Origin of the sequence: Streptomyces mexicanus (genome assembly GCF_902506575.1) — a bacterium.
Lineage (GTDB): Bacteria > Actinomycetota > Actinomycetes > Streptomycetales > Streptomycetaceae > Streptomyces > Streptomyces mexicanus.
Genome location: NZ_LR732544.1, coordinates 6,676,849 through 6,732,575, shown reverse-complemented (window position 1 = coordinate 6,732,575; position 55,727 = coordinate 6,676,849). Strand labels below are relative to the sequence as shown.

The 55,727-nt window shown below is 73.8% G+C and carries 33 protein-coding genes and 1 pseudogene; 19 read left to right on the top strand and 15 right to left on the bottom strand.

Annotated features, from left to right (window positions below; translation table 11 throughout):
• Nucleotides 1-176: 176 nt before the first annotated feature.
• Nucleotides 177-728: pseudogene (locus tag GV126_RS37770) on the bottom strand (hypothetical protein); the annotation flags it as partial.
• 366 nt (nucleotides 729-1,094) lie between these two features.
• Between GV126_RS37770 and GV126_RS30070 the strand changes: the two are divergent.
• Nucleotides 1,095-1,475 carry a peptidase inhibitor family I36 protein gene (locus GV126_RS30070; protein WP_159672585.1) on the top strand — a complete coding sequence of 127 codons (381 nt, stop codon included), beginning with the start codon at nucleotides 1,095-1,097 and terminating at the stop codon, nucleotides 1,473-1,475.
• 156 nt (nucleotides 1,476-1,631) lie between these two features.
• Here the strand turns inward: GV126_RS30070 and GV126_RS30065 are convergent, their stop codons facing one another.
• From GV126_RS30065 to GV126_RS30055, 3 genes are all read right to left on the bottom strand, one after another.
• On the bottom strand, nucleotides 1,632-1,823 hold the full coding sequence (locus GV126_RS30065) for a DUF2795 domain-containing protein (RefSeq protein WP_159672583.1): 192 nt from the start codon (nucleotides 1,821-1,823) through the stop codon (nucleotides 1,632-1,634).
• A 144-nt stretch (nucleotides 1,824-1,967) separates the two neighbouring features.
• A complete protein-coding gene (locus GV126_RS30060; RefSeq protein WP_159672581.1) occupies nucleotides 1,968-3,548 on the bottom strand; it encodes a phytoene desaturase family protein in 1,581 nt (526 codons plus the stop codon).
• A gap of 273 nt (nucleotides 3,549-3,821) precedes the next feature.
• Nucleotides 3,822-4,757, bottom strand: a complete 936-nt coding sequence (locus tag GV126_RS30055; protein ID WP_185947084.1) for an oxygenase MpaB family protein — start codon at nucleotides 4,755-4,757, stop codon at nucleotides 3,822-3,824.
• A gap of 185 nt (nucleotides 4,758-4,942) precedes the next feature.
• Between GV126_RS30055 and GV126_RS30050 the strand changes: the two genes are divergently transcribed.
• Nucleotides 4,943-6,637 (top strand): SpoIIE family protein phosphatase, encoded by a 1,695-nt coding sequence (locus GV126_RS30050; RefSeq protein WP_159672577.1) that lies wholly within the window; start codon nucleotides 4,943-4,945, stop codon nucleotides 6,635-6,637.
• A gap of 223 nt (nucleotides 6,638-6,860) precedes the next feature.
• Here the strand turns inward: GV126_RS30050 and GV126_RS30045 are convergent, their stop codons facing one another.
• The gene (locus GV126_RS30045) at nucleotides 6,861-7,262 is read right to left on the bottom strand and encodes a four-helix bundle copper-binding protein (RefSeq protein WP_159672575.1); all 402 of its coding nucleotides are present in this window, start codon (nucleotides 7,260-7,262) and stop codon (nucleotides 6,861-6,863) included.
• Between the two features lie 125 nt (nucleotides 7,263-7,387).
• On the opposite strand from GV126_RS30045, the gene GV126_RS30040 reads away from it, so the two are divergent.
• The 3 genes from GV126_RS30040 to qcrB all read left to right on the top strand — a co-directional run bounded on the left by GV126_RS30040 (nucleotide 7,388) and on the right by qcrB (nucleotide 10,087).
• Entirely contained in the window at nucleotides 7,388-7,789 is a 402-nt protein-coding gene (locus tag GV126_RS30040; RefSeq protein ID WP_159672573.1) for a ChaB family protein, read from the top strand.
• A gap of 97 nt (nucleotides 7,790-7,886) precedes the next feature.
• Nucleotides 7,887-8,243, top strand: a complete 357-nt coding sequence (locus GV126_RS30035) for a DUF8129 domain-containing protein (protein WP_159672571.1) — start codon at nucleotides 7,887-7,889, stop codon at nucleotides 8,241-8,243.
• A 107-nt stretch (nucleotides 8,244-8,350) separates the two neighbouring features.
• On the top strand, nucleotides 8,351-10,087 hold the full coding sequence (gene qcrB, locus GV126_RS30030; protein ID WP_159672569.1) for a cytochrome bc1 complex cytochrome b subunit: 1,737 nt from the start codon (nucleotides 8,351-8,353) through the stop codon (nucleotides 10,085-10,087).
• On the opposite strand, the gene GV126_RS30025 is transcribed toward qcrB, so the two are convergent.
• Together GV126_RS30025 and ctaD are read right to left on the bottom strand one after the other, a co-directional pair.
• Nucleotides 10,060-10,521, bottom strand: coding sequence for a cytochrome c oxidase subunit 4 (locus GV126_RS30025; protein ID WP_159672567.1), 462 nt, complete (start codon nucleotides 10,519-10,521; stop codon nucleotides 10,060-10,062). The genes qcrB and GV126_RS30025 overlap by 28 nt on opposite strands.
• Nucleotides 10,522-10,655: 134 nt before the next feature.
• Complete coding sequence (gene ctaD, locus GV126_RS30020) at nucleotides 10,656-12,335, bottom strand: aa3-type cytochrome oxidase subunit I (protein WP_159672565.1); 1,680 nt, start codon at nucleotides 12,333-12,335, stop codon at nucleotides 10,656-10,658.
• A 144-nt stretch (nucleotides 12,336-12,479) separates the two neighbouring features.
• On the opposite strand from ctaD, the gene GV126_RS30015 reads away from it, so the two are divergent.
• The 5 genes from GV126_RS30015 (at nucleotide 12,480) to GV126_RS29995 (ending at nucleotide 19,379) form a co-directional block, all read left to right on the top strand.
• Nucleotides 12,480-13,301 (top strand): YihY/virulence factor BrkB family protein, encoded by an 822-nt coding sequence (locus GV126_RS30015; RefSeq protein WP_159672563.1) that lies wholly within the window; start codon nucleotides 12,480-12,482, stop codon nucleotides 13,299-13,301.
• 307 nt (nucleotides 13,302-13,608) lie between these two features.
• A complete protein-coding gene (locus tag GV126_RS30010) occupies nucleotides 13,609-14,100 on the top strand; it encodes a DUF1360 domain-containing protein (protein WP_159672561.1) in 492 nt (163 codons plus the stop codon).
• Nucleotides 14,101-14,124: 24 nt separating this feature from the next.
• Nucleotides 14,125-14,583 (top strand): ATP-binding protein, encoded by a 459-nt coding sequence (locus GV126_RS30005; RefSeq protein WP_236570172.1) that lies wholly within the window; start codon nucleotides 14,125-14,127, stop codon nucleotides 14,581-14,583.
• A 198-nt stretch (nucleotides 14,584-14,781) separates the two neighbouring features.
• Entirely contained in the window at nucleotides 14,782-15,981 is a 1,200-nt protein-coding gene (locus GV126_RS30000; RefSeq protein WP_159672559.1) for a right-handed parallel beta-helix repeat-containing protein, read from the top strand.
• A 314-nt stretch (nucleotides 15,982-16,295) separates the two neighbouring features.
• Nucleotides 16,296-19,379, top strand: coding sequence for an NPCBM/NEW2 domain-containing protein (locus tag GV126_RS29995; RefSeq protein WP_159672558.1), 3,084 nt, complete (start codon nucleotides 16,296-16,298; stop codon nucleotides 19,377-19,379).
• Nucleotides 19,380-19,513: 134 nt separating this feature from the next.
• Here GV126_RS29995 and GV126_RS29990 read toward each other — a convergent pair whose 3' ends face one another.
• Nucleotides 19,514-20,563, bottom strand: a complete 1,050-nt coding sequence (locus GV126_RS29990) for a LacI family DNA-binding transcriptional regulator (protein WP_159672556.1) — start codon at nucleotides 20,561-20,563, stop codon at nucleotides 19,514-19,516.
• Nucleotides 20,564-20,897: 334 nt separating this feature from the next.
• On the opposite strand from GV126_RS29990, the gene GV126_RS29985 reads away from it, so the two are divergent.
• From GV126_RS29985 to GV126_RS29965, 4 genes are all read left to right on the top strand, one after another.
• The gene (locus tag GV126_RS29985; protein ID WP_201299954.1) at nucleotides 20,898-22,703 is read left to right on the top strand and encodes a glycoside hydrolase family 35 protein; all 1,806 of its coding nucleotides are present in this window, start codon (nucleotides 20,898-20,900) and stop codon (nucleotides 22,701-22,703) included.
• An 85-nt stretch (nucleotides 22,704-22,788) separates the two neighbouring features.
• On the top strand, nucleotides 22,789-25,056 hold the full coding sequence (locus tag GV126_RS29980) for an outer membrane protein assembly factor BamB family protein (protein ID WP_236570171.1): 2,268 nt from the start codon (nucleotides 22,789-22,791) through the stop codon (nucleotides 25,054-25,056).
• A gap of 257 nt (nucleotides 25,057-25,313) precedes the next feature.
• Nucleotides 25,314-25,952, top strand: a complete 639-nt coding sequence (locus GV126_RS29970) for a hypothetical protein (RefSeq protein WP_159672554.1) — start codon at nucleotides 25,314-25,316, stop codon at nucleotides 25,950-25,952.
• A gap of 38 nt (nucleotides 25,953-25,990) precedes the next feature.
• A complete protein-coding gene (locus GV126_RS29965; RefSeq protein WP_159672552.1) occupies nucleotides 25,991-26,440 on the top strand; it encodes a 2-thiouracil desulfurase family protein in 450 nt (149 codons plus the stop codon).
• A gap of 93 nt (nucleotides 26,441-26,533) precedes the next feature.
• Here GV126_RS29965 and GV126_RS29960 read toward each other — a convergent pair whose 3' ends face one another.
• A complete protein-coding gene (locus tag GV126_RS29960; RefSeq protein WP_159672550.1) occupies nucleotides 26,534-26,722 on the bottom strand; it encodes a hypothetical protein in 189 nt (62 codons plus the stop codon).
• Nucleotides 26,723-26,945: 223 nt separating this feature from the next.
• Nucleotides 26,946-29,891, bottom strand: coding sequence for an SARP-family global regulator AfsR (gene afsR, locus GV126_RS29955; protein ID WP_159672548.1), 2,946 nt, complete (start codon nucleotides 29,889-29,891; stop codon nucleotides 26,946-26,948).
• A 368-nt stretch (nucleotides 29,892-30,259) separates the two neighbouring features.
• Here afsR and GV126_RS29950 point away from each other — a divergent pair, with 368 nt between their 5' ends.
• Nucleotides 30,260-32,845 (top strand): bifunctional FO biosynthesis protein CofGH, encoded by a 2,586-nt coding sequence (locus GV126_RS29950; protein WP_159672546.1) that lies wholly within the window; start codon nucleotides 30,260-30,262, stop codon nucleotides 32,843-32,845.
• Between the two features lie 316 nt (nucleotides 32,846-33,161).
• The gene (locus tag GV126_RS29945; protein ID WP_159672544.1) at nucleotides 33,162-45,044 is read left to right on the top strand and encodes a scabin-related ADP-ribosyltransferase; all 11,883 of its coding nucleotides are present in this window, start codon (nucleotides 33,162-33,164) and stop codon (nucleotides 45,042-45,044) included.
• Between the two features lie 7 nt (nucleotides 45,045-45,051).
• Here the strand turns inward: GV126_RS29945 and GV126_RS29940 are convergent, their stop codons facing one another.
• The 4 genes from GV126_RS29940 to GV126_RS29925 form a co-directional block, all read right to left on the bottom strand.
• A complete protein-coding gene (locus GV126_RS29940; protein ID WP_159672542.1) occupies nucleotides 45,052-45,207 on the bottom strand; it encodes a hypothetical protein in 156 nt (51 codons plus the stop codon).
• Between the two features lie 134 nt (nucleotides 45,208-45,341).
• The gene (locus GV126_RS29935) at nucleotides 45,342-48,266 is read right to left on the bottom strand and encodes a hypothetical protein (protein WP_159672540.1); all 2,925 of its coding nucleotides are present in this window, start codon (nucleotides 48,264-48,266) and stop codon (nucleotides 45,342-45,344) included.
• Between the two features lie 2 nt (nucleotides 48,267-48,268).
• Entirely contained in the window at nucleotides 48,269-50,125 is a 1,857-nt protein-coding gene (locus tag GV126_RS29930; protein WP_159672538.1) for an HSP90 family protein, read from the bottom strand.
• A 337-nt stretch (nucleotides 50,126-50,462) separates the two neighbouring features.
• The gene (locus tag GV126_RS29925; RefSeq protein ID WP_159672536.1) at nucleotides 50,463-51,449 is read right to left on the bottom strand and encodes a hypothetical protein; all 987 of its coding nucleotides are present in this window, start codon (nucleotides 51,447-51,449) and stop codon (nucleotides 50,463-50,465) included.
• Nucleotides 51,450-51,787: 338 nt separating this feature from the next.
• Between GV126_RS29925 and GV126_RS29920 the strand changes: the two genes are divergently transcribed.
• From GV126_RS29920 to GV126_RS29910, 3 genes are all read left to right on the top strand, one after another.
• Entirely contained in the window at nucleotides 51,788-52,366 is a 579-nt protein-coding gene (locus GV126_RS29920) for a TetR/AcrR family transcriptional regulator (protein WP_159672534.1), read from the top strand.
• Between the two features lie 189 nt (nucleotides 52,367-52,555).
• Nucleotides 52,556-53,437, top strand: a complete 882-nt coding sequence (locus tag GV126_RS29915) for an alpha/beta fold hydrolase (protein ID WP_185947494.1) — start codon at nucleotides 52,556-52,558, stop codon at nucleotides 53,435-53,437.
• A 284-nt stretch (nucleotides 53,438-53,721) separates the two neighbouring features.
• Nucleotides 53,722-54,660 carry a quinone oxidoreductase family protein gene (locus GV126_RS29910; protein WP_159672532.1) on the top strand — a complete coding sequence of 313 codons (939 nt, stop codon included), beginning with the start codon at nucleotides 53,722-53,724 and terminating at the stop codon, nucleotides 54,658-54,660.
• Nucleotides 54,661-54,955: 295 nt separating this feature from the next.
• Here GV126_RS29910 and GV126_RS29905 read toward each other — a convergent pair.
• Nucleotides 54,956-55,727: HAD family hydrolase (locus GV126_RS29905; protein WP_159672530.1), on the bottom strand; the 772-nt coding region annotated here is incomplete at its 5' end.

Below are 55,727 nucleotides of genomic sequence, written 5' to 3'. Positions count from 1 at the left end.
GGGGGCGCGCGGCGGGGTGCGCCGGGGCAGCTCGGGCGGGGGGGCGCCGCCCCAGCTCGCGGTGCGCTGGGCCAGCGGAGCGAGGACCAGCACCCGGGGGCTCACCCCGCTCGACCGCACCCGGGAGTTGCGGCAGGAGCGGGCCCGCGGGGTGGGGCCCGCCGTCCAGGACGTGGGCGGCGGGCCCCGCCGCCGACGTCCTGAACGGCGGACCCCACCCCGCGTGCCAGTTCCTGCAGCATCTCCGGGTTGCGGTCGAGCGTGGTGAGCACCCGGTTGATGATCGTCGCGACGTTGTCGAGGCGCACCGTGAGCTGGGCCTGCGCCTCCACGCCCGAGATGCCCAGGTGCACCCGGCCGAGCACCACGTCGGCGCCCACGTTCAGCTTCAGCAGGTCCAGCACCTCCGCCTGGAGCGAGACACGCGCGCGCAGGTCCTCGACGTCCAGGTCGATCTCGTCGACCTTCAGCAGCGGGACGTCGAGGAAGACGTCGGGCGCCGCATCGGCGGCCGCATCGACCACCGCGCCGTCGGGGCCGGCCGGTCCGGCACCGGCACCGGCACCGGCACCGGGGGCGAGGGTGTCCTCGTTCGTGTCGACGAGGCCGTCCTCGCCTTCGCCCTGCTCGTGGTCCTCGTCGTCCTCGTCGTCCTCGTCGTAGAGTTCGGGCCCCTCGTCCTCGTACGGGCCAGGCTCCGGGTACGCGTCCGTCTCCTCGGGATACACCCCCGCCTCCTCGGGGTCGGGGACGGCGCTGTGGGGGTGGTCGTGCGCTGCGACGGGGGTCTCGTTCTCGGGGTGGTCGTGCATGGCTGGGCCTCCACGGGCTCGCCGGGCGTTTCGCACCTTTCGGGCCAGTATGGCGCACCCTGGCGCGCACGGCGGGCGCGAGTCGATGAGGGCGGGCGCACGGCAGGCCGCCGGGACCACCGGCGCATTTCCCCCGCATGAGGGAACTATCCGCATTTTCCTGGTACGGGGCTTCGGTGCTGTGGCGTCCTCGTGCCGAAGAACCACCAGCGAAGACCCCAGCGACCTCCCCCGCCGCCGGCCTCCTCACCGGAGCCGTGGGGAGGGAAAGGAGTTCGTTCCATGAGGCGCTTGCACGCCGTCCGCTCGTTCGCCGTCGCTTCCGTGGCCCTGGTCGCCGCCCTCGGCGCCGTGCCGGCCGCGGACGCGTCCCCCACCCGCGCGGCGGCCTACACCTGCTCACCGGGCTACTTCTGCATCTACAGCGGCTGGAACGGCGGCGGGACCCGCTGCCAGTGGAGCCAGTCGAAGAAGGCGAACACCGCCGACGACTGCTCCTTCATCCGGAAGGGCAAGAAGGTCCTGTCCGTGTGGAACGGGACCGGCCACCGGGTGCAGTACTACACGCAGACCAACTACCACAACCGCGTCGGCTCCACCCCGGCGGGCAAGGGCGGCAACCTGCAGGGCAACTACCAGATCCGTTCCTTCAAGCCGCAGTAGCGCACGGCGCCGGGCCGGCCGGTCACCGGCCGGCCCGGCCCGGCAGCGCGACAGCGTGCCGGGGCCGCTCGCAGGGGCCCGCTCACACGGGCGTGAGCCTGCCCCCGGCGGGTGCGGGCCGACGCGGTAGGCGGTGGTCGGGAACGGGGCGGGCCGTCACTCGTTGAAGACGGCCTTCTGCACCTCGTTCGGTCCGTCGAAGTGGTCCTGCTTCAGATTGTCGAGCTTGCTGACGATCTTGTCGTTGGCCTTGTTCTGGCGGGCACGTTCGACCAAGTGCTTCTTGTCGGTCGGGTAGTCCATGCCGCTGAGGGCCTTCTGCAGGTCGATCGGGCTGAGTTCGGCCATGACAGCCTCCGTGGGGGGTGATGCGGCCGCCGCCGGGCGGCCTGAGCGTTGTGCTGTGCCTTCGCTGCGGCGGGGTGACCGCCCGCACCGGGAGGGTGCGACGGCCCTCGCCCTCCTCGGAGTGCCCCCTGAGGGCGGAGGCATTCAGCCGCGGTGCCTCTCCAGCACCGCCATGGCCGCGTTGTGCCCCGGCACTCCGCTGACCCCGCCGCCGCGCACCGCGCCCGCGCCGCACAGCAGCACGTTGGCGTGCGGCGTCTCCACGCCCCAGCGGCCGGTGCCCTCGGTGGCGTACGGCCAGCTCAGCGGCCGGTGGAAGATGTTGCCGCCGGGCAGGCGCAGGTCCCGCTCCAGGTCGAGCGGGGTCTTGGCCTCGATGCAGGGCCGGCCCTCGGCGTCGGTGGCCAGGCACCCGGCGAGCGGTTCGGCCAGATGGGCGTCGAGCTGCGCCAGCGTGGACGTCAGCAGTTCCTCCCGTACGGCGTCGTTGTCCCGGGCGAAGAGCCGGGCGGGGGTGTGCAGGCCGAACAGGGTGAGCGTGTGGTGACCGCGGGCGGCGAGATCGGGGCCGAGGATCGTCGGATCGGTCAGGGAGTGGCAGTAGATCTCCGAGGGCGGGGCGGCCGGCAGCTCCCCGGCGGCGGCCTGCGCGTGAGCGGCGGCCAGCTGTCCGTACCCCTCGGCGATGTGGAAGGTGCCGGCGAACGCCTCGCGCGGGTCCACGGCGCTGTCCCGGAGCCGGGGCAGCCGCGTGAGGAGCATGTTCACCTTCAGTTGCGCGCCCTCGGCCGGCTCCGGCGGCGCGTCGCCGGTCAGGGCGGCCAGCGCGTGAGGCGAGGCGTTCACCAGGACGTACCGGGCGGCGACCGTGGCCTCGGCGCCGTCCGGCGTCCGGTAGGCGACCTCGGCGTCGCGGCCGTCGGAGGCCACCCGCAGCACCTCGTGGCCGGTGGCGATGCGGGCGCCCGCCGCGCGTACCGCGTCGGCGAGGGCGTCGGTGGGGGCGCCCATGCCGCCGACCGGCACGTCCCAGGCTCCCGTGCCGCCGCCGATCACGTGGTAGAGGAAGCAGCGGTTCTGCGCCAAGGACGTGTCGTGGGCGTCGGCGAAGGTGCCGATCAGGGCGTCGGTGAGGACCACTCCCCGCACCAGGTCGTCGGCGAAGAACTCCTCGATCGCCCTGCCGATCGGTTCCTCGAACAGCATCCGCCAGGCGTTCTCGTCGTCGACGCGGCGGCGCAGTTCCTCGCGGCTCGGCAGCGGCCGGGTGAGCGTGGGGAACACCCTGCGGGCGACGTGGCCGGTCATTCCGTAGAAACGCCGCCAGGCCCGCCACTCGCGGTCGGAGCCGGTGAGCCGGGCGAAACCGGCGCGGGTGCGTTCCTCGCCGCCGCCCACGAGCAGGCCGGTGGGCCGCCCGTCGCGCTCGGTGGGGGTGTACGAGGAGACGGTGCGGGGGCGCAGCCGGACACTCAGGCCGAGATCCTGGACGATCTTCCGGGGCAGCAGGCTCACCAGGTAGGAGTAGCGGGAGAGCCGGGCGTCCACGCCGGGGAACGGGCGGGTGGACACGGCCGCGCCCCCGGTGTGCCCCAGCCGCTCCAGGACCAGCACCGACCGTCCGGCGCGAGCGAGGTAGGCGGCGGCGACCAGGCCGTTGTGGCCCCCGCCGACGATGACGGCGTCGTACGGACCGTGCGTCGCCCGTGCCCGGTGTGTGCGCATGGCTCTTGGTAGCACGGGGTGATCCGCGACGGCCAGGGGGCGCCGGGGCGATGCCGCGCGTGAAGGACGGGTCGTGGTCCGCACCGAGCGGTTTCGGGGCGGCGGTGCGATGGCGGACACCTGGCTGATCCAGGGGACTTAACGGGGTGCTTGCCCGATCGGGCGCGGCGGCATGGGTCGAGGTGTGGCGGGCGCGGGACGAGTCGCTGGGCCGGCTGGTCGCCGTGAAGTGCCTCCCGTCGCCGTGTGCCCCGCCTCCCTCGGGCCCTGTCGTCAGGGCTGCCCGGCGGACCGCCCCGGGGTGGTGTCCCGGGCCCGGTCCGGTCCGCGCGACAGGCCCTGGTCCAATATGGCAGGACCGCGTGCGGCTTTGTACGGTGCCGGACGCGCCTCGGGCCCGAGCCTGGCCACCGCTCGCAGGATGTGTTTGGGCGGCAGTTGCCAGCGCAGACGTGCGGGGACGCAGCGCAGCGCGGTGCCCGTGGCGCGCAGCCGGCGGGTGACGACGGCGGGTGCGGGGGCCGGTCTGCCGTACAGCTCGTGGGCGTACGGAGGCAGGGCGGCGTACGCCAGATGTGCCACGCGCCGCCACAGCACCTCACGCGCCGGGACGAGCAGCGGGTGCGTCGGCGGGCGCAGCAGGAAGTCGTCCACCGCACGGGCGTCGGCGCCCGCGGCGAGGTGGGGGCGCACCGCGGTGAAGTAGGCGGCGAGGTCCGCCCGGCTGCCGGGCACGCCGTCCGGGTCGAGGCCCACCAGGCGGGCGCTGACACGGTGTTCGGCGACGTAGCGGTCGGCCTGGGCGTCGGTGAGCGGGAACCCGGAGCGGCGCAGCACGTGCAGATACGAGTCGATCTCCGCGCAGTGCACCCACAGCAGCAGCTCCGGGTCGTCGATCCGGTACCGCTCCCCCGTCTCGGGGTCGGTCGCCGTGAGCATGCGGTGGATCCTGCGGACCCGCGCCCCGGCCCGTTCGGCGGCCTCGGTGGTCCCGTACGTCGTCGTCCCCACGAAGTTCGCGGTACGCCGCAGCCGCCCCCAGGCGTCCCGCCGGAAGTCGGAGTTCTCCATGACCGCGCGCACCGCCCGCGGATGCAGGGCCTGCAGGTACAGCGCCCGGATGCCGGCGACCCACATCATCGGATCCCCGTGCATCTGCCAGGTCACCGACCCGGGCCCGAACAGCCCGGGATCACCCGTGCGTGTCATCTCCACGCAGGCAGGCTAACGCGGGGGAGGTCCAGGGCTCACGCCGCGGTGAGCAGGCCGAGCAGGAGCCGATCAGGGGGACGGTACCTCTGGGGTACTCACGCCTCACCGGCATCACCTTTCTCGCGGCGGGAACCCGTCACGTCGGTGGCCGAGGTGTGCTCCGTGGTGACGGGAGGCGGGTCATGGCAGGCTCCGGGCGCCCTGGGGACGTGGTCGCCGAGGCCATCGACGCCCTCGGGACGGGCGCCTACCTGGCGGGCGAACGGGGGCTCGTCCTGGCCGTCAACACGAGCGGCGAGCAGCTTCTGGCTCGTTCCGCCACGGGACTGATCGGCCAGGACGCTCACGACGTGCTGCATCGCAACCGCTTCGGGGAACCCGTGCCGAGGGCCCAGTGCCCGATCCGGGAGAGCATGCTCACCGAGCACACGGGACACGGCGGGGAGCAGTGGTTCGAGCGCGGCGACGGCACGCTGCTGCCGGTGGCGTGGCTGGCCACCCCGTGCGCCCTCGGCCCCGGCGCACCGGGCACGCTGGTCCTGTTCCACTCCGCGGGGCGTTCGTGGCGGCCCGCGCAGCGGCCACCGAGCAGCGGACGTCTCTCCGAGGTGGAACGCCCGGCGCTGCTCGCCGAGACGACCACCTTGCTGACCTCCACTCTGGACATCCACGAAGCCCTGCGCCGCCTGATCGACCTTGTCGTGCCCCGCCTCGCCGACTGGGCCGTCATCGACCTGATCAGCCACCGGGACGAGGTGTCGCGCTTCGCCGTCGCCCACGCCGAGGGCGGCACGGTCGTGCTGCGCGAGGATCTTCAGGGCCCCATGCCGCCGGTGCCGCAGGAGTCCCCGATGCCCCTCTCCCGCGCCCTGCGCGGTGCCGCGTCCTCCCTGGCCGGTCCAGAGACGTACCAGGGACCGCCGGACTCGGGTATCGCGGTGGAGCAGCGGCGTCTGTTCGAGGCGACCGGCATGCACTCGGCGATCGTGGTCCCCCTGCGCAGCATGCACGAGGTGCTGGGCGCCCTCACCCTCGGGCGCGCGGACCAGCCCGAGCGGTTCACCGCGGCCGACACCTCCCTGCTGGAGGACATCGCCCGCCGTGCCAGCCTGGCCCTGGAGAACGCCCGCCTCTACCAGCGCCAGCGCAAGGTCGCCGAGACCATGCAGCGTCATCTGCTGCCCAGGCTGCCGCGTATGCCCGGCCGCGCCATGGCCGCCCGCTACCTGCCCGCGCCGCACGCCTCCCAGGTCGGTGGCGACTGGTACGACGCGTTCGTCCTGACGGACGGTGCCACCGCTCTGGCCGTCGGCGACGTCGTGGGCCACGACCTGGACGCGGCGGCCGGCATGGCCCAGCTGCGCAACATGCTCCGCGCGTACGCGCTGTCCCAGAGGCAGCCGCCGAGCAAGATCGTGGAGTGGCTCGACCAGGCGACGCAGGACATCGCGGAGGTCTCCATCGCCACGCTGGTCTTCGCCCGCCTGACGGAGAACGACGACGGCCGGTACGAGCTGTCCTGGACCAACGCCGGCCACCCGCCTCCGCTGCTGGTCACCCATGACGGAGTGGCCCGGTATCTGACCGAGGGCCACGGCATCCTGCTGGGCGTCGCGCCCGACCGGCCCCGTCCGGACGCGACGGCGGAGATCCCGCCCGGGGCGACCCTGCTCCTCTACACCGACGGCCTGATCGAGTCCCCCGGCCACCCCCTGGACGAGGGCCTGGACCGGTTGCGCCGCCACGCCGCCTCCCTGGCCCACCGCCCCCTGGAGTCCTTCACGGACGAGTTGCTGGCACGGGCGCGGCCGCAGGACAACGACGACGACGTGGCCCTGCTCGCCGTGCGGCACGGACCGACGTCCACCTCTTCCTGAGCCGCCGCGTCCGGACCCCACACGCACACCCCGCACGTCCCGACCGCACACCCCGCACCGCACACCCTGCAGAGGGCAGGCGTTCGGCAGGCGCCTGCAGGACGGTGCAGGCACGCACACAGGCCCGCCCGCGCGGCGTCCGAGCCTCCCTCCGGCTCGGCCCGCGGTGTCCGCGAGGTCCGTCGCGCTCCGGGCACGTCCGTCCTGTGCCGCAGCCGGGGCCTCAGTTCAGCGTCGCCATGAACTCCCCGCACGCCTTGGCGCAGGTGCGGCACGCGTCCGCGGTCTGTTCCGCGCCCGGGTGCCGGTCGAAGCCCTGCGCACTCTCCAGGCAGACGCTCAGGCACCAGCCCACCTGGGTGCGGATGCCCGCCTCGTCCTGGCTGTTCTGCTCCGAGAGCATCCGGCAGGTCGCGTCGCACACCTCCGCGCACATGATCCCGCGGCGCCGTACGAGTTCCTGCTCCCCGTCCCCGCCCGGATCCACCAGGCTCGCGCGCAGCGCGCAGGCCCGCGCGCACTCCGTGCACGCCTGCGCACACGCGAACCGGTCCTCCAGGTACTGGACGAGTTCCTGTTGTTCCTGTTGCGAAGTCGTCGATGTCGTCGTATGTGTCCAACTCACATCGCGCGGGTAGCCGGTGCCACCCCCGCCAAACCCGGTGCTGCCAAGGGGAACGGCCGTTTTCGGCCGCCCGCGCCGGGCACTCGTCCGGCGCGGAGGACAACACACGACGGAGGTGGTTTTCCGTGCCCGGACGTCAGGAGCTGCCGTCGACGCTGGAGCGCTCCTCCCGGGACGCCCAGCGCACCTGGATCAAGGCCCACGACTCGGCCGTCGAGACCTACGGCGAGGGTGAACGGGCGCACCGGGTGGCGTACGGCGCGCTGAAGCACATGTACGAGAAGGTCGGCGACCACTGGGAACGCAAGGAGCACGGCCGCAAGGGACCTTCGGACCCGCAGTCGGCCCGGCCCCGCGGGCAGGGCGGACGCAGCGGTGAGGGCCTGGACGAGAAGGCGTCCAAGCAGCACCTGTACGACATGGCCAAGCGGCTCGACATCGAGGGCCGCTCGCGCATGTCGAAGGGGGAGCTGATGGACGCGATCCGCAAGGCGAACCGTTCGCAGACCCGCAAGGCCCGCTCCTGAGTGAGCAGGACACCGGCCCGTTCGCGGTGCGTGAGCCGCCTTCGCGGTACGTGGGCGCGACGGCGCCGGTGAACCGTTCGGAGAGAAGTGAGATGCCATGGCCGAGGACCCCGGCCGCAGTACCCTGCCCCTGCCCGACTACGACCATCTGCCGCTCGGCGCCCTGGAGGGCCGGGTGCGCTCGCTGACCGCCGAGCAGGTCGAGGAACTGCTCGCCTACGAGCGCACGCACGCGGACCGGCTGCCGGTGACCGAGGTGCTGACCGCGCGGCTCGAACAGCTGCAGGCGGGTGCCCGGCCCACCCAAGGTGACCCGACGGCCGTGCGCCCGGAGCAGGCCCAGGGCCACACCGGCTCGCCGGTGACGCCCGCGACCTCCCCGGAGCCGTTCGGCGCGCCACCGCACGGCACGCCGGACCAGCGCGGCAAACCCAAGGGCGACCGCACCACGTAGGCGGCGCGCGGCCCAGAGGGCCGCGGGGCGGGGTGCGGGCGGCGACAGCCCGTGGAGCGCACGTCACACCTGGTTTCCGAACGGCGGGGCCCGGGCACCCGTGCGCCGTGCTGTGGCGGAAGAGAAGGGCCCGGGCCGGCGCCCGGGCCCGTGAGGCGGCGAAACGGGCGAGCGACTGGGGCGACGGGCGGCTGCCGCTGTCCGAAGGGGGCGGCCTGCTGCGCAAGGCCTTCCCCGAGCACTGGTCGTTCCTGCTGGGCGAGATCACGCTGTACAGCTTCCTCGTCCTGCTGGTGACCGGCGTGTGGCTCACCCTGTTCTTCCATCCGGACATGACCGAGGTCGTCTACCACGGCGCGTACCGGCCGCTGGACGGCATCCGGATGTCGGAGGCGTACCGGTCGACGCTGCACATCGGTTTCGACGTGCGCGGCGGGCTGCTGATCCGGCAGCTGCACCACTGGGCGGCGCTGGTGTTCCTGGCCGCGATCGGCGTGCACATGCTGCGGGTGTTCTTCACCGGCGCCTTCCGCCGGCCCCGCGAGATCAACTGGGTGATCGGCGTCACCCTGTTCGTGCTGGCGCTCGCCGAGGGTTTCGCCGGTTACTCGCTGCCGGACGACCTGCTGTCGGGGACGGGGCTGCGGATCGCGCAGGGCATCATGCTGTCGGTCCCGGTGGTGGGCACGTACATCGCCTTCTTCGTCTTCGGCGGCGAGTTCCCGGGCCACGAGCTGATCCCGCGGCTGTACTCGCTGCACGTCCTGCTGATCCCGGGGCTGCTGCTCGCCCTCGTCACCGCCCACCTGGTCCTGGTGTTCTACCTGAAGCACACCCAGTGGGCGGGGCCGGGCCGCACCAACGGCAACGTGGTGGGCAAGCCGCTGTTCCCGCAGTTCATGGCGAGTTCGCTCGGCCTGTTCGCCATGGTGTTCGGCACCCTCGCACTGCTCGCCGGGCTGGCGCAGATCAACCCCGTCTGGGTGTACGGCCCGTACCGCCCGGACGCCGTGTCCACCGGCTCGCAGCCCGACTGGTACGTCGGCTTCCTGGAGGGCGCGCTGCGGCTGGTGCCGCCGTGGGAGACGTCGCTCGCCGGGCACACCGTCATGTGGAACGTCTTCCTGCCCGCGGTCGTGCTGCCGCTGGCCCTGTTCGCGGTGGTGTACGCGTACCCCTTCGTCGAGGCGTGGGTCACCGGCGACCGGCGGGAGCACCACCTGGCCGAACGGCCCCGCGACAACCCGGTGCGCACCGGGCTGGGGGTCGCGGCGCTCTGTTTCTACGCCGTGCTGCTCGCCGCGGGCGGCAACGACGTCCTCGCCCACACCTTCAAGGTGTCCCTGAACGCGCTGACGTGGATCTTCCGCATCGCTCTGGTCGTCGTGCCGCCGCTGGCGTTCATGGTGACCAAGCGGGTCTGTCTGGCGCTGCGCGAGGCCGAGCTGGAGCGGCTGGAGAAGGGGGAGGAGACCGGGCTGGTCCGGCAGACCGTCGCCGGCGGCTACGTCGAGGAGCACACCCCGGTCGACGAGGAGACGCGGTACGTGGTGCGCGCCGCGCGGGTGCCCCGGCCGCTCGCGTCACCGGAGGGGGACGGCGGGGACGTCGCTCACCAGGACGTTCTCCAGCAGGAGGTACCTCAGCGGGACGTGTCGCAGCAGGAGGCACCGCACCAGGACGTATCGCAGCTGCAGCGGCTGCGCACCACGCTCGGCTCCTGGTACGACCGTGACCGCGCCTCGTTCGCGGACGCGGGTGAACCCGCCGGGAACGGGCGAGGCACCGGGGGGCGAGCCGGAGGCCGGGCGGGAGGTCAGGAAGAAGCCGGTCCGGAGCGCTGACCGTCGTCCCCGACGACGACGTCCGGGCCACTCGGCGCACTGTTCGGGTCGTCCCGGCCCGCGTGCTGGAAGACCAGGCCGCACACTCCGCAGCCGAGCACGCCGAGTCCGATCAGCGCCAGCCACAGGCCGTAGACCACGCCGAGGGCCAGCAGGACCGCGCCGAGGGCGACGACGAGGGGCCACGGGCTGTGCGGGGAGAAGAAGTCCAGCGGTCCGGCCGTGTCGATCACCTCCGCGTCCGGCCGGTCCTGGGCGCGCGGGCCGCGCCTGCGGTGCTGCACCCGCAGGAAGAAGGCGACCAGCGCGGCCATCAGACCGGTGACGATGAGGGCGGCGGTGCCGGCCGGTTCGGCGGACCACCAGCCGTAGCCGGTGGCGGCGCAGGCGAAGAAGACCGCCACGCCGGTGAAGAGTCGAGCCTCGGTTTTCACAGTGTGCGCCTCGCGTCCTCGCGTCCTTGCGTCTTTCTGCACGCGTGCACTGTGCAGTTGTGCACGCGTGTCGCCTCGTCGTCTTGTCGTCCTGCTGCCTTGTGCCGCTGCCTTGCGTCTCTTCCTCCGGTCCGTCACTCGCTCTGCTGCTGGTGACGCTGCCGGGCCAGATCCGGGTGGTGCAGGTCGAACGCCGGGGACTCGGAGCGGATGCGGGGCAGCGCGGTGAAGTTGTGGCGCGGGGGCGGGCAGGAGGTCGCCCACTCCAGGGAACGGCCGTACCCCCAGGGGTCGTCGGCCTCCGCCCTGCGGCCGTTCCTCGCCGACACCCACACGTTGTAGAGGAACGGCAGCGTGGACAGCCCCAGCAGGAAGGCGCCGAGGGAGCTGACGGTGTTGAGCGCGGTGAAGCCGTCGGCGGCCAGGTAGTCGGCGTAGCGGCGCGGCATGCCCAGCTCGCCCAGCCAGTGCTGGACGAGGAACGTGGTCTGGAAACCGACGAACAGCGTCCAGAAATGGATCTTCCCGAGGCGTTCGTCGAGGAAGCGGCCGGTGAACTTCGGCCACCAGAAGTAGAAGCCCCCGAACATCGCGAACACCACCGTGCCGAAGAGCACGTAGTGCAGGTGGGCCACGATGAAGTAGCTGTCGGTGAGGTGGAAGTCCAGCGGCGGGGAGGCGATCAGCACGCCGCTCATGCCGCCGAGCAGGAACGTCACCATGAAGCCCAGCGACCACAGCATGGGCGTTTCGAAGGACAGCGAACCCTTCCACATGGTGCCGACCCAGTTGAAGAACTTCACCCCGGTCGGCACCGCGATGAGGAACGACATCAGGGAGAAGAACGGCAGCAACACCGCACCCGTGGCGAACATGTGATGGGCCCACACCACCGCCGACAGCATCGTGATCGCGATGGTGGCGCCCACCAGGCTGACGTAGCCGAAGACGGGTTTGCGGCTGAAGACGGGGATGATCTCCGAGACGATGCCGAAGAACGGCAGGGCGACGATGTAGACCTCCGGATGCCCGAAGAACCAGAACAGGTGCTGCCACAGCAGCGATCCCCCGTCGCCCGCCTCGAAGATCCGCGCACCGAACTTGCGGTCCGCCTCCAACGCCAGCAGTGCCGCGGTCAGCACGGGAAACGCGGGCAGCACCAGGATGGAGGTGAACAGCACGTTCCAGGTGAAGATCGGCATGCGGAACATGGTCATGCCGGGGGCGCGCAGGCACAGGACGGTGGTGATGAAGTTGACCGCGCCGAGCGTGGTGGACACGCCGGTCACCACCAGGCCCATCACCCACAGGTCGCCGCCCGCGCCGGGGCTGCGCACGGCGCTGTTGAGGGGCGCGTACGCGAACCACCCGAAACCCGCCGCGCCCCCGGGCACCAGGAAGCCGGACACCACCATCAGCCCGCCGAACAGATACAGCCAGTACGACAGGGCGTTCAGGCGGGGGAAGGCGACGTCGGGCGCGCCGATCTGCAGCGGCATGACGGCGTTGGCGAACCCGGCGAACAGCGGGGTCGCGAACAGCAGCATCATGACCGTGCCGTGGATGGTGAACAGCTGGTTGTACTGCTCGGTGCTGAACAACTGAAGCCCTGGACGGGCGAGTTCGGCCCGCATCAGCAGGGCGAGCACGCCGCCGAAGAGGAAGAAGGAGAAGGCCGTCACCAGATACAGGTGTCCGATGACCTTGTGGTCGGTCGTGGTCGCCCAGCGCAGCAGGGCCCGTCCGAGTCTCGGGTTCGTCCGCCGTGCCTGTCCCCCGCGCGGGTGCCGCGCGATGTCCCTGTCCACCGCCATGCGCCGTGGGTACCCGGGCGGACGACTCTCACGCCGCCCGCGGTGACGGGGGGTCGTGCCGCGTTCCGGTGGCCGGCGCGACGATGATGGAAGGAACGCGGCCGCGCGTGGGTCAGCGCGGCCCGGGAAGGAGACGCCGCCGCCATGTCACGTCCAACACCGCGCATCTCATGGGCGGTTGACCTCTACCGGCGTGGCAAGGAGCTCGAACTCATGCACCGGGCCCTGGGGTTCGCCACCCTGGCTCTGGTCACTCTGGCCCCGCTGCTCATCGTCGTGGCCGCGGCGGCCCCCTTCGACCACGGCGGGTTCGCGCTGTGGCTGGTGGACGGCATGGACCTGTCCGGCAAGTCCGCCGACGTGCTCGCGCAGGTCTTCGGCCCGCCGCGGCGGGCGGTGAGCACCACCAGCCTGTGGGGCGGTGTGCTGCTCGCCGTGTTCGGCCTGTCCTTCGCCGCCAGCGTGCAGAACGGCTACGAACGCGTGTGGCGGCTGCCCTCGGGGCCGTGGCATCGCATCTGGCGGCAGGCGGTCTGGCTGTGCGTGCTGACGCTGTACCTGTACGTCCAGGTGCAGACCCGTACGGTGCTCGCCGGCAACGAGCGGTTGCTGATGAGCCTGGGGATCGGCGTGCTGTTCTTCTGGTGGGGGCCGCACTTCCTCCTCGGCGGTCAGGTGCGCCGCCGGCTGCTGCTGCCCGGCGCCGTGGCCACCATGGCCGGCCTGGTGGGTCTGCGGGCCTTCTCCTATCTGGTGTTCACCCCGCTGATCGTCACCCAGGCCCTCAGCTACGGCGCGATCGGCACCATCCTGGTCGTGGAGTCCTGGCTGGTGGGCGCGGGCTACGTGGTCTACGGCGGCGCGCTGGTCGGCCACCTGATCTGCGACCGGACGGGCCACCTGCTCGACCACGAGGAGCCGCCGGAGGAACAGCCCCGAACCGGCGGGGGGCAGCGGGCCGACTGACAGGAGCGGTGGCCGGCCCAGTGGGGTGGCCCGCGCGGGGGCGGGCCGTGGACGGCGCGGACGTGCCGTGGCCGGCGCGGGCGCGTGCCGTGGACGGCGCAGGGGCGTGGCGTCGGTGGCGTGGGGCCGGCGACGGGGGCTGCCGGTACGGCAGCCGGATTCGGTAACCAGGACCGGTGACCGGGGCTGCCGGTACGGCAACCGGACCGGCGACCAGGACCAGGCCAGGGCCAGGAGTGTGGCAGGTTCCGAGCGGGGCACTCGGTGCGGGTCCGCGGAGCGGATCGGCACGGCAGGGAGGCTACGCATGGCGGCCGGAGAGCGGTCCTACGACGAGCGGGACGAGGTGCCCCTGGGCGGATACGCCGTGCTCGCGGGAACATTCGCCGCGAGCGCCACGCTCTTCGCGGCGGTGGCCCGGCGGCGCGGGGTACGGCTGCCCGACCGGGTTCCGCCGTGGGACGTCGCGCTGCTGGGCGCGGCCACGTTCAAGGCCTCCCGGCTGCTGACCAAGGACAAGGTCACCAGTTTCCTGCGCGCCCCCTTCACCCGCCGCACGGAGGAGATCCCGGCCGGCGAGGTCATGGACGAGCCGCGCGGCGGCGGGCTGCGGCGCGCCGTGGGCGACCTGGTGTCGTGCCCGTTCTGCACCTCGGTATGGGTGGCCGGCTCCCTGGCCGCCGGTTACGCGTGTGCGCCGCGGGCCGCGCGCCTGGTGTGCGCGGGGCTGGGCGCCGTGACGGTGGCGGACTGGCTGCAGTACGCCTGGAGTTTCACGGAGCAGAAGGCCGAGGGCTGAACGCGGAAGCGGGGTGAGCCCGCGGTGACCGAGCTGGCGGTGCTGGTGGGGTTGCAGGCGTCGGGCAAGTCCACGTTCTACCGCCGGCACCTGGCCGACCGCTTCGAGCTGGTGAGCAAGGACCTCTTCCCGCGCGGCGCCCGCGCCAAGCAGGCCCGGCAGATGCGGCTGGTCGGCCAGGCCCTGGCGGCGGGCCGCTCGGTGGCCGTCGACAACACCAACCCCTCCCCCGACGAGTGGCGCCCGCTCGTGGCGGAGGGGCGCGCGCCCGGCGCCGCCGTCCTCGCCTACTGGTTCCCGCCGGACCTGCCGGGCTCGCTGCGCCGCAACGCGGCGCGCTCCGGCCGCGGCCGTGTCCCGGATGTCGGCATCCACGCCACGCTCGGGCGGCTGCGCCGGCCGGAGCCGGCGGACGGCTTCGACGCCGTGTACAGCGTCCGGTTCGACGGCGCGGGCGGATTCCGGGTCGAGCGGGCGGCCTGACGCGCCCGCCCAGACACCGCCCGCTATCCACGTATGTGAATAAGAATCAAGTAACAGACCGTTGACGCGTTCACGGCAATCACTTTACCGTCTCCGAAAGCGCTTTCCCTCCCATGGTTCGGCGTCTGTCATCGGGGCCCGTTCACGGTCCCGAACAGACATCCCCTCACCCGATCTGCCACCAGGAGACGAGAAACGATGCAGTCGAGACCCTTCATCGCGTCCGCCGCCGTGCTCGCCGGCGCCCTCGCCGCGCTGTCCGGCACCGCGGCGCAGGCCACCTCCGCGCCCTCCCGGTCCCAGGCGGCGGCCTCGACGCTGTACGTGGCGCCGAACGGCACCGACGGCGCCGCGGGCACCCAGTCCGCGCCCACGACGCTGACCTCGGCGATCAGCCGGATCGCCCCCGGCGGCACCATCTACCTGCGCGGCGGCACCTACGCGCTCGCCAAGACGGTGACCGTCCCGCAGGGCCAGGACGGCACCGCCTCCGCCCGGACGACCCTGTCCGCCTATCCGGGCGAGAAGCCGGTGCTGGACTTCTCCGCCCAGAGCGAGAGTTCCGCCGACCGCGGCATCCAGCTCAACGCCTCGTACTGGCACCTGTACGGCCTCACCGTCCAGCACGCGGGGGACAACGGGATCTTCGTCGGCGGCAGCCACAACGTCATCGAGCGCACCGTGACGGCGTACAACCGCGACACGGGCCTGCAGCTCGGCCGGATCTCCTCCAGCACGCCCAGCTCCCAGTGGCCGTCCGACAACCTGGTGGTGAGTTCGGAGTCGCACGACAACGCGGACTCCGACGGCGAGGACGCCGACGGCTTCGCCGCCAAGCTGACCACCGGCACCGGCAACGTCTTCCGCTACGACGTCTCGCACCACAACATCGACGACGGCTGGGACCTCTACACCAAGACCGACACGGGCGCCATCGGCCCGGTGACCATCGAGTACTCCCTGTCCTACGGCAACGGCACGCTCAGCGACGGCACCCAGAACGCCAGCGGCGACCGCAACGGCTACAAGCTCGGCGGCGACGACATCCCGGTGAACCACGTGGTGCGGCACGACATCGCCTACCGCAACGGCCACCACGGGTTCACCTACAACAGCAACCCCGGCTCGATGACCGTCTCGAACAACGTCGGCATCGACAACGCCGAACGCAACTTCTCCTTCGACAAGGGCACGTCGGTGTTCCGCGACGACACCTCCTGCCGGTTCGCCGTGGACGGCTCCAACGACAAGACGGTCGGGGACGCCGACGGCTCGAACCAGTTCTGGGCCGGCACCAACGGCTCGCGCTGCTCGTCCTACTCCGGCGCTCTGGGCTGGTCGTTCTCGTCCTCCGGCACCCTGGTCGTCACCTTCGGCGGCAAGGTCGTCACCCCGTAGGTCTCCACCGCTCCCGCAGGCCGGCCCCCACCGTCACCGTCCGGTGGGGGCCGGCCTTGTGCGTCCCGCCGGGCGCGCCTTCGCTCCGCACGCACTCTGGTCACGGCGGCGGCGGTGCGCTATACCTGCTGCGCGTGATCGAACGTGCTTGATTCAGCGGCGTATCAAGCACGTTCACGCACGAGCCCGACACGCACCGGCGGGCGCGTGCACGCACCAGCGGGCCGTGCCGTCCGCCCGCGCTGTGACCGAGCCCGGCCCGGGTCCGGGGCAGTGCCCGCCCCACGCCGATCGACGTGTGCGAAGGGATCGACATGACCGCTCCACCCCGCAGACGCAAGGCCCACCGTCGCCGAGGGCCGGTGCTGGCCGCGGCGGCCCTGTGCGCGGCGCTGGCCGGGCAGGTCGGACCGGCGCTGCCGGCCGCGGCCGCGCCGGCCGCCACCGCCGGCAGTCCGACCGTGATCGGCGCGGTCACCGGCTTCGCCCGCTCCGGCGCCGTCTACACCTTCACGGCGGGCACGGCGAAGGCCCGGGTCAGCTTCGTCTCGGCGGACACCTTCCGCATCGAGGCGGCGCCCGACGGCACGTTCACCGACCCCGTCGGCACCGACATCGTGCTGCCGCAGGGCGCGCCGCCTGCCACCCGCTGGGCCGACCGCGGCGACCGCTACGAGCTGTCCACGGACCAGGTGACGCTGCGGGTGTACAGGTCGCCGCTCCGGTTCGCCCTGTACCGCGCCGACGGCACCCGGCTGTGGGAGGAGAGCCGCGGCCTCAGCTGGGACGCCACCTCCACCACCCAGACCCTGGCGCGCGGCGCCGACGAGCAGTTCTACGGCACCGGCGAGCAGAACGGCAGCGGCAACACCTCGCAGCGCGGCCGGACCCTGAAGGTCGGCGTCGACTACGACTGGAACGAGGGCGGCCACCCCAACTCGGTGCCGTTCTACCTGTCGTCGGCCGGCTACGGCGTCTACCGCAACACCTACGCGCCCGGCACCTACGCCTTCACCGACCCGGTCACCACCACCGAGCAGGAGAGGCGGTTCGACGCCTACTACTTCGCCGGGAACTCCGCCAAGGACGTCATCGGCCGGTACACCGAGCTCACCGGCCGCCCCATGCTGCCGCCGGTCTACGGCCTGGAGATCGGCGACTCCGACTGCTACCTGCACAACGCCAACCGCGGCGAACGGCACACCCTGGACGCCCTGAAGATCGCCGACGACTACGTCGAGAACGACATGCCGCTGGGCTGGATGCTCGTCAACGACGGCTACGGCTGCGGCTACGAGAACCTCGCCGAGACCGCCAAGGGCCTCGGCGACCGCAAGATGCAGATGGGCCTGTGGACCGAGGACGGCCTGGACAAGCTGGCCGACCAGGTCAAGGCGGGCCAGCGGGTGGCGAAGCTGGACGTGGCCTGGGTGGGCGACGGCTACAAGTTCGCCCTGGACGGCTGCAAGGCGGCGTACCGGGGCATCGAGGACAACAGCGACGCGCGCGGCTTCACCTGGGCGCCGGAGAGCTGGTCCGGCGCGCAGCGCTGCGGCGTGCAGTGGAGCGGCGACCAGTCCGGCGGCTGGGACTACATCCGCTGGCAGATACCGACGTACGCCGGTGCCACCATGTCGGGCCTGGCCTACACGACCGGTGACGTGGACGGCATCTTCGGCGGCAGCGCCAAGACCTACACCCGCGACCTGCAGTGGAAGGCGTTCCTGCCGGCCGTGATGACGATGGACGGCTGGGCCGCCCAGGACAAGCAGCCGTACCAGTACGGTGAGCCCTACACCGGCATCAACCGCACGTACCTGAAGCTGAAGGAATCCCTGCTGCCGTACATGTACACGTACGCGGCCGAGGCGCACCGCACCGGTGTCGGGCCCGTGCGGCCGCTGGCGCTGGAGTACCCCGACGACGCCGAGGCGGCGAGCGACGCCGCCAAGTACGAGTTCCTGACCGGCGAGGACTTCCTGGTGGCGCCCGTCTACACGGACACCACCGTGCGCGACGGCATCTACCTGCCCAAGGGCGACTGGATCGACTACTGGTCCGGGCGGACCTATCACGGGCCGGCCACCGTCGACGGCTACCGGGCGCCGCTGGACACCTTGCCGCTGTTCGTCAAGGCGGGCGCGTCGATCCCGATGTGGCCCGGCATCAGGTCCTACCGGGACCGCACGCCCGACTCCCCGCTGGCCTGGGACGTCTACCCGCAGGGCCGTACCTCCTTCACCCTGTACGAGGACGACGGCGTGACCCGGCAGCACCGGGACGGCAAGTACGCCGAGCAGCGGGTGACGGTGAGCGCCCCGGAGCGCGGCGCGGGAGCGGTGCGGATCGCGGTGGGCGCCGCCGTCGGTGACTACGCGGGCAAGCAGACGAGCCGGCCCTACCGGTTCACCGTGCACACCGGTTCCGCGCCGGGCCAGGTGCGCCTGGACGGCCGGACGCTGCCCCGGCTCACCTCGAAGGCCGCCTTCGACGCGGCGGGGCAGGGCTGGTGGTACGACGCCTCCGACCGCGGCGGAGTCGTCCAGGTCAAGACCCGCTCGCTGAGCACCGACCGGGCGCTCCGGCTGGATCTGGACGGGGCGAGCGCGGCGGGCGGCAAGGCCGTCGGGGCGAGCGGCACGGTGTCGCTCACGCCGCCCGAGGAGACCGGCGCCGGGATGTCCGGGAAGGTCACGGTGGGCTTCACCGCCGGCCGGACGGGCGCCGACGCCACCGAGCTGTCGCTGTCCGCCCCCGACGGCTGGACCGTCTCCCCGGCGCGGCCCCTCGGCCGCGTGGAGCCCGGGCGCACGGCGCGGGCCGAGTTCACCGTGACCGCGCCGGCCGGCACCGCGGCGGGCGAGACGGTGCTCACCGCGACCGCCCGCTACCGCGCGGCCGGTGAGGACCGCGTCACCGCCGAACGAGCGGCCCTGCGCACCATGCCGGCCCCGCCCAAGGGCGACGTCCACGCCAGTGACCTGCCCTGGCTGAACGCCACCAACGGCTACGGACCGGCCGAACGCGACCGCAGCAACGGCGAGTCCGCCGCCGGCGACGGCCACACCCTGACCCTGAACGGCACCACCTACGCCAAGGGCATCGGCGCGCACGCCGACTCCGACATCGAGTTCTGGCTCGGCGGGCAGTGCTCCGCGCTCACCGCCACGGTCGGCATCGACGACGAGATCAACGGCTACGGCGGCGTGTCGTTCTCGGTCGTCGCCGACGGCAGGACGGTGTGGTCCTCGCCCACCGTCAGCGGCAGGTCCGACCCCGTCCCGGTGGACGTGCCGCTGGCCGGCGCGCGGCACGTGCATCTGGTGGTCACCGACACCGACGGCACGAAGTCCGGGGACCACGGCGACTGGGCGGACGCGACGTTCCACTGCGCCTGACCGGCGGACGCGCGGTTCGCCTCCCGCCCGACCGGGGGGCACCGCGTTCCCCTGCGCCCGGCCGGCGGGCGCGCCCGGTGCGCGACCGCGCCGGTGGCCCGGCCCTGCGGGGCGTCCCGTGCCGGTGGCCCGCCCTACGGCTTCCCGTGCCGTGGGGCCGGGCCGCCGGCCGCGGCCGTGCTGGCCCGGACGACGAGCCGCGGCTCGACCGACTCCGGTTCCGACAGCGCGCCGGGGTCGGCGATGTGCCGCAGCAGATGGGCCACCGCGAGCGCACCCATGCGGCCGAACGGCTGGGCGACCGTGGTCAGCGGCGGAGTGCAGTACGCCGCCAGCTCGATGTCGTCGACGCCGACGACGGAGATGTCCCGCGGGACCCGCCGGCCCATCTCGTGCAGCCCTCTGATCACGCCGAACGCCATCTCGTCACTGGCCACGAACACCGCCGTGACCTCCGGGATGCGGGCCAGGATCAGCCCGTTGCGGTAGCCGGAGGCCGGCGACCAGTCGCCCTCCAGGGGCGGCGGCGCGGTCCGGCCGGCCTCCTCGAGGGTCGCGCGCCAGCCGTCGCGCCGGGCCGCCGCCTCCAGCCACTCCTCGGGGCCCGCGACGTGCCAGACGGTGTCGTGGCCGAGGTCCAGCAGGTGGCGGGTGGCCAGCCGGGCGCCCAGCGCCTGGTCCACGGCCACCACCTCGGTGGCGTCGGTGCGGGAGCCGTCGATGGTGATGGTGGGCACGGCCCGGGTGAGCTGTTCGATCCGCGGGCTGGTGTGGATCAGCGGCACCGACAGGATGACGCCCTCGACGCCCTGGTCGGCGAGCCGGGACAGGGCGGCCTCGAGGGCGGCGGTGTCCAGCGAGGCGGTGGTGGCCGTGCTGACCATGTACCCGGCGGCCCGGGCCGCGTGCTCGATGCCGAAGGAGACGGCGGCCCGCGAGTAGGAGGTGGTCTGCAGACTCACCACGCCGATGGTCCGGCTGCGTCCCGAGGACAGCATGCGGGCGGCGTTGTTGCGGCGGTAGCCGAGCTGTTCGACCGCCGCCAGGACCTTGGCCCGCGTCCTGTCCTGGACGTTGGGATGCCCGGACAGCGCCCGGGACACGGTCTGCGCCGACACCCCGGCGAGGCGGGCCACGTCGGCCATCGCCGGCGGCCGCCCGCCGCCACCCTTGTGCTGCGTCATGGGGTCCTTCCTCACTGGCGGGAGTCGATGGTATCGCCCACAAAGACGGTGCCTCGCTGCCCCGGCAGGCGCCGCGCCGCCGCTTCTCCCGCCGCCTCCCGGACGCTGCCGACCGGCTGGTCCGCAGGACGCGCGCACCCCCTGCGCAGGCCGTTTGCAGGCCGTCACCAGTCCGTCAGCAGTCCCTCTGCAGGCGTCGCGCCCCACCGCGCACCCCTCGGACGCGACCTGTTGGCATCGATAACATTCTCTGCCATAGTGGCGGCCGGCGATCCGCTCCCAGCATCCAGGAGAAGCCGTGCGCCAGGTCCACCGACGGGACGGCATCGATCACATCGCCGGTCCCCGTACGGCGCGCCCCCTGCTGACCTTCTCCGACGGCGTGTTCCTGCGCGCCGGACGGCCGCACCGCGTGCTGGCCGGTTCGCTGCACTACTTCCGGGTCCACCCGGACCAGTGGGCCGACCGGCTGCGGCGGCTGGCGGCGCTCGGCCTGAACACCGTGGACACCTACGTGCCGTGGAACTTCCACGAGCGCGTGCCCGGCGAGGTCCGCTTCGACGGGTGGCGCGACCTGGCCCGCTTCGCCCGGCTCGTCCAGGAGCAGGGCCTGGACCTCGTCGTGCGCCCGGGACCGTACATCTGCGCCGAGTGGGACAACGGCGGGCTGCCCGCCTGGCTGACCGGCATCCCCGGCATGCGCCTGCGCACGTGCCACGGCCCCTTCCTTCAGGCGGTCGGGCGCTGGTTCGACGAGCTGATCCCGCGTATCGCCGCCCTGCAGGCCGGCCGGGGCGGGCCGGTGGTGGCCGTGCAGATCGAGAACGAGTACGGCAGTCACGGCGACGACCACGCCTACGTCCGCCGGGTGCGCGACGCCCTGGTCGAGCGGGGGATCACCGAGCTGCTGTACACGGCCGACGGGCCGACGCCGCTCATGCAGGACGGCGGCACGGTGCCCGGGCACCTCGCGGCGGCCACGCTCGGCTCCCGCCCGGCCGACGCGGCGGCGCTCCTGCGCTCCCGCCGCCCCGGCGAACCGTTCTTCTGCGCGGAGTTCTGGAACGGCTGGTTCGACCACTGGGGCGAGAAGCACCACGTCCGCTCCGCCGCGGGTGCGGCCGAGACCGTGGGCGAGATCCTCGACGCGGGCGGTTCGGTGAACCTGTACATGGCGCACGGCGGCACCAACTTCGGCCTGTGGGCCGGTGCCAACCACGACGGCGAGGCACTGCGGCCGACCGTCACCAGCTACGACTCCGACGCGCCGATCGCCGAACACGGCGCGCTCACCCCGAAGTTCCACGCCCTGCGGGAGAAACTGGCCGCCTACCGGGGTCCGGGGACCGAGATCCCCGCGCCACCGGCCGATCCCCCGCTGCTGGCACCCCGCACGCTGGAGGTGACCCGCAACGCCGCGCTGTTGCCCGCGCTGCGCGCGGCGGCGCAGCCGGTCCGGGCGCCCCTGCCGCTGAGCTTCGAGGAACTGGGCCTGGCCCGCGGGCTGGTGCTGTACGCCGCCGAGCCGCTCCTGCCGCCGGGCCGCCAGGAGCTGACCGTCACCCAACTGCACGACCGCGCCCAGGTGTTCGTCGACGGCGCTCCCGTCGCCGTACTGGACCGCGAGACCGCCTCGTTCACCGTGCCGGGCCGGGGAGCGCGCGTCCGGCTGGAGCTGCTGGTGGAGAACCAGGGCCGGATCAACTACGGCCCGCTGCTCGGGCAGGGCAAGGGCATCCTCGGCGGGGTGCGCGCGGAGCGCCGGCTGGGGCCCCACTGGACCATGTACCGGCCGCCGCTGGACGAGTGGGGGCCGCGACACCTCGCGCGGGCCGTATCGGCGGCGCCCGGCGACAGCCGGGCGGGCTTCGCCACCGCCCGGCTGACGGTGGACGAGCCGGCCGACACCTTCCTCGCCCTGCCCGGGTTCGGCAAGGGCTTCGTCTGGGTCAACGACACGCTGCTGGGCCGGTATTGGGAGATCGGACCGCAGACCACGCTGTACCTGCCCGCTCCCCTGCTGCGCGGCGGTGAGAACACGCTCACCGTCCTGGAGCTCGAACGGTTCGGCGACCGCCTCGCCCTGTGCGACCGGCCGCGGCTCGGACCGCCCGAGGAGTACGTCGAGACGTTCGACTGACGCACCACCCCGGGCGGGGCCCGGCGCGCGGGTCGCGCCGGCCGGCCCGGGGCCGGCCCCCGTCCATCCCGAGCAAGGAGCACGTGTGTCAACTTCTCGGCAGAACCACAGAGACCGGACGAACCGCAGGAGCCGGCGGAAACTGGCCGGGGCGCTCGTCGCGGCCGCTCTGGCCCTGGCCGGCGGCGGGGCGCTCACCGGCCCCGCCGCTGCGGCGGTCGGCACGGCAGGTGTGGCAGGCGCGGGCAGCACGGCCGGCGCGGCAGGCTCGGCCTACACGGTGACCGTCGGCGGCAAGGGTTCCTGGACGCACCCCGACGACACCCCGGCCGCCCCCTACTTCGACAAGGACGGCACCTTCCACTTCCAGCAGGCCCACGCCCTCTACGGCGCCCAGGACAGCCGCCGGTGGACGTTCTTCACCGGCCCGGACTTCGACTCCGCCACCCGCGACGCGGGTCTGAGCGGCGCGGTGAACCCGGCCGACTCCCGCGACCGCAACGACGACACCACCTGGCGCTGCAACAACAGCCCCACCGGCCTCAGCGCCACCTACGCGCCCACCGGGTCGGGCTACGCCCAGCGCAACTACTGCGACCTGGTCGGAGTATGGGTGGACCCGGACACCGGCGACTGGTACGGCCTGGTGCACAACGAGTTCACCCCGCAGCCCTTCGGTGACGGCCTGCACTACGACGCGATCGACTACGCCGTCTCGACGGACCAGGGGCACACCTGGACCATCAAGGACCACGTCATCACCTCGCCGTACAGCACCACCCGTGGGGACACCGCGGCGTTCCCGCAGCGCACGTACCACTACGGCGACGGCGACCCGCGCCTGTTCGTCGACACCGCATCCGGCTACTTCTACGTCTACTACGGCTCGCGGATCGTGGAGAAGGGCGGCGGCTGGAAGGCCTTCCACGCACACGTGGCCCGCGCCCCGATCGCCGCGAAGATGGCGCCCGGCTCCTGGCGGAAGTGGTACGACGGCGCCTGGTCGCAGCCCGGCGTGGGCGGGCAGGAGAGCAACCTGGTGCCGGTCGACGCCACGCACCCCACCGGGTACACCCCGCCCGAGCAGGAGTACGACCCGAACAACCCCGGCACGGTGAGCGAGCAGGTGGCGGCCGGGAAGACACCCCCGACCTCGCCCCTGTTCGTCATGGACATCACCTATGACGCGCACCTGGGGCTGTACATCGGCGAGCCGCAGGCGGTGGACCAGAGCGGGGACGCACCGCAGCAGTTCTACGCCACCGACGACCTCGCCACGCAGAAGTGGCGGCTGCTCGGTGACACGGGCGCCCACACCAACGCCTCCTGGTACCGCTGGTTCCTCGACCCGGTGAACAAGACGGCGTCGGGCATCGTCGGCAGGTCGTTCCGCTCCTACTGCTCCTTCGGCTGCTCCGGCGGTTCCTCCGGCGAGTACGTGAACGTCACCATCGACTCCCCCGCCCCGGCCGCACCCGTCACCTCCGGCCGGGCCTACCGGATCAGCGGCGACCACGGCCGAGTCCTGGCCCAGGTGCGCGGCGGCACCGCCACCACGTCCCTGGCCCACCCGACCGGCTCCGCCCTGCAGTCGTGGACCTTCACGGCCAACGGTGACGGCTCCTACCGCATCGCCAACACCGCCACCGGCGCCCTGCTCGGTGTGGACTCCGCCACCCCCGCCCAGCGTGCCTGGGGCACCGGCGGCCCTCCCCCGCGCGGGGCCGCGGCCTCCGGCGGGGGGTGGCCCGCCCGGGCCCCCCCGGCCCCCGCGGGCGGCGTCGCCGCCGCCGCGGGCCCCCGCGCCCCCGCCGGGGGCGTGGCCGCCGGGCACGCCCGCTGGCACTTGGGGGCCCCCGGGGTCTCCCCCCCCCCGCCCGCCTTCGCCCCCGGCCCCGCCGTCACGGGCGGCGGGATCTACCTGGCCGACTACCTCGGCACGGTCTACGCCCTGGACGCCGCCGACGGCCGCGATCGCTGGCGCATCGCCACCGAGGCCCGCTCCGCCGTCGAGCCGGTGCTGGTGGCGGCCGGCCACGTGCACGTCGGCAGCGGCAACGGCCTCTACACCCTGGACGCGGTCACCGGCACCCCCAAGTGGCGCTTCCAGGCGGGCGGCGAGGTCGTCGGCTCCCCGGCGGTCGCCGAGGGCCGCATCCACTTCGGCTCCACCGACCACCTGCTCTACACGCTGAAGGCGGACGACGGCCGCCTGCGCTGGAAGCTCGCCACCGGCGGCGAGATCACCGGCTCCCCGGTGGTCCGCGACGGGGTGGTGTACGCCTGCAGCAAGGACCGCTGCGTGTACGCCCTGGACGCGGAGAAGGGCACGGGCACCGCGCGCACGACCTGAGCGGCCGGACGCGCGGCGAGGGTGACGGCCGTCGTACGGGATGCACGGAAGGGTCTCGGACGGCGGCCGTCGGTCCTGCTGGCGGTGGCGCTGCCGTCACCGCTCCCACCCGTGACGCTACGCGCCGTGCGCGCCACCCGCCACGCGAGGCCGGCCCGGCGGTCGGCCGCGAGGGGGCAACGGGCAAGCGAGCGCCGGTTTCCACGGCCCGTGAGCGCCGGATTCCACGGTCCATAAGCGCCGGATAAGGTGACCCCATGCGGATACGGGGGCGCTCACTGAGGTTCACGGCTGTCCTGGCGACGGTGGTCCTGGCTCTGACGGGCTTCTCACGCGGCCACGGCCACAGCCACAGCGGTCACGGACACGGCGGCGGGGGCGGCGGCTGCAGCAGCTCCAGCCAGGACCACGACGCGTCGACGACGGGTGGCGGCGGGGTGTCGAAGGAGAACGACCCGGACACGTACGGCAGTTCGGGCTCGTACGGCGGTTCCGGCTCGTACGGCGGCTCGTACCACGACAGCCGCGACGACACGGACGACGACTACGACGACTACGAGGACTCCACGGACACCGGCGGCGACGGCGGCGACAGTACCGCCACCCGCACCCCCACGGACCTTCAGGACGCGACGACGAAGCTCGTGAGCTGCGCGACGCAGCAGAAGCCGTACGCGACGGTCGAGGTCACCAACCCCAACGACGTCGACGGCACCTTCGCGGTGACCGTCGACTTCACCGGCGCCGGCGGCCAGGAGATCGCCTCCCGGCTCCTGGAGGCGGAGGTGCCCGCGAACAGCACGACGACCGTCCGTGTCGCCCCGAAAGTACCGGCCCGGCAGGCGGGCCGTGTGCACCACTGCGACCTCGACCCGACGGCTCCCCCCACCTCCTGACGCCCGCTGGTCGACCCGGCCGCAGTTAGCCTGGCGGCATGGAAGCGATCCTGGTCAGCGCGTGCCTGCGCGGGGTGCCGTGCCGGTTCGACGGGCGCCACAAGCTGTCGCCGGAACTGCAGGACACGGTCTCCGGCCGCCGCGTCGTCTCCTTCTGCCCGGAGGTGGCGGGCGGACTGCCCACGCCGCGGCGGCCCGCGGAGCTGGTGGGCGGCGACGGGCACGACGTGCTCGACGGGACGGCGCGGGTCGTGGAGGACACCGGCCGGGACGTGACGGAGGAGTTCGTGGCCGGCGCCCACCGCGCCCTGGCCGCGGCCCGCGCCGCGGGCTGCACGGAGGCGGTGCTGATGCCCCGCAGCCCCTCCTGCGGGCGCGGCACGGTCCACGACGGCTCGTTCACCGGCGAACTGGTCGCGGGAGACGGCGTGACGGCGGCCCTCCTGGAACGCAACGGCATCACCGTGCACCCCGCCCCGGGAGCGTGAGGGCGGCGGGCGCCGGGGTGCCGCCCGAAACGCCTCGGCCGCGACGACTCCCCCCTCGGCGTCGTCGCGGCCGGTCCCCCGTGCCAGGGATGCCTACTTGGTCGGCTTGAAGGGTTCCGCCGTGGCGTGCATGTCCTTGGTGGTGATCGGCTCGTCGGTGGCGTGCATGTCCTGGGTGGTGACGTCACCGTCCGCGGACTGAGCGGCGTCGGCCGCGGCGGCGCTGTCCGTGGTGCCGGTTGCGTGCATGTCCTGCGGCTTGATGACCGACTCGTCGCTCATGGTCCTTGCTCCACTTGGTGTGTTCGTCTGGGGCGGCGAGGTCCGTCCGGTCACTCCCCCGAGGGTGACCGGACGGACCTTCTTGGGGCGCTCACACTAGTTCGTGGGTGTGTCGCCTCCCGCGGTGACCCGTCCGCCCCCCGACGTGGCGGGTCAACTGAGTCGAGCATGGCGCGAGGCGATAAACGAACGATGAACGGCCCGACGGGGGCGCCTCGTCGCGTCACGCCGCCTGGACGGGGCTGAGCAACTCCCGTACGGCGGACGCCTCCGGGGAGCCGAGGCTTTCGTAGATGTGCAGGGCTTCCCGCCAGCACACCTGGGCGCGGTCCGTCTGGCCGATGCCGGCCAGGGCGTGCCCGAGCACGGTGAGCACGTTGCCGCGCCGCCACTCACCACCGATTCCGCGCAGCACCGTCAGGGCCAGTTCGGCGTTGGCGGCGGCGTGTCCCGGGCGCCGCGCGGCCAGGTCCACTTCCGCCAGCCGGAACAGGGTCATGCCTTCCCACAGCCGCTGCCGGCTGTCGCGGAAGACGCTCAGCGCCTCGTGCAGTGTGCTCGCCGCGGAGTCGAGCCGGCCGCTCTGGGTGAGGGCCATGCCCAGGGCGTACCGGCCGTTCGCCCCCCGCATGGAGTTGCCCATGGCGTCGTAGATGCCGATGCCCTGCTGGGCGAGGTCCACGGCGCTGCGGGTCCGGCCGGTCGCCAGGTGGATGCGGGACAGGTTGCACAGGGCACTGGCCTCGCCCGGGCGATCGCCCAGGAGCCGGAAGTGACGGATGGCTTCGCACAGATGCTCTTCGCCGTCCGCGTGGCGTCCCTGGTAGAGCGCGATGATGCCGCGCGCGTTGCGGGCCCAGCACACCGGCAGCAGATCGTCCGCCTCCTCGGCGAGACGGATCACCTGCTCGGCTTCCTGGTCCGCCGTATCGAAGCGGCCACCGTCGACATGGGCGTGGGCCAGGGTCATCAGGGCCCGGGCCGAGATCCGGGCCACCCCCAGCCGTTGCGCCGCGTCGAACAGCGTTCTGGCGGTCGTCTCGTACTCCTTGGAGTTGGCTCCCGACTCGGAGATGTCCAGAGCGGCCCAGAGCAGGTCGATGGCCGCGCCCAGGGTGGCCGGGCGGTCGGCGTGCCGACGGGCGGTGGCCAGAAGGCAGTTCGCTTCCGTGTAGAGCCAGTCCCGGGCGCTGTGGCGCGAGGTGAACCGCAGCCCGGGGTACTGCGTGGGCGTGAGGTGGTCCACCAGCCGGTCCCCCGGCCGTTCGCTCGCGTACACGCCTGCCGCGGTGGCCAGGTAGAAGTCCAGCAGGCGCGACATCGCCGCGTCCCGTTCGCTCGGCGGGTGCTCGTCGCGTTCGGCGCAGGCGCGGGCGTAGAGCCGGACCAGGTCGTGGAAGCGGTAGCGGCCGGGGGCGGCGGACTCCAGCAGGGAGGTGTCCACCAGGGACTCCAGCAGGTCCTCCGTCTCCTCCACCGGCAGGTCCAGGAGGGCGGCCGCGGCGGCGAGGGAGATGTCCGGGCCGTCGGCCAGGCCCAGCAGGCGGAAGGCGCGGGCCTGGGCCGGCTCCAGTTGGCCGTAGCCCAGTTCGAAGGTGGCCTTGACGGCGAGGTCGCCGGCCTGGAGTTCGTCGAGGCGGCGGCGCTCGTCGGCCAGCTTCGACGCCAGGACGGAGACCGTCCACGTCCTGCGCGAGGCCAGCCGGGACGCCGCGATGCGGATCGCGAGGGGCAGGAAGCCGCAGGCGGCCACCACGTCCAGCGCGGCCTCGCGTTCGCTGCCCACCCGCTCCGCGCCGACGATCTTCGTGAAGAGCGACAGCGCCTCCTCCGGGCTCATCACGTCCAGGTCGACCAGGTGGGCGCCCGCCAGATCGACCATCCGGGTGCGGGAGGTGATGAGTGCGGCGCAGCCCTCCGTGCCCGGCAGCAGGGGTCTGACCTGGGCCGCGTCGCGGGCGTTGTCGAGGAGGACGAGGACCCGGCGGCCGTCCAGGACGGAGCGGTACAGGGCGGCGCGTTCCTCCAGCGAGTCGGGGACGGCCGAGTCGGCCGTGCCCAGGGCGCGCAGGAAGGACCCGAGGACCGTCTCCGGTTCGGCCGGGCGCGCACCCGCGCCCTGCAGGTCCACGTACAGCTGGCCGTCGGGGAAGGCGGCGCGCGCCTGGTGGGCGACGTGCACCGCCAGGGTCGTCTTGCCGACGCCGCCGATGCCCGCCAGCGCCGATACGGCCATCACCCGGCCCTCGGCCGAGGCCAGCACCTCGCTCAGCTCGACGACGAAGGACGCCCGTCCGGTGAAGTCCGGCACGGTGGCGGGCAGTTGCGCCGGGCGCACCGGGGCCGCGACCGGCTCGGGGGCGGGCGCCGACGGCCGGGCCAGGGCCGGGTCGGTGCGCAGGATGCGCTGCTGCAGCTCGCGCAGCTCCGGACGCGGATCGACGCCGAGTTCGTCGGCGAGCAGGCGGCGGGTGTCGGCGTACACCGCGAGCGCCTCGGCCTGGCGGCCGCTGCGGTACAGGGCGAGCATGAGCAGTTCGCGCAGCCGCTCCCGCAGGGGGTGGGCCGCCGTCAGGGCCGTCAGTTCGGAGACGGCCTGCGCGTGGCAGCCCTGCTCCAGGTCCATGTCCAGGCGGGACTCCAGGAGTTGCAGCCGCCACTCCTCCAGCCGGGCGCGCTGCGCCTCGGCGTACGGGCCCGGCACCCCGGCCAGGGGCTCGCCGTCCCACAGCTCCAGGGCGCGGCGCAGCGCGGTGCGCGCGCCGCCGAGGTCGCCGGCCGCGCGGGCCTTGTCCGCGGCGGCGGCCAGGTCCTGCGCCGCCGCCAGGTCCAGGGCACCCTCGCCCAGCCCGCGCACGGCGTAGCCGCCGGACTCGCTGACCAGCACGCCGGGATCGAGCACCTTGCGCAGCCGGGAGGCGTACGTCCGCAGTGCGGCCAGCGCCCGCGCGGGCGGTTCCTCGCCCCACAGCGCGTCGATCAGCTCGGCCGCGGTGGCGGTGCGGCCCTCGCGCAGCAACAGCGCGGCGAGCAGGGCGCGTTGCTGGGGCGATCCGGTGGGCAGCGGTTCCTCGCCGCGCCAGGCGCGCACCGGGCCGAGTACGCCGAAGCGCAGCGGCGCCGACTGCTCGGGCACCCGCTGCTCAGGCACTCGCGGTACACCGTCCATCGCTGCCCCCTGGCCCCCCGTAACCGAACCCTTCACCAACCAGGAGGCCAGTTTGCCTTGTTCATGGCAGATGCGTCAGCCGCGGGAGACCGCGATCACAGCGCGTCGCGCGCGGCCTCACACGGCCCCCACAACCTCTCCGCAGCGCCCGCCCCACCGGGCCGGGTCACCGACGCGGCAGCCCCGCCCCGCCGGGGCAGCGGCGGTGACCCCACCACGGCAGCCATCCGCGGCGACGGCTCGCCCACTGTGACGACCCGCCCCGGCGGCTCCCTCGCGGTGACGGCCCCGGTCCGCCGGGCCGCGGGCACGCGAACGGCCCCGGCGCCGCCCCCGCCAAGCGATCACCCTCTCCGTATGCTCGAAGGATGACGACTTCCGCGACCTCCGGAACCGGCCCCACCGAGAACTCCCTGCGTCGCGCCCTGAAACGTGCCCGGGACGGCGTCGCCCTCGACGTCGCCGAGGCGGCGGTGCTGCTCCAGGCCCGCGGCGCACACCTCGACGACCTCGCCGCCTCCGCCGCCCGGGTACGGGACGCGGGCCTGAAGGCCGCCGGCCGCCCCGGCGTCATCACCTACTCCAAGAGCGTCTTCATTCCGCTGACCCGGCTGTGCCGGGACAAGTGCCACTACTGCACCTTCGTCACCGTGCCCGGCAAACTGCGCCGCGCCGGGCACGGGATGTTCATGTCGCCGGACGAGGTCCTCGACATCGCCCGCAAGGGCGCCGCGCTCGGCTGCAAGGAAGCCCTGATCACCCTCGGCGACAAGCCGGAGGACCGCTGGCCCGAGGCGCGCGAGTGGCTGGACGCGCACGGCTACGACGACACCATCGCCTACGTCCGCGCCATCTCCATCCGCATCCTGGAGGAGACCGGCCTGCTGCCCCACCTCAACCCCGGCGTGCTGACCTGGACCGACTTCCAGCGTCTGAAGCCCGTCGCGCCCAGCATGGGCATGATGCTGGAGACCACGGCGACCCGCCTGTGGTCCGAGCCGGGCGGCCCGCACCACGGCTCCCCGGACAAGGAACCGGCCGTCCGCCTGCGCGTCCTGGAGGACGCCGGCCGCTCCTCCGTCCCCTTCACCTCCGGGATCCTCATCGGCATCGGCGAGACCTACGAGGAACGCGCGGAGTCCCTGTTCGCGCTGCGCAAGATCTCCCGGGCCTACCACGGCATCCAGGAGCTGATCATCCAGAACTTCCGCGCCAAGCCGGACACGGCGATGCGCGGCATGCCGGACGCCGAGCTGGACGACCTGGTCGCCACGGTCGCCGTCGCCCGCCACATCATGGGCCCCAGCGCCTGCCTGCAGGCCCCGCCGAACCTGGTGGACGGCGAGTACGAGCGGCTCATCGCGGCCGGCATCGACGACTGGGGCGGGGTGTCGCCCCTGACCATCGACCACGTCAACCCCGAACGCCCCTGGCCGCAGATCGACCAGCTCGCCGAGAAGTCCCGCGCGGCCGGCTTCGAACTGCGCGAACGGCTCTGCGTCTACCCGGAGTTCGTCACCCGCGGCGAGCCCTGGCTGGACCCGCGGCTGCTGCCGCACGTGACCGCCCTGGCCGACCCGGACACCGGCCTGGCCCGCGAGGACGCCGCCGTCGAGGGCCGCCCCTGGCAGGAGCCGGAGGAGGTCTTCACCGCCAGCGGCCGCACCGACCTGCACCGCACCATCGACACCGAGGGCCGCACCGCCGACCGCCGCGACGACTTCGACGAGGTCTACGGCGACTGGGGAGCCCTGCGCGAGGCCGCGGCCCCCGGCATGGCGCCCGAGCGCATCGACACCGACGTGCGCCAGGCCCTGACCACCGCCGCCGACGACCCGACGAAGCTCACCGACGCCGAGGCCCTGGCCCTGCTGCACGCCGACGGGGCCGCGCTGGACGCCCTGTGCCGGGTGGCCGACGACGTCCGCAAGAGCGCGGTCGGCGACGACGTGACGTACATCGTCACCCGGAACATCAACTTCACCAACGTCTGCTACACCGGCTGCCGCTTCTGCGCCTTCGCCCAGCGCCGCACCGACGCCGACGCCTACACCCTCTCCCTGGAGCAGGTCGCCGACCGCGCCCAGCAGGCGTGGGACGTGGGCGCGGTCGAGGTGTGCATGCAGGGCGGCATCCACCCGGACCTGCCCGGCACGGCGTACTTCGACATCGCGCGGGCGGTCAAGGAGCGCGTGCCCGGCATGCACGTGCACGCCTTCTCCCCGATGGAGGTCGTCAACGGCGCCACCCGCACCGGCCTGTCCATCCGCGAGTGGCTGACGGCCGCGAAGGAAGCGGGCCTGGACACCATCCCGGGCACGGCCGCGGAGATCCTCGACGACGAGGTCCGCTGGATCCTCACCAAGGGCAAGCTGCCCACGGCCACCTGGATCGAGGTCGTCACCACCGCCCACGAGCTGGGCATCCGCTCGTCCTCCACGATGATGTACGGCCATGTGGACCAGCCCCGGCACTGGCTCGGGCACCTGCGCACGCTGGCCCGCATCCAGCAGCAGACGGGCGGCTTCACCGAGTTCGTGACGCTGCCGTTCGTGCACACCAACGCGCCCGTCTACCTCGCGGGCATCGCCCGCCCCGGCCCGACCATGCGGGACAACCGGGCGGTCACCGCGATGGCCCGCCTCCTCCTCCACCCCCACATCCCCAACATCCAGACCAGCTGGGTCAAGCTGGGCACGGAGGGTGCGGCTCAGATGCTGCGCTCCGGCGCGAACGACCTGGGCGGCACGTTGATGGAGGAGACCATCTCCCGCATGGCGGGCTCCTCCTACGGCTCCTACAAGTCCGTCAAGGACCTCATCGCGGTCGCCGAGGCGGCCGGCCGCCCGGCCAGGCCCCGCACCACCGTCTACGGCGAGGTCCCCGAGGAACGGCAGCGGGCGGCCACCGCCTCCGACGGCCACCTGCCGGAACTTCTGCCGGTCCTGGAGTGAGCCGGTGACCGGGCAGGCGCGGGCCGCCCCCACCCCGGGACCCGCGCCGCCCGGCGGGCGATCGCGTAACTGCCCGGGTCCGGGCTGACGGTGCCCGGCCAGACGGTGAAGGTGCGCGCGGGCATGCCCGGACGGGGCGGACCCGGCCGGGTCCACCCCGTCCGGGTCCGCCCCGTCCGGATCCACCCCGGCCGGGTCCGCGGCGGCTTCCTCCGCCGGGGCCACCACCGCCGGGGGCACCACCCGCGGGTCCGCTGCCGGCGGATCTGCTGCCGGGCAGAAGACCACCGACGGGGACAGCGACCGTTCCGCCAACGTGCCGCTGGAGACGCAGTTGGAGCGGCAGCGACCGCCGAGGCTGCTCACCGGTGCCACCGCGCCGCCGCCCGGCCCGCCGCCCCAAGAGGTGACGTTCGACGACGGCAGCCGGCTGCCCGCCGCCCTGATCGCCCCGGACGGGGCCGAGAGCGGGAGGGGTTCCTCCGGCGCGCTGATGCCGGGTGTGGGCCGTGTGTCGCTGCGCGACGCCGACAAGGTGGCGGACCACATCGTCGGCCACCTGCCGCCGCGGGTGCGCTCCGTGTTCGACGACGCCGAACTGCGCCGGCTGCTCACCGATGACCCCTCGGCGTTCACCGCACCGCGTGGTGCCCGCTTCGTGGCGCGGCAGGACTCCGGTGTCGGCTACGAGGTCACCGTCCAGGCCCTGCCGTACCACCGCTGGGAGCGGTTCGCCGACCCCGAGGGCGGGACGGTGAAACTGGACTCGCTGCACCGCGGTCAGGGGTCGACCACCGCGGTCCGCTCGGTCAGTTCGGTGCGCCGGATCGCGGGCGCGGTGAGCATGGGACCCCCGCTGGAGTGGATGCTGCGGCTGGCGGCGTCGTTCGGCCGCTCACGACGCACCGACTACAACTCCGGTACGCAGGCGTTCAGTCAGTCCGAGTGGCGTGCCATGGACGGCTCGCACCTGCACCTGGACGACGTGCACTACCAGGTCCGGGTGGAGCGGGTGACCGCCCCCAAGGGCACGGAGGGGTCCCGGGGCGGCACCGGGACACCCGCCACCCACTGGCGCCGCACGCCGGTGCACCACGACAGCTTCGCCGTCCGCGACGGACTCACCTGGCGGCTCCCGGACACGATCACGGAGCCCAGCACCGGACCACGGCTCGCCCCCCAGGAGCTCACCTTCCCCGACGGTGTCATGCCTCGGATCACCGACACCGAGGGGATTCACCTGTCGGACCCGCCGGAGGAGCTCGCGCTCGCGATGTCCGGCGCCCGGCCGGGCCGTTCGGCGCACCGGACGCTGGTGTCGTTCCTGCGTCCGACCGGGCTGCTGGCGCTCTTCCCCCGTCTCCCGGGGCAGGTGGTGGGCCCGGAGCTGACCCGCGGCCACACACAGCGACCGCTGGGCCACCTCATCGTGGAACGGTCGGTCGCCCACCGCGGCACGCTGGTCACCGAGGCGACCAAGGTGGAGCTGCGGGACATGGTCCAGATCGTCCAGCAGAACGAGCGTACGCACAGCCGGGACACGCGCTTCAGCGCCGAGGTCTCCGCAGGCCCCAACCACACCTTCTACGGCACGTCGGTGCCGCTGCGGGTGCAGGGCGGGCCGATCGGGCAGATCGGCCTCGCCACGGGGCGCGCGCACTACATCGGTGGTTCGGCCGCGCGGAAGTTCACCGGCCGGATCAAGGGCACCCCGGTGGGTCTGTACCGGGTGGAGCGGACGCTGTACCTGCGCAAACCCGGCGAACCGGCGCGCGACGCGCGGCCCTTCCGGGTCACCACGCTGGACTGGCTGCCGACCACCGAGGCCCGCCGCCTGGCCGGCTGGGACGCCCGCACGCGGGGGCAGACCGCGCCGGGCGTGGCCCCCGAGCCGCCCGCACCGCCGTACCTGACCGTTGACAACCCCACCCACCTGGGGCAGACGCGCGCCGAGGCCTTCCTCCCCGACCACCCGCGGCCGCAGCCGGCTGCCCCGCCGGGCGCCACGACGGGCGCCGCGCCCCGGCCGGCGACCACGTCGTCCGCACCCCCCGCAGCAGGCGAAGGCGCCCGGCCCGCGTCCCCGTCGACCGGCGCGAACGCCCCGGAGGCCGGCAGCGGTCACCCGGCCGCGGACGCCGGGACCGCCGCACCGTCCGCCACCCCCGCGGGAACGGACGCCACGGACGGCACGGACACCAGCCACGACCCTCTGGGTGACTTCACCGACGCCGTCATCGACACGTTGCACGACTCCTTCCCGGGAATGTTCCCCTCGGCCTGGGAGCGGCGGCACCCGAAGCTCGCCAGGCTGCTGCACGGCGACGGGCGCACCCGGGTGACGCTGCACAACGACCGGCAGGTGCGCGAGGCGCTGAACCGGCCGACGCTCGCCCAGAGTCTGGAGGTCCTGACCACCACCGGGGTGCCGGTCGCCCTGACCGAGAACGGCACCCTGCGCCGCGGCCACCACACCCTGGTGCTGACCGCGCGCCTGACCGACCGGCGGTACGAGACCTCGCTGAGCGAGCGGTCGCTGCGCAACTCGGTCACCGCCACCCAGCAGGTCGGTCAGGGACAGCAGGACTCCAGCACCCAGGCCGCCGGCATCGAGGCGGGTGTCTCGCCACGGGACCCCGGCACGGTGCCCGAGACGGGCTGGGCCCGGCGCATCGGCTGGCTGCGCGCGGGCTATCGCCGCACCTGGCAGCGGCAGCAGGGCACGCGCAACACCATCTCGGTCGCCAACGACCATCTGACGGCGCAGACCGCCGCGCACCTGTTCTCGTACAAGGTCGAGTTGAACGCCTCCGTCGAGGGGTACCGGCGGCCCCGCGGCTGGGCGCGGTTCGTCAGCGTCGGGGTCCTGGGGACCGGGTACTTCGTGAGCACGGTGCGATCGCGGCCGCTGTTCGACGGGAAGGGGGCTTCGGTCGGACGCGTGGAGCTGGCGGTGCCCGCCGCGCACAGCTCCGAACGGTACCCGCCGAAGGACCCGGCGCCCCTGCCGCGGAACGTCGTCACCCCGCCGGCACCCACCGACACCGGCACCCCGTCGGCACGTCCGCGCACGGCCGGCCCGGACGACGCGCCGGTGCCGCCCGCCGCGGAGACCGCGCCCGGCCCACAGGAGCCGGCGGCCCGGGTCCCGCGGACCGCTGCACCCGCGGACCAGGACGGGCCCCCGCCCGGCACCGCGCACCCGCCGGTGCCGGACGACCAGGTGCACAAGTTCCTCGACGGCACCTGGTCCCCGCCGGTGTCCACCGACCCGGAGCAGTCCCGCATCCGCGACCTGCTCAGCCGCCCCTTCGCCGTGCTCAGCGCGGAGGGCGCCCGGCAGCGGCAACAGGCCATGGCCGAGGCCGCCGGGCAGGCGACCGGGGAGTCCTGGCACGTCAGCGCCCCCGGCACCCCGGTGCGCAACGCTCTTCGCCGGGCCACGGAGAACCTCGCCGTGGCGGGCCACCTCGGCCAGATCCTGAGTCCGTTCGGCCTGCGGACCACCGGCCTGGACGCCAAGGGACCCTTCCGGACCCATCACATCAAGGCCGCGCTGCACGGCCGGTTGCACCGACTGCGCGTGGCCGGCGATCCGAACAACGCGAGCTTCGAGGTGACCACCGGCGCCGCCCGCAACACCGTGGGCAGCAACGGCAGTTCCACCACGGACACGTTCGGGCTGCAGAACTCGCTGTCCCTCCAGCAGCTCGACGGCCACGGGCCGGTGCACGGCGGCTACGCGGCGGGCGGGCACCTGACACGCACCCGGGGTGCCTCCTCCTCCAGGACGGTCAGCAACGGCCGCAACACCATCCTCACCTACAGCGGACGCACCTACCCGGTGGTGGGCGACCTCACCGAGACCGTGGCCGTACGGCACCGGTGGAGCGCCGCTCTGGGCATGGCGGGCACCCGCGCGGCGTCCGCGGTGCGCCAGTGGGCCGGGCACGTCTCGACGTGGGCGGCGGCGAACCGGGCTGCCCGCCCCGGCCCGGACCCCTCCCGCACGGACGCCTCCCGCACCCACGAAGTACCGGAGGCAGTGATCCTGCACGTGCCGATGCAGGACGCCATCGAGACCGGCCTCGCCCCGGACGGGCTGGGCACCACCACCCCGCACCACCTGGCCGGCGGCTACCGGATACCGCCGTTCCTGCAGCGGCGCCGGTTCACGGGCCACCCGACGGGTCAGCTCGACGCGAGCGGCGTCGCCGAGAAACTGATGCCGCATCTGGAACGGCTGGGGGTGCCCTCGCACGACCGGGAGGACGTGCTCAGGCTGATGTCCCCGGACTTCCTGCGCGGGCAGTTGCTCGACCTGACCACGGACGGCGTGGCCGTGCCGATCCGGTACCGGGTGTGGAGCCGTCCCGGCGACCTGCCGACCGGCGGCAGCCCCGCCCAGGTGCGGTTCCGGCTGCGGCCCGTCACCACCACCGTGGACCGGCTGCGCCACGGCTACGAGGTGGAGGACTATCGGCCGACCGGCGTCGACCAGGAGAGCGGCAGCTCCCGGGGCAGCGGCGGGGACGCGGCACTGGCCGTCTCCGAGAGCCCCGCGGTGGACCGCGGCACCGGACTGCTCGGCGCCGGCCCCACCGTCCAGGGCGTCGCCGGCGGGTCGTCGCAGAGCGGCAAGGGGCGCGTCAGCGGTACGGCGGTCAACCCCAACATCGCCACCACCCAGTCGCACGCGGAACTCGTCACCCACTACTCGCTGACCGTGGAGGTCGTCGACGGCACCGGTGAGCCGCTGCTGAAAGCCCCGGTGGAAGGCGACGTGGGGGTGCTGCGCGAACTGCTGCCGGTCAGCCTGCTCACACCGCACGACGGGACCCGGAACACCACCACGGTCGATGCCGCCGACACGCTGCCCGCCCCCGACCGCACCGTGAAGGTGCTGACGCCGGCCGAGGCACGCCCGGCGGCGGTCGCCCGATGGCGCGAGGGCGGCGACCTCTCGCTGGACGACGCGATCGGCACCGGTTTTCTGGCCGTGGACATGATCGGTGCGCCGTCGGTGGGCGACGCGCTGACGCTCGCCACCGCGCAGGCGGACGGCGCGGGGGACGCCCACGCCGGCTCCTCACTGGACGGTGACGCGCTCGACGCGGCCGTGCGCCGGGCCCGCCGGACCCCGTTGACCGTCCTCGGCACCGCGGCGGCGCAGGCCCAGCAGCAGGCCACCGGACCGACCGGGCTCACCGCCGCGCTGCGCGACGCGCTGTCCGCCGACGGCCGCACGCTGCCGCGGACGTCCTCGGCCCAGCTCTTCGGGCAGTCGCACACCGCGGACGCCAAGCTGTACGCCAGGATGACCCGCAGCGGCGCCCGGCTGCTCGCCGTGGAGAACAAACCACGGATGGAAGGCGCGGTCCGCGGCAAGGAGAGCGACACCCACGACGCCGGCCTGTCCACCACCACCGAGATCACGGCCGGAACCTCCCCGATGGCCGGCACCGGCGGCGCCGGGGTGATCACCCCGGGTGCGGCCGGCCCGCTCGGCGGCACCACGGAGGGCGCGAACCTCAAGGGCGGTGCCGAAGCCGGCCTCGGCACCCACCGCAAGATCGCCACCACGCGCAGCCTGCTCTTCGCGCTGCCGGTGCGCTGGCTCTCCGTGGTGGAGGCCCACCAGCGGATCACCGACAGCCGTGCCGCCCGCGCTCTGCGCCACCCCCACACCTTCGGCCGGGCGCAGCGCGGTCCGCGCGCCGCCGAGGCGCAGACCACCGCTCTGGTGTGGGTACGCGAGGACATCGCCACCGACCTCGGCCTGATCGACGACACCACCTTCCCCGAGGAAGTCCGCACCGCCTGGGACCGGATGGCCGAGGCACAGGCCGACATGACGAAGGCGGAGAAGGAGTACTACGACGCCCGGGCCCGCGCCCGCGCGGCCTGGCTCTCCATGGCGGAGGAGGAGAGGGCCGCCGCCGCAGGCGATCGGGGCGCCGCACCGCCCGCCGTGGGCACCACCAGTGACCGGCAGGAGTCCGCGGCCGTCGCGGCCTGGCGTGCCGCCCGTGCCGACGCACGGCTGTGGGAGGACCGTACGGTGCAGGCGGCCGAGGCGACGCACCGGCTGCACGCCGCCGCGGAAAGCCTCACGGCCCACCACTACTCCCGCACCGGCACCACCGCGACCGGCACGGCCACGGCTCCCGAGCCCCCGGCCACGGCGGCCACTGCGGCCACCCCGGTCACCGGGACGGCCGCGCCGGCGACCGGGGCCGCGTCCCAGGCCGGGGCGGACCCCGCGGGCGAGCACACGGGCACGTCCACCGGCAGGACCGCCGACGGCGCCCGGGGGGACACGGCCCCCGGTGCCGGCGAGCTCCCCGCGGACGCCCGCCGCGACACGGACGCCCAAGCGAAGACCGACGCCGACACCCCCGCGAAGGGTGACGCCGACACCCCCGCGAAGGCCGACGCCCAGCCTGGCACGAGGGGCGACGCCGGCCCCGCAACGATGGCCGACACGGACGCGGACCCCGGCACGAAAACCGGAACGGCCGGTGGCACGAAGACCGGGACGGCCGACGGCACGAAGACCGGGACGGCCGACGGCACGAAGACCGGGACGGCCGACGGCACCGCGTCGAAGGACGCGACCACGTACGCCAAGCCCGACTGGTGGACAGCTCCGGTCAAGCGGTTCCGCGTCGAGGGCGGCGGTGACAAGGGACCGCTGACCATCACGCCGCCGGGCGACGGCAGCCCTGCCCTGACGGTGCACCCGGTCCCCCACGACGGCGCGTCGTTCTTCCACGCGCTGATCGCCGCCGCCGAGCAGCAGGGGCGGCTGCTGCCCCTGCTGGACGCCGCTACCGCCGACGGCACGGGTGTGTCGTCCTCCGCGTCCCCCGCGGACCTGGTGGAGTCGGCCCGCCGACGGCTGGTCGACGCGCTCGGGGAGCGCGGCAACGAGGATCTGCTCGAGGCACTCGCCCTCGGGCGCGACGACTCCTTCACCCAGAAGGAGCTGACCACCGCGGGTATCGACCTGAACGAGGCGCACCGTCAGGAGTTCGCGGGGCGCGGGGCACTGCCCGAGCAGCGGTGGCTGACGGCGGGTGAGCGGCTGAAGCTGGCGACCGGTGCCCTGCAGCGCCCGCTCGGCGCGCCGGAGGACCTGAACCAGGGCGCCGCGGACCTGCTGCCGGTACTCGCCGCCCGCGTGCTGCGCACTCCGGTCACCGTGGTCACCAAGGACGGCTACCACCAGCGGTTCCTGCCGGTCGGTGCGGACGGCGCGGTGGCTGCCGGCTCGCCGGGGCCGGAACTGACGCTCTATCACGACGGCGCGTACTTCCATGTGGCGCTGCCCTCCGGTGCCCCGGCACCGTCGTCCACCACGCCGACGCCCCCACCCCGCTCGGGCAGGACCGACACGGGCCACACCGGTGCGGCGAAGACCGGTACGGACGAGACGAGCCCGGACAAGGCCGGTACGGGCACGACGGGTACGGACGGGGCGAGCACGCACAAGGCCCGTACCGACACGACGGGCACGGACAAGACGAGCACGCACCAGGCCGGTGCGGACAGGACAGGTGCGGACAGGACTGCTGCGAACACGGGCCAGCGCACGCCGGCGCGGGACGACGGCCCCCGGCGGCCGAGCCACACCACACTGCCCTGGGCCCCGTCCGGCCGGGGCGACCGCTTCCGGGCCGGCCGCGACGGGACGTTCACCGGTCCGGACGGCACCGTCTACGTGCAGGGCCCGGTGACCGGGCGCGGCAACGGGTTCTTCGACGCCCTCGCCCACACGATGCGGCACGCCGCCGCCTCCCCGGGCGTCCCCCGTGCCGAGGCGGGCCGCCTGCGGGCCCGCTCCGCCACGTCACCGAACCAGCTGATGCGGCGGTTCGGCCTGCCGGGCAGGCCCGAGGAGCGGGACGGGCTGTTCCACCCGCCGCCCCCGCGGCTGCTCACCGGACGCACCCTGCCCGGCACCGAGGACGAAAGGCGCGCCGTACGGGAGATCGCTCTGCGCAACCACCTGGCCGCGGGCCTGTGGGACGCGGCCGCGGACCGGGTGATGGCCGCCTGGGCGGCGCGGGCGACCGGCGCCACCGTGACCCTCGTCGAGGAGAACGGGACCGCGCATACTTACCCGGGCGCCGCCAAGAGCACCGCGAAACTGGTGCTGCGGCGCCGTGGCCGCGACGTCCTCCCCCTGCTGCCGGTGCCGTCGCCCGCCACCGGACCGGCCCGGCCCGGGGTGCGTGACGCCACCGCGCACACCGGCAGCGGCTCCCCGGCGGCGACCGCCTCAGCGGCAGCCGGGCCGCGCACGGACCGGCCGGCCGCCACCACGACCGCGCCCCCGGGCGCTCCCTCGCGCACGCCCCCGGCGCCCCCTGCCTCCGCGCCCCTCGCCTCCTCGTCCACCGGGCCGGCGGGGCGGGTGCCGGAGCCGGTGTCCGACGGCGGCTCCGTGCCCGGCGAGCAGGACGCCTACGAGCTGGACACCCTCTCCGGCGACGCCGCGTACGGCCCGTCCTGGCGGCAGACCGAGTGGGAGTCGCTGACCTCGGGCGAGTTCCCGGTGCTGCACCAAGGCGACGGCTGGACCGTCTGGGGCACCGTCGACACGGATCCGGCCTTCACCGCGCTCGCGGCCGAGCACCGGGCGCTGGGGCTGCGCGGCCTGTTCCACGCCCACAAGCTCGCGGCGGGCGGCATCACCGATGCGTCGGGCCGGCTGTACACGGAGGGACCCGGCTGGGACTGGTACCACGCGACCCGGGGTCTGGTGGCCTCCTCCCGGCTGCGCACCGGCGCGCAGCCCGGGCAGCAGGACGACCCGCTGCCGCTGCCGTGGAACGACGCGCCGACCACGCCCTCGCCCGCGGTGGCGCCGCGGACCACCGCCGCTCACGAGGCGCCCTCGCCGGAGGACCTGCCGCATCCGGTCCGTTGGCGCGACGACGACGAACCGCTGTACCGGTTCACGGCCGCCCCACCGCAGGAGGTGTTCCGGACCGGGCTGCGGGCGCCGGGCCGCGCGGTGCCGAGCGTCCTCGACCATGTCCACAACGGGGCCGGCCGCGACAGCGTGTACCTCAGCACCACCCGCGACGCCGCCTACGTGGAGCGTTCCCTGCGCATGAGTCCGCGCGGCGCGGCGGCGATGGACGCCCGCTACCGCTGGCGGTACGACCTGGACGTGCCCGGCGGCATCGACGTCAACGCCACGCTCGGCTTCGCCTCGCCCTACCCGGACCAGCGGGAGGTCCTCCTGCCCGGCGGTGTCGCCCCGCACTTCGTCCGCGGCGCCCAGCGGATGCTGGACGGGCGGCCGTTCGGGCCGTACACCCCGAACCCCGGTTACCGTCCGCCGGACACGCGGCCGGTCGGCGCACGCCACGGCCATGTCTTCGACGGCCATGGTCTCCCCGGCTCGGGCCGCGCCCCCCACGCGTCGGCGCCGCGCGTCCCCGCCTACCCGGCGGGGCACCGCCCGGCCGGCGGGGACGCGCAGGTCTCCGGCACGGACGCGGGCGGGACACCGCGTGACGTCGCCCTGGCACCGCCCGGGGCGAGCGAGGCGGCCGACCCCATCCGGGACTGGGAGCGCATCTCAGCCGTGTCCGGGCAGCGGCGTTCGGGGGCGCTGCGCGCCATCGACGACGCCGTGGCCCGGCTGCTGCGTGACCCGCGTCCGCGGAATGTGCGAGCGGTGCTGAACGCGGTCCGCGCGTGGCAGCAGGACAAGGACGAGCGCAGCAGCCGCTGGGTCGCCGTGGCGCGGCTGGAGAACGCCGTCCTGGGTCTGCTCGCCGAGCGGGAGGCGCGGCCGGTCGGCGGCGCGGACCGCGCCACGCGGCCCGCCGGCCCGGCCCCTTCCCCCGTGGCGCCGACCGGTCCGCGCCCGCCCAGGGTGGAGGGGTTCGCCCCGGCCAGCGGCTTCGAGGCCGAACTGCACCAGTTCCGCGTGGTGCTGCCCGCCGGGGACAACCACGAGGAGTACGGCGACCTGGTGGAACTGCCGGGCCTGCTCACCCTCACCCTGGACGCGGTGGGCGGCGTGCCCGTGCTGGAACTGGTCACCGCGCCCGCGCGCGGCCTGGAGGGCGGCCGGGACGACGGGCGCGCCGAACGGGCGGACGTGCTGGCCGCGTTCCGGGACGTGCTGGAACGGCTGCACAGCGCGCCCGAGGGCGCCACCCTGTCCAGGATCTTCCCCGCGCGGGCCGGCTACCGGGTCGACCCCCTGGCCGAGGACCTGCCGGTGCGGACCCATGAGGCGGGGTACGGCATCATGCTGGTGCACCACACGGCGACCACCCCGCTCAGTGGTGTGGTGCCGTTCCTGGCGCACGTGGCCGACCGGATGCGGCGGGACGCCGTACCGATCCAGATGGCCCGGGTGGACCTGGGCGCGGCCGCACAGTACGCCGCCCGGGGGCGGGAGGAGTTCCTGCGGTGGCTGGAGCGGGACCCGCGAGGGGCCGCGGAGGTCCGGCCGTCGGACGCCGACGAGCTCGAGGGCGCACTCGCTCTCGGCTACACCCAGGTCGCCGCCGCGGCGCGCGCCGGTCTCTTCGGCGGTGTCCTGCCCAAGGACTACTCGGGTGTGACCTCACGGGAGTCCCTGGCCGCGGTGCGCGCCGCTCTGGGACCGGTGCCGCGCGCGTTCCTGGAGAGCCGGGCGGAGCAGCTGGCGCGCGATTTCGCGGACACCTTCCGCGCCCATGTTCCGGGCCCGGTGTCCGATCCGCTGGATGTTCCGCTGTGGCAGGACCGGAGCAGCGCGGCGAGGACCGGCCACTACCTGGACAACCTGCTGCACGCCCGTCCGGAGCGGGTGGTGGACCAGCACGAGGGGCTCGCGGTACGCACCAACTACGACGCCCTGGACACCAACACCGCGCAGGGCACGCCGCGCATCGATCCGCCGGTGGCCCGGCTGGAGGTCCGGCCCTACGCCTCGGCCCGGTCCACCCCGGACTCCATCGAGCGGGACTACGACACCCTCGCGCGGTTCTCCCTGGAGCTGTACAACCGGGCCCGGCAGCAGCACGGCCTCCGGCCGGTGGGCGGACCGGTGGTGCAGGGGTACGCGCCGCCCGCCGGGAACGCCGGGGCGCGCGTGCCCGAGCCGCCGGACGCGGCCGCCACGCAGGCGGCACTCGCGTCCGGCACGGATCCGGCACCGGGCTCCGCCACTTCGCCCCGACTGGCGTCTGTGGTGGCCCGGTTGCCCGGAATGGGGTCGGCGGAGCGCACTTCCGCACTGGCGCTGCTGACCGACGCCGAGCGCGACGCGCTGGCCGCCGACGCGTCTTTGGTCCGCGCCCTGCGCGACGGGCTGTCGCCGGAGGACTTCGCTGCCGTCGCCGCGCCGCTGCTGGTACGCGTGCCCGCGGGCGTGCACCAGCCGGTGTCGGCGCGGCAGCGGGCCGAGTCCCAGCTGGTGCGCATGCTCGGCGATCCGCAGACCACGGAGCGGCTGCTGACCGGGGGCGCCCGGCTGATCGTGGTGCCCCGCGACACGGCGATGACATCGCTGGAGGCGTTCCGCCACCTCAAGGGCGCACAGGACGGCCGGCGCCGCTTGGACACGGAGCGCGGCGTCTTCACCGGCGGCTCCAGCGCGACCGGCGAGGAGAACCTGCTGGGCGAGACCACGACCGTCCCGGGCGGCACGACCTATCCGGACGGATACTCCACCACGACCCACGAGTTCGCCCACGCCATCCATCTGCACGGGCTGAGCGAGGCCGACCGGCGCTGGATCGCGGACGTCTACCGGGCCAAGATCGACCAGGGCGAGGCGGCGCACTGGCCGGACGGTCCGCTCCGCGCCCCCGCGTCCGCCTCGGCGGAGGACTCCGGCACCACCGCAGGCCCGGCGCCGGACGCGCGGCGGGACACCAACTACTCGTCCCACGACGACCGTGAGTACTTCGCCCAGCTCAGCAACGCCTACCTGGGCACGAACACCGGAGCGGACCCCTTCACCGGGCAGCCCCGCAACAACGGCGCCGACTGGGTACGCCGGCACGACCCGGCACTCCTGCCCCTGCTGGAACGGCTCTACGGCGCCGATCCGCGACCGGCGCCCGCCAACCCGCTCACCACGACCCGCGCCGAGAACGAGACCTGGGAGGCCTTCCGGGCCCTGTGGGACCGCGCCGGGGGCCCCCTGCGGCCACAGCCGCACCCGCCCGCGTCCACCTGACGCGCCGTCACTTCCGTACCGCCGGCCTGGCGGTGCGTCGTGTCCGGTGCGGGCTGTCGATGCAGTGGTTGTCGAACCGCCGGGAGGCGGCGGCGATCTCGACGGGACCGGCACGGCCGGTGCGGACTCGCTCCAGGAGCCGGTAGTGGTCGAAGCGGTGCATGCCGGAGTGAACGCGACCAGGACATCGGCGGTGGCATGGCGGGCGGGGCCGAATGCGTGGGGACGCGCGGGGACCCGCTGGGCCTCTGCCCCGGTGCCGAGGCGGCAGCCCGCCCCGGCACCGGAGTCGTCGCGTCAGTTCTCGTCGCGCAGCTGCGCGGCCAAGGAGGTCAGCGGCTCGGCCTCCTCGGTGTGGCCCAGGGCGGTCAGCCGGGTGACGGCCGCGTCGAGGCGTGCGAGAGCGGGGGCGGGGCGCTCCAGGTAGATGCCCTCCACGACACCCGCGAGGCGGACGCACTCGGCCCACTCGCCGGCATGGTCGTCCTGCGGTCCTGCGTCGCCGAGCAGCGCCAGAGCCTTCTCCAGTGCCGCCAACGCTTCCTCGTACGCACCCGCGTAGGCGTGGACCCGGCCGTGCTCGTAGGCCAGGGCCGTGTCCAGGGAACGGCCGCTCGCCTCGTACGCGGCGTCCCGGGCCTCGTCGGCGATCCGGCCCGCGTCCGCGAGGAAGGCGAGGGCGTCGGACAGGCCGTCCGCACCCTGCTGCCGGGCCTGGAGCCGGGCCAGCTCGCGCAGGCAGTTGCTCAGCTGCTCGTAGCGCGGGGCCCGGGCATGGGCGGCGATCGCCTGGTCGGCGGCCTCGCGGGCCCGGCCGAACTCGCCGGACTCCGCCAGCAGTACGGCCGTCTCCCCGGCGATCATGGCGTGGCTGCCCGGATCGTCGTCCCAGCCGGCCGACTCCGCGGCGAGCGCGACGAACTCGGCCGTGGCCGCCTTCAGGTCCTCGCCCGCGTGCAGCGCGCGGGCGCGGGTCAGGCGCAGCTGGGCGACGAGCCGGTCGTCCAGCTCCCCGGCGACGACGTCCGGTTCGGCCAGCAGGGAGTCGAGCAGGGCGATGCAGTCCTCGATCCGGCCCAGGTCGAGGCTGAGCCGGGCCGCGTGGCTGTAGACGTAGAACGCGTCGAAGCGGCTGCCGTGGCGCAGGCTCACCTCGGCCGAGCGCGTCAGGTGCCGCAGCGCCTCGTCGGGACGGCCCAGATGCATGCAGGCCTCGGCCAGGTCACCGTGGAGGCGGCTGGTGTCGACCGCGTCGGCCGGCCAGTCGGCGGCCAGACGCAGGCCCTCGGCGAGGTCGGCGTACGCGGCCTGCGCGTCCCGCAGCCCGAGCTGGAGCCGGCCGCGCAGCCCGAGCGTGCGGGGCAGGTGCCAGGCGGGGCCGTGCGCCCTGAGCTGTTCCAGGAGGGCGTCGATCCGCTGGACCGCGGCGGGCAGGTCGCCGGCGAGGGCGTGGGTGCTCGCGTGCAGCAACATCGCACCGGAGACCTGCCCGACGAGGTCGTGCCGGGTGGCGAACGCGTGCAGCAGGTCCGCTTCGGCGAGGACCGGCGCCACGTGCTCCTCGCTCCCGGTGGCCTGCAGCCGCAGGCCGAGCACGGTCGCGCGCAGCCGCAGCAGGCGGCCCTCCACGTACGGTGCCGGGCCGGGCGTCTCCTCGTGGAGCCGGACGATGGCGGCGTGGGCGGCGGTCAGCGCGCTCGCCTTCGCCTCCGGCCCGTCGCCGTCCGGCCCCGGGATCTCGGCACGGGCCAGGACGGCACAGGCACGGGCGAGCGCCGCGTGGTCCGGCGTGCCGGCCTCGTCGTACAGGGCTGCGGCCTGCTCGTGGAGAGCGACGGCGTCCGCGTACCGCTCCCGCTCGCCCGCCCGGTTCCCCTCGTCCAGCAGCAGGTCGGCGCGCAGCCGCGCGAGCGGGCCCACGGCCGGGTCGTCGGGATGGGTGTAGTCGGGCCCGGCGACGAGCGTGCGCAGGCGCGCCCAGCAGGCAGGAGCGTCCGGATGCCCCTGCTCCTCCAACGCGCGTGCCCGCGCGATGAGTTCGGGCAGCGCCTCGGGGACGGCGGCGGTCGTGCGGGGCGCGGGGGCGGCGGCCGGAGCCACCTCGTCGAGGCTGCGCGTGCGCAGGGTCAGTTCCAGCGTGTCCAGCAGCGGGGCACGGTCGAGGCGGGCCCGGCGGCGGTCGGTGTGGGCCGTGGTTCCGTTGCGGGCGTCGAAGCGGGCGGCCAGGTCGTCGGCGCGGCGTCGCACCTCGGCGCGCAGCATGGCCACCGTCCAGGTGCGGCCCGCGTATCCCGCGGCGGGCAGGTCGCCGTGGCCGAGACGTTCGACGCGCTGGAGGAGGACCTCCACTGCGGTGAGGAAGTCGAACTGGTCCAGCGGCGAGTCCACTTCGTCGAACAGGTTCCGGTTCTCGGCGAGCAGTTCCAGACCGCGTGCCTCGTTGCCGGTCAGCGCGCAGAACTCCAGGTGCCGGCCGACCTCGGGGGACATCGACGGGTTGCGGCGGCAGCCGCGGTAGCCGGCGAGGTGGAGTTCGCGGGCCCGGTCGGTGCGGCCGGTGCGCAGCAACGGCAGCAGCGCGTACGACAGCGACCGGGCCGGCTCCTCCTGGCAGGACTCCTTCCCGGCCAGCACCGGCTCCCAGACGCGCAGCGCCCGCTCGTCGTCGCCCGCGGCGAGGTGGTACCGGGCGCGTACGCAGATCTCGCAGGCCTCGCAGTCGCTGAGCCGGGTGCGGGTCCGGCCCGCCCACAGCTCGTAGGCGAGGGTGGTGTCCTCACCGACGTGGGCGGCCAGCTGGTAGGCCTGGCCGTAGTAGGGCTGGAGGCCGAACCCGGCCTTCTCGTAGCGGTCGCGCATCTCCGTCAGCCACTGGCGCAGGCTGGCCAGCGGTATCTCGGGCAGCTGGCGCAGTGCGTGGGCGACCCACTTGAACCGCCAGAACAACGTGTGGCGCAGCCGCTCGTCGAAGACGTCGGGCTGCTCGTCGAAGAGGGTGAGCAGACGGGCGAAGACGACGGGCGACTTGCGGGGCTCCGAGCCGTAGGTGTACGCCTCCTGCAGTTCGAGGAGGGCGTGGACGAGCGGCAGTGGTTCGGCGAACTGCTCGGCGGCGTCGACGAGTTCCTCGGCGGTGACGGTGCGGGTGCGGCCGTAGGGGCGCCGGTCGTTCTCCTGGAGCGCCTGGTACAGCTCGTCGGTGGTCTGGGGTGCGGTGGGCATCGTCAGCTGTCCTTGCGCAGAGCGTGGGCGAGAAGGTCGAGGAAGGAGCGGTTGATCAGGCTCGACTCGGCGGGCCTGAGAGGGCGCCGGGACAGCAGCGCGGCCTGCCCGTAGAGGGCCTCGGCGCTGGTGCGGGCCAGCTCGGGTTCGTCGATGGTGAGGGCGGTGCGGACCAGCGGGTTGAGCTGGTTGAGGATCAGCTGGGCTCGCGGGGCGTCCTGGCGCAGGGCCCCGAGGATGTCGCCCCACAGCCCGCCCTGCTGCTCGCGGGCGAGCCGGGAGCGGGTGCGCTCGTGCCGGGCCTCTCGGCTGTCGACGAGCAGGGCGGGCGCGGAGGCCGGCTGGAAGGTGCGCAGCGCGACGTCGCAGTCGAAGACGGCGAGGGCGTCGCGGGCCTGGGCGAGGTAGGCAGCGGCGGCGAGTTCCGTCTCCCGGTCGACGGGGTCGAGGTGGGCGGTGAGGGTCTCCGGGTCGAGGTCGGCGACGACGGCCTCGGGCCGGATCTCGGGCAGCCGGTGGACCAGGTCCCGGTCGTAGGTGTAGCCGCCGTTGACGACGCCGAGCCCGGCGGCCGAGGCGATCGCCGCGACCTGCCGGAACTCCTCCACGCTCGACGTCACGAGCACCGTGCGGTGAGTGCGCGCGAACTCGTCGAGGGTGGTGTGCCCGTCGGTGGTCTCGAACGGCAGCCACGGCAGCAGCATGCGCAGGATCTCGTCGTCGTGCACCGCCAGTGACTTCACGGCCAGGTGGTGGGCGTGCAGGAAGCGGGAGAGCAGCTCCGGATCGCTGGCGGCCACCCGGGCGATCCACGCGCGCAGGCGTTCGGCGAGGGCGTCGCGGACCGCGGCGAGCGTGTCGTCCTCGTACAGGGACTCGCGGGACGCTGTCGGGCGCAGGCTCTCGGCGTCGATGACGCAGCGGACGAAGAACGCCCACTCGGGCAGGATCTCCTCGGCCTGCTCGGACAGCAGCATTCCCTTGACGTACACGCGGTGGCCGTGGCGGCGCCCGGCCGGGACCGTCTCCGGCAGCACGCACGCGATGCCTTGCAGACCGACGGCGGGCAGGTCCAGCTCGATGGTGTCCAGCGGGGTGAAACCGAAGGTCTCCTCGCCGTACGCGGCCAGCGCGCGGGAGCGGGCTCCCGGCGTGGGGTACGTGCGCGCCCAGGGCGCGGGCTCGGGGTTGACGGACGCTCCGGGGCCGGCTTGGCCGGCTGTGCCGTCGGCGAAGGTGACCGGGTAGGGCAGCAGGGAGCCGAACGTGCGGGCCAGCGCGTGCACTTGGGCCGGGCGGGTCCACTCGGCCGCGTCGGCGCGCGGCGTCAGCGTGACGGTGGTGCCGGGGTGGGGGCGCGCGGAGGTGGGCAGGGTACGGATGCTGTAGCTGCCGTCGCCGCGTCCGCGCCATTCCACTGCGGGGGCGTCGGGGGTGCGGGCGGAGCGGCTGAGGACGTGGATCTCGTCCGCGACCAGGAAGCAGGAGAGCAGGCCGATGCCGAACTGGCCGATGAAGTCGCCGCGCTGCTCGGTGATCTGCTCGGCGCGCTTGCTGCTGCGGCCGATCGTTGCCAGGAAGCTGTGCACGTCGGCTTCGGTCAGGCCGACGCCGTCGTCCTCGACACGGACGACCGAACCGTCGGCATGGAGGCGGATGCCGAAGGCGTCGGCCGGGGCGTCCGGGGCGAGGCCGTGCCGGGCGGTGAGCGCGTCGACCGCGTTCTGCAGGAGTTCGCGCAGGTAGATGCGGGGGCTGGAGTAGAGGTGGTGGGACAGGAGGTCGACGAGGCCGCGCAGGTCCACCTGGAAGGTGTGGTCGGCGCCGGCCGGGCCGGAGAGGGCATCGGGCAGAGTCATCTGGCAGTTCCGGAGTAGGTGTGATGAGGGAAGGGCGAGGTCGGAGTCGGCCTCAGGGCGGAGGTCGGGCAAAGGTCTGCCTCAGGGCGAGAAGGTCAGCAGGGGCCGTCTCTGGTCAGGTGTCAGGCAGGGGTCCGTCTCAGGGCGAAGGTCAGGCAGGGGTCCGGGTGGGTCCCGGACACGGGCCCGAGGCGTGGTTCCGGGGCGCAGGGTGCCGGCCGCGGATCTTGGGCTGAGTCCGCGGCGCCGGTCTCAGGGTGGTTCCCGAGCACCGGTCCGAGGCGCGAAACGCACGCCTGGCGCCCGGGCACTGGACCAAGGCGCAGGTCCCGGGGGCTCAGGGGCGGCGCCGGAAGCGGGCGTACATCTTCTCCGGCTCCGCCAGGTATTTCCAGGGCCACGGGGTGTAGGCGCCGCCCAGTTCGTGGTAGACGCTCGGCGTCACGATGCCCTCGTTGGAGAGCGACAGGGCCATGGCGAACACGTTGAAGTCCTCCTGCCAGCCCAGGCGCCGCTCGTAGGCAGGGTGAAGGATGCTGCGTCGGGCCGCCTCCCTCAACTCCTCCTGGACCTCCGCCCTGTCGAGGAAGCCGTCCGTCTCCGACTCCACCCACTCCTCGATGTGCGCCATGGCGATCACACATCCGAGGCGGTGGCCGTCGGGCGCGCCGGCGAACGCTTTGCGGGCGAACGCCAACCCCTGGCCGGGCCCCCCGCCCCAGCGGGGCTGCAACTGCGACAGCCACTCGATGTGGGTCTCCAGACCCAGCGGGTCGCGCCGCAGCGCGGCGTCGAGCCGGGTCTCGTTGACGGCGGAGCCCAGCGACATGCCACGGCCGGAGGTGAGCAGGCGGCGCCACGGCGTGATCCACTCCGGCCGCAACTCGGCGGCCTCGAGGAGCTGCTCCTCGGCGATGTCCAGCCGCTCGTGGAAGAGCCGCCACTGCTCCCGCGTGACGTCCGCGGCACGCGCGGCGGTACGGGCCTGCCAGCCCCAGATGATGTGACGCGCCCCGGATATCAGCAGGGCCGTCGCCCGGTGCTCCTTGTCCTCCTCGACGGCCCGGCCGATCCACTCCTGCACACCGTCGACTTCGGCCAGTTCGGCCAGCACCTGGTGGTCACGCCCCAGGTCGAACGGAGCGGCCGCCGCCTTGACCGCCTCCCAGTCACCCGCTCCGGCCGCGTCCACGAGCGCCTGCACCCGCGCGTCCCCGAGCGCCCGCAGCGTGTACATCCCGCCCTTCTGCTTGCGCGGCACAAAAAGCGCGTGCGGATCGGCCGCCGGTCTCCCCCCGCCCCTGCCGAACAGCTTGCCGAACATGCCGCGCCTCCCCTGATACGTCCTGATCGTGCGAGGCAGCATAAACAGTCCCACTGACACGGCTTCCACGGGATTTTGTCGACTGCCGCACGGCGGAAGACCCTCGACGCCACGACGGCTGTGGCTGAAAGCGACACGAAGAGCCTCACACCGCCCTCGTCTCCCGACTCGTGTCCCGTCGCCGCGTGTTCGCCCTCAGCGGCGCGGCCGGCGCCGTCGCCCTCACCGGGTCGGGAGCCGTCGCGAGCGCCGCCGCCCGTCCCGCCGGGGACCAGCAGCAGGAGCGGGCCGCGACCGCGTTTCTTGATCGAGCGATCCAGATACGTTACGGTGAGCTCATGGCAAGAACCCGGGAGTTCGACACCGAGGCGGCGGTGAGCCGCGCCATGGAACTGTTCTGGACACGGGGCTACGAGGCGACCTCGGTGCGCGATCTGACCCAGCACCTGGGGATCGGACAGGGGTCCCTGTACGCCGCGTTCGGCGACAAGGACGGCCTGTACCGGGCCGCGCTGGAGCACTATCGCACCACCCTCGCGGCGGCCGCCCTGCGCAGTCTGGAGGAAGGAGCGGACGCCCGCGCGGCGATCCGCACGCTGCTGACGGAGCGGATCCGCATCGCCACCGGCAACGGCGGCCAGGGCTGTCTGGCCGTGAACGCCGTCTGCGAGCGACTGCCTCAGGACGCGGCGACCCGGCGCACCGTGCGGGACATGCAGGACGCGAGCCGGGAGGCACTCACCGAGGTGCTGCGGGCCGCGAGGGAGCGGGGTGAGATCGCGGCGCGGCACGACCCGCACGCCCTCGCCGCGTTCCTGGTCACCTTCCTCAACGGACTGCTGGTCTCCTCGAAGATCACACCGGAGGCGTCCACCCTGGAGCCCCTCGTGGAGGTCGCACTGACCGCTCTCGACTGAGATTCCCCGTGGTCCCGGCCGGACCTTTCCCATGCCCTGAATCTGTAACACTCGATCAAGCAAAATGGGTGCCCGTTCCGGCCGCGCCGACAGCGGCCCCGTCAGCGCCGACGGTCCGAGCCGTCTGCCGACCTCATCGGCCCACCAGACCCACCCACCCCACTCACCACGACAGGAATGCACCACGCGATGATGTACGACCACACCCGAACGCCCCTGCGCACCGGCCGTGCGGCCGTCAATGGAACGAGCCTGCACTACCGGACGGCCGGATCCGGCCCCGCCGTGGTACTGCTGCACGGCGTGCCCAAGACCGGCTACCACTGGCGCCACCTCGTCCCGAAGCTGACGCCCCACCACACCGTCGTCGTGCCCGACCTGCGCGGTCTCGGCGACTCCGCCCGCCCCGCGGACGGCTACGACTCCGCGACGATGAGCGACGACATCGCGGAGCTGATGGCCCGCCTCGGACACGAGACCTACGCCGTGATCGGCGAGGACTGGGGAGCCGTGATCGGTTACCAGCTCGCCGCCCGCCACCGCGGCCACGCCACCGCCCTCGTCTTCGCCGAGGCGCTGTTCCCCGGCTTTGGCTTCGAGGACCACACCGCCCTCACCCCCGAGAACGTCTCCAGCGGCATGCACCTGTGGCACCTGGGCTTCTACTTCCAGCCCGACGTCCCCGAGATGCTGATCGCCGGGCACGAACGCGAACTGATCACCTACATGATCAAGAACGAGCGCAGCCACCCCGACACCGCCACCCCCGACGCGATCGAGGAGTACGTGCGCTGCTACTCCATGCCCGGCGGCATCCGCGCGATGCTCGCCGTCTACCGGGCGATGCTCACCGACGCCGAACAGAACCGGCGGGCCGCACAGCAGAAGCTGGACATCCCGGTCCTGGCGCTCGGCGGCTCCGCCTTCATCGGCGAGCGCAACGAGTCCCAGGCACGACTCGTGGCCCACGACGTCACCGGACACGTCTTCGACGCCGGCCACGACCTCGCGGAGGAAGTACCCGACGAGATGGCCGACGTGGTCCTGCCGTTCCTGGCAGCGCACCGGTAAGCAGACGTCCGTCCGACCCCGGTCACCGTGCATGGCCTCCTGGCCCCGGGAACGAGACCGATCCGTGGCGGCGGAGTGCCCGGACAGCAGCTGTCCGAAGCCGCCCTCCGGGACATCGAAGGGAATCGGGTGGAATAACGCGCGCGGCCGCGCACTTCACCCCCTTGACTTCGGTGTCCTGCCGAACCGTTCCGGCCCGCCTGCCACGGGGGAGGTTGCCCCCGTGGCAGGCGGATCGATCGGTCGCAGGTGATGCCGCTGAAACCGGCTGTGAGGAGCTTGTGATGAGGGCTGTGGGAGTGACCGAGTTCGGCGGACCGGAGAAGCTGCACGTCGTGGAGCTTCCCGATCCTGTGGTCGGGCCGGGGCAGGTGCGGGTCCGGGTGCACGCGGCCGCCGTCAACCCGACCGACACCGGAGTGCGGGCCGGCCTGCGGCACAGCGGTGCGGACGCGCCGCCTCCGCCCTATGTGCCGGGGATGGACGCCGCCGGGGTGCTCGAGGAGATCGGCGAGGGCGTCTCGACGGATCTGAAGGTCGGCGATCACGTGATGGCGATCGTGGTGCCGTCCGGCTCGCACGGCGCGTACTCGGAGCAGATCGTGGTCCCTGCCGAGTCCGTCGCCCGAGTACCCGCCGGAGCCTCGGACGTGCAGGCGGCGACGCTGCCGATGAACGGCCTCACCGCCCGCCTCGCCCTCGACCTGCTCGGACTGCGGCCGGGGCAGACGCTCGCGGTGACGGGCGCGGCCGGGGCGGTCGGAGGGTACGCGGTGCAGTTGGCCAAGGCCGAGGGCCTGACGGTCATCGCCGACGCCTCGCCGGCCGACGAGAAACTCGTCGCCGAGCTGGGCGCCGACATCGTGCTTCCGCGTGGCGAGGGATATCCCGCCGCCGTCCGGGAGGCGGCGCCGGACGGAGTCGACGGAGTGATCGACTCCGCTCTGTTCCACGACCGGATCGTCCCAGCGGTCCGTGACGGTGGCACGATCGCGACCTTGCGCGGATACGAGGGTGAGGCCGAGCGCGGGATCACCTTCGTCCCCGTCTTCGTCCGCAGCTACAGCCGCGAGCAGGCGAAGCTCGACCGGCTCCGCCGGCAGGCGGAGGAGGGCACCGTCACGCTCCGGGTCGCCCGCACCTTCCCGGCCGACCAGGCGGCGGAGGCCCACCGCGTCCTCGAGGCCGGCGGCACCCGCGGACGCCTGGTCCTGGAGTTCTGACCTGGTCCGGCGACCGCCCCAGCGCGCCGTCACCACCGCGCTCGCGAAGAAGCCGGGACCGCGCGCCCGTCTCACTCCCCTTCACAGGGCCGGGACACTCTTCGTGGCGCCCCTGCCCTGAAGCCGTCACCCGCGCCGAGGGACGTACGACCGCCCCGGGGGTGTCACCGAGCCGATGTCCCCGGCCGGTGGGGCGGTGTCTTCTGCCCGACGCGTCCGGCCGGGGCGGTCGGGCACCCCCTTGCGGGGGGGCACCCGCCGCCGCGAGCGCCGCACGGGCTCGGCGCGGGTGCCGTCAGGAGGCGCCCGCGGGATCCTGGCTGGAGGGCCCGCCCGGCCTGGGGACCTTCGCGTCGGCCGCGTCGCCCGTTGGGGCCCCGGGGAGGTCGGTCCGCGCTCCCGCCGCCGTGGGGCGGCTTCGCGCCCAGGCCATCAGGGCGGGGTCGTCGAGTGAGGTCACCCACAGGTCGGCGAGGGCGGTGCCCTCCGGTGCGGGGCGCGGGCCCACGCCGACGACCCGCAGGCCCGCGGCCACCGCGGCCTTCATCCCGTTGACCGAGTCCTCGACGGCGAGGGCCCTGCCGCCGGGGACGCCGAGGCGGCGCGCGGCCTCCGCGTAGGTGTCGGGGTGCGGTTTGGGACGGATGCGGTCGTCCGGTACGACGATGTGCCGGAAGTGCCGGTGTAAGTTCACCGACTCCAGGGAGAACCGGACCACGTCCTCGGGGCAGTTGCTGGCGACGGCCAGCGGCGCGACCCGCTCCAGCGTCCGCACCAGTTCCCGGGCACCGCGCGTGCTCACCGGCTCGCGGGCGACCAAGGCGCGGAAGGTGCTGAGCAGTTGGTGCGTCATCTCCTCGGCGTGGTCGGGTTCACCGACGAGTTCGGCCATCAGGACGCCGCAGTCCCGGTAGTGCAGGCCCTTCGCGCGTTGCGCGAACTCCTCGTCGGGGGCGTGACCGAAGGCGCGCAGCACGATCGCGCGGGCGCGCTGCCAGTGCTGCTCGGAGTCGATCAGGGTGCCGTCGCAGTCGAAGACGACGGCTTCGGGGGTCCAGTCGGGGTCC

Excerpts from the sequence above, each read along its gene's own strand:
- GV126_RS30070 (WP_159672585.1), top strand. The coding sequence starts at position 1,095 with ATGAGGCGCTTGCACGCCGTCCGCTCGTTCGCCGTCGCTTCCGTGGCC.
- GV126_RS30065 (WP_159672583.1), bottom strand. The coding sequence starts at position 1,823 with ATGGCCGAACTCAGCCCGATCGACCTGCAGAAGGCCCTCAGCGGCATG.
- GV126_RS30060 (WP_159672581.1), bottom strand. The coding sequence starts at position 3,548 with ATGCGCACACACCGGGCACGGGCGACGCACGGTCCGTACGACGCCGTC.
- GV126_RS30055 (WP_185947084.1), bottom strand. The coding sequence starts at position 4,757 with ATGACACGCACGGGTGATCCCGGGCTGTTCGGGCCCGGGTCGGTGACC.
- GV126_RS30050 (WP_159672577.1), top strand. The coding sequence starts at position 4,943 with ATGGCAGGCTCCGGGCGCCCTGGGGACGTGGTCGCCGAGGCCATCGAC.
- GV126_RS30035 (WP_159672571.1), top strand. The coding sequence starts at position 7,887 with ATGGCCGAGGACCCCGGCCGCAGTACCCTGCCCCTGCCCGACTACGAC.
- ctaD (WP_159672565.1), bottom strand. The coding sequence starts at position 12,335 with ATGGCGGTGGACAGGGACATCGCGCGGCACCCGCGCGGGGGACAGGCA.
- GV126_RS30015 (WP_159672563.1), top strand. The coding sequence starts at position 12,480 with ATGTCACGTCCAACACCGCGCATCTCATGGGCGGTTGACCTCTACCGG.
- GV126_RS30010 (WP_159672561.1), top strand. The coding sequence starts at position 13,609 with ATGGCGGCCGGAGAGCGGTCCTACGACGAGCGGGACGAGGTGCCCCTG.
- GV126_RS30000 (WP_159672559.1), top strand. The coding sequence starts at position 14,782 with ATGCAGTCGAGACCCTTCATCGCGTCCGCCGCCGTGCTCGCCGGCGCC.
- GV126_RS29995 (WP_159672558.1), top strand. The coding sequence starts at position 16,296 with ATGACCGCTCCACCCCGCAGACGCAAGGCCCACCGTCGCCGAGGGCCG.
- GV126_RS29990 (WP_159672556.1), bottom strand. The coding sequence starts at position 20,563 with ATGACGCAGCACAAGGGTGGCGGCGGGCGGCCGCCGGCGATGGCCGAC.
- GV126_RS29970 (WP_159672554.1), top strand. The coding sequence starts at position 25,314 with ATGCGGATACGGGGGCGCTCACTGAGGTTCACGGCTGTCCTGGCGACG.
- GV126_RS29965 (WP_159672552.1), top strand. The coding sequence starts at position 25,991 with ATGGAAGCGATCCTGGTCAGCGCGTGCCTGCGCGGGGTGCCGTGCCGG.
- GV126_RS29960 (WP_159672550.1), bottom strand. The coding sequence starts at position 26,722 with ATGAGCGACGAGTCGGTCATCAAGCCGCAGGACATGCACGCAACCGGC.
- afsR (WP_159672548.1), bottom strand. The coding sequence starts at position 29,891 with ATGGACGGTGTACCGCGAGTGCCTGAGCAGCGGGTGCCCGAGCAGTCG.
- GV126_RS29950 (WP_159672546.1), top strand. The coding sequence starts at position 30,260 with ATGACGACTTCCGCGACCTCCGGAACCGGCCCCACCGAGAACTCCCTG.
- GV126_RS29940 (WP_159672542.1), bottom strand. The coding sequence starts at position 45,207 with ATGCACCGCTTCGACCACTACCGGCTCCTGGAGCGAGTCCGCACCGGC.
- GV126_RS29935 (WP_159672540.1), bottom strand. The coding sequence starts at position 48,266 with ATGCCCACCGCACCCCAGACCACCGACGAGCTGTACCAGGCGCTCCAG.
- GV126_RS29930 (WP_159672538.1), bottom strand. The coding sequence starts at position 50,125 with ATGACTCTGCCCGATGCCCTCTCCGGCCCGGCCGGCGCCGACCACACC.
- GV126_RS29925 (WP_159672536.1), bottom strand. The coding sequence starts at position 51,449 with ATGTTCGGCAAGCTGTTCGGCAGGGGCGGGGGGAGACCGGCGGCCGAT.
- GV126_RS29920 (WP_159672534.1), top strand. The coding sequence starts at position 51,788 with ATGGCAAGAACCCGGGAGTTCGACACCGAGGCGGCGGTGAGCCGCGCC.
- GV126_RS29915 (WP_185947494.1), top strand. The coding sequence starts at position 52,556 with ATGATGTACGACCACACCCGAACGCCCCTGCGCACCGGCCGTGCGGCC.
- GV126_RS29910 (WP_159672532.1), top strand. The coding sequence starts at position 53,722 with ATGAGGGCTGTGGGAGTGACCGAGTTCGGCGGACCGGAGAAGCTGCAC.